Here is a 57671-nt window from a genome sequence, read left to right on the forward strand (position 1 = left end):
GTGCGGCGATAGCCCGGCAAACCCAGTGCCGCGGCCGCTTCATGCTGACCATGCTCGACACCCAAAATGCCGCCGCGAATAATCTCGGCGGTGTAGGCCGACTGCACCAGCGAAAGCCCCAGCACGGCGACGGAGAACTGATCCAGCAGGTCCACGGTTGGGTGGCTGAAGAACTCAATCGAGGTAAAGGGAATGCCGACCGACAGGCTGTCGTACAGGTAGGAAAAGTTGTAGAGAATGATCAGTACCAGCAACATAGGCAGTGAACGGAACAGCCAGATATAGCCCCAGGCCAGCCCATTCAGTAAATAGGATTTGGACAGCCTGGCCAGCGCCAGCGCGGTGCCGAAGATAATGCCAAACAGCGTGCCCAGCAGGGTGAGTAGCAGGGTTTTGGCTAAGCCTTGCAGGATAGCCGGTTCAAAGAACCATTGGCGAAATACGCCCCATTCCCAGCGCGGGTTGGTGGCAATCGACTGGACGATCACCAGCAGAATAAAGACCGAAAATATAGCGCCAATCAGGCGCAGCGGGTAGCGGGCAGGGACCACTTTCAACGGCGGCTGGTCGGTCTGTCGCAGCGAGGTGTCACTCATAGGCTTTCTCCGCAACAGGGGCAGCAGCCACGGCGACGGGCAATGCTTTGGTAAAGGGTAAACGGCCATCATAAGGCGGCAGGGAGTAAACCACCGGGTCCACGCGGGTATCAAACTGCGGCTGATAGCCGTTTGCCAGATATAACCCCACGGCCTCCGGCTGGCGGAAACCGGTAGTGAGGAATAGCTTGCTGTAGCCTTGCTCCAGCGCGCGTTGTTCCAACTCAACCAGCACCTTTTTCGCCAATCCCTGGCGGCGCAAAGTTTTGTCGGTCCAGATACGTTTTAGCTCGGCGGTCTGCAGGTCGTAGCGTTTAAACGCCCCCATCGCAATGGGAACACCGTTACGCAACAGCACCACAAACACCCCGTCCGGCGGGGCGTAGTAGCTCAACGGCTCTTCTTCCTGATGGCCAAAATAGTCGCCATAACGCGCGCGATATTCACCAAATAAGCCTTCAATGACGGGCGCAATCAGCGGGTCGTCCGGCAGGGTTTGAATAAAAATGTCCTGACTCATGGTCTGCTCCTGCTGAAGAGAAAAATTAATCACCAAGGCCCGGTGGGTTGATTTCGGAGTGGTCGATCTTCTCGACGCTCTCGCCCCAGCGGTCTAACACTTTCAGGTAACTGCCACTGGCTATGGCGCTGTTAATCGAGGCTTGCACGGCATCAACCAGCCCGTTGCCCTTTTTCAGCGTCACCGCGATGTTGGCGGTTTTCGGCCAGCCACCCGGCACGGTGCCAACCAGCTGGGTTTTGCCCGTTAACAGGGATTTATAGGCCCCGGTGACGTTCGGGCCAAAGGTGGCATCGGCGCGGCCTGACTGGATAGCCAGCGTCGAAGCCGCGTCATCTGTGACATAAATAGGCTGTAGCGGGGCGAGGCCCTTGGCGCGGTTTTCTTTATCCCACTCCAGCAGGACGGCTTCCTGATTGGTGCCGGAGCCTACGATGATTTTCTTGCCAGCAATGTCCGGGGCTGAAGTAATGGATTTAATTTTGCTGCCGGTCTTCACGTAGAAGCCCAGCGTATCTTGGCGATAGGTGGCGAAATCGAATTTAGTTTTGCGATCTTTGGTCACCGTAATGTTGTAGATAGCGGCATCGTATTTGCCGGACGTCACGCCGAGCGGCCAGTCTTCCCACGAGGCGGGCACCACTTTCAGCTTCAGGCCAAGGCCATCGGCAACCAGACGCGCAATGTCGGCCTCGCTGCCAATCACGGTTTTATTGTCACGAGCATAGAGGCCAAAAGGTGGGGCACTGCCGAGCACGGCCAGCGCGACGGTCAGGGTGCCCGGTTCGACAAACTTAAAGTTTGCCGGGATTTTGGCGATGGCTTCAGGGCTTTTTGGCGTATTGATTGGGGTTTCATTGGCGACTAAGTCGATACCCGGTGCTGCATAAGCCACGGAGGAAAAAAGAACCAAAGCGGCCACGGCGGTTAATTTCGTGCTAATCATCTTTATTACCCTCATACCCTTCATATTTCGCGTTGTAGATGCGTTGGCTGCCTTTCTGCACCACGAACTATCTAGGTTAATTATTTTTTATTAGACCCTTGCAGGTGTCGAATTCACTATTCCTGAGCGGCTGAGGGATGTAAAACAACAAAATTAAATAACTAAACTGATAAAGCAGAAATAAAAAACCCGAGATGAAAGACAGGCAGAAAGCCCGCTGACCGACGTTAAATCGGGCGGGCTGTTCATATTATTGGTTGGGGAAAGATTATTTTTCTGTCAGTTCGGCCAAGGCTTTTTCCGCTAATTGTTGGAAATAGACCGCTGCCGGATATATGGCTTTTTCATTCGGATTAAATTTAGGGTGATGCAAGCCGAACTCACTGGCCGAGCCAATACTGACAAAGGCGCCGGGCACGTGATGCAGGTAGTGCGCGAAGTCTTCACCGCCCATTTGCGCCTCGGACAGCTCAACGTTATAGCCTGCTTCCCGCGCCGCCTGACTGGCAAACTCGGCCCAGCGCGGCGTATTGACCACCGCCGGTGGCCCTGGGAACCAGTGCAGTTCGGCCTTCGCGCCCAGCGCCTGCGCCACGCCTTCAATCACCTGACGGATTTTGCCGGGGATCTGTTCGCGGATCTCGGCGTTATGGGTGCGCACCGTGCCTTCGAGGTCAACATCCTGCGGCAGCACGTTCCAGGTATTGCCGCCCTCAATGCGGGTCACGCTGACCACCACCGACTCTTTGGTGCTGAAGTGGCGGCTGACCAAGGTTTGCAGCGCGGTAACGATGTGGCTGGCGGTGACGATGCTATCGACACCTTCTTCGGGATGCGCGGCGTGCGCGCCTTTGCCCGTCACCGTGATTTGGAATCGGTCGACGTTTGCGTAGAACGCGCCGCCCTTGGTGGAGAAGGTGCCGACCGGCAGCTGTGGCGCATTGTGTAGGCCGAAAATGGCGTCCACATTGTCCAGCGCGCCGGCTTCAATCAGCTGGAGCGCGCCGTTGAAACGCTCCTCGGCTGGCTGGAAGAACAGCCGCACGCGGCCCGGCAGTTGCTCTTCCCGCGCTTTGAGCAGGTAAGCCGCGCCCAGAATCACCGAGGTGTGGAAGTCATGGCCGCAGGCATGCATTACGCCAGCCTGCTGCGAGCTAAAAGGCACGCCGGAAATTTCATTAATTGGCAGGGCGTCGATGTCCCCGCGCAGCGCCACCAAAGGGCCGTCCTGCGGGCCAATTTCGGCCACTACGCCGGTTTTTAAACCGAGATTCAGGATGCGGATCCCCGCAGCGTTCAGCCACTGGGTAATACGCTTGGTGGTGGCATATTCGTGGTTCGACAACTCCGGGTTTTGATGCAATTCACGGCGCCAGTCGATCAGCTGTTGTTCAAGCTTTAAAGGAGTGAGTGATGCTGCGTCGAGGGTGTCATCGGCAGTATGAAGACTCATATCATTTTAACCTTATGGTATTGGCCGGCGAATAATGGCGGCGGGGAAATTAATGTCCTGATTAATCCTGACCGCATATTGGCAAATTACTAAATATCGACTGGTTATCTGTTATGCCTTTCGGTTCTCTTTCTGGTTTTATTTCATTAGCTAATTATCGAAATAAGAAGGACGGTTTTTATATTTAGGCCGCGATGCTTTCTGTGGAATTCTTTTGCTATCGCCTTTTCATATTGCATCGCAGACCTTAGTTGGGAGTCTAATTATGAGCCAATCCATTCCATCTTCATCAGCCGCTGACGCTAACGCGACTAACAAGAAAAGCATTAAATTAGGCCTGATGTTGCACGGCGCGGGCGGCCATATGAATTCATGGCGACACGAAAAAGTCCCTGCCGATGCCAGCGTCAATTTTCCCTATTTCCGTGAGTTGGCGCTGAAAGCCGAAGCCGCTAATTTCGATTTCCTGTTTGTCGCCGACGGTTTGCACATCAATGAGAAATCACTGCCGCACTTCCTCAATCGCTTTGAGCCGGTGGCGCTGCTGTCGGCGTTGGCATCCGTCACCCACAGCATCGGGCTGGCGGGCACCATTTCCACCTCTTACAGCGACCCTTTCACCGTGGCGCGCCAGTTAGCCAGCATCGATAACATCAGCAATGGCCGTGCGGGCTGGAACGTGGTGACCTCGCCACTGGCGGGTTCCGCCAAGAACTTTGGCAAAGACCACCCTGAGCACTCACTGCGTTATCAAATCGCCGAAGAGTACATCAACGTGGTGCAAGGGCTGTGGGACTCGTGGGATGACGATGCCTTTGTCCGCGACCGCGAAAGCGGGGTGTTTTTCGACGCCGCCAAGCTGCACAAGCTGAATCACCAAGGGCAGTTCTTCTCGGTGGAAGGGCCGCTCAACATCAAGCGTTCGCCACAGGGCCAGCCGGTGATTTTCCAAGCTGGGGCCTCGGAAGCTGGCATCGCGCTGGCGGGAAAATCGGCCGACGCGGTCTTCACCAACGCCCGCACCCTGCAAGAAGCGCAGGAGTATTCAGCCAAGTTGCAGGCGCAGGTAGCGCTGCACGGTCGCCATCCGGTGGGCATTTTCCCCGGCATCAGCCCGATTGTCGGTGCGACCGAAGCCGAAGCCGAGGCCAAATATCAGTACCTGCTATCCCTTATCTCAGTGGACGACGCGCTGGCCTATCTGGGGCGCTTCTTCGACCACCACGACTTCTCCCAATACCCGCTGGATGAGCCTTTCCCGGACGTCGGCGACTTGGGGCAGAACACCTTCCGTTCCACCACCGACCAGATTAAACGTTTAGCCAAAGAGGAAAACCTGACGCTGCGCGACGTGGCGTTCCAGACCACGCTGCCGAAAGGCGAGTTCTTCGGCACACCGGAGCAGGTGGCTGACACCTTTATTCGCTGGGTGGAAGAGGGCGGCGCTGACGGTTTTATTATCGGCGGTCCTGTTTTGACCGAGGCGCTGGACGACATCGTCCGTCTGGTTCTGCCCGTGCTGGCCGATCGTGGCTACTGGCATCCATCAACGGAGAGCAAAACTCTGCGTGAGCGACTGGGCCTGCCGTTCAAGGCCAGCCGCTACGCGCAAGTATCAGCAAAACAGCAAAAAAATGAGCAGCCGCAGGTTGCCGCAACATTGACCCATCATTAAGGAATAACTATGGCTCGTTTGGTTTCTGGTAAGGCGTCACTCGCAGCATGGATTTTACTTTCAATCGGCGGGGTAGCGAGCTTCGCCGCCCACGCCGATCAACTGTCGGACATTAAAAAGGCCGGGGTGATTAAGGTCGCCACCTTCGACTCCAACCCGCCGTTCGGCTCAGTAGATGCCAAAACCCATAACATTGTCGGCTATGACGTGGATTTCGCCAAAGCGCTGGCGAAGTCACTGGGCGTGAAGCTGCAACTTGTGGCGACTAACCCGGCAAACCGCATTCCGCTGCTGCAATCGGGCAAGGCTGACATCATCGTGGCGGATATCACTATCACGCCGGAACGCGCCAAGGTGGTGGATTTCTCCATCCCTTATTTCGTCACCGGGCAGCAGTTCCTGGTGCCAGTTGGCTCACCGGACAAGCTGGATGAGTACGCCACTGCGCGCATTGGCGCGGTGAAAGGCACCACCGGCGAGCAGGAGTTGCATAACCGATTCCCGAAATCTCGCGTGCTCTCATATGACGATATTCCGCTGGCGCTGTCGGCTCTGCGCAATGGCAACGTTCAGGCTATCACGCAGGACAGCACCATTCTGGCCGGGCTGCTCGACGGCGCGCCGGACAAGGCGAAATACAAAGTGTTGCCGGATTTACTCAGTAAAGAGGAGATTGGCGTGGGCGTGAAAAAGGGTGAAACCAGCCTGCTGAAAGCCGTCAATGATGAACTGCTGAGTCTGGAGAAGTCCGGCGAAGCGACCACCATTTATAACAATTGGTTCGGCCCGCAGACCAAATCGCCGCAGCCGCGCTTATTTACGATTCAGGCCAAGAGCTAAGCAAAATAATTAGACAGGCAGGGTTTATGCAACAACCATCCTCAGCAACCGCAGACTCGTCTGCGGTTTTTTCGTCTCCGGCGGGCGGCAAGAAAGCCGTCGCGGTGCAGTTCAAACAGGTGAGTAAATCTTTCGGCGCGCATCAGGTTATCCAGCAGGTGGACTTGAGCGTGGCGGTGGGAGAAGTGGTGGCGGTCTGCGGGCCGTCCGGCTCGGGCAAGTCGACGCTGATCCGCCTGATCAACCATCTGGAAACCCTCAGCAGCGGCGAGATTTTCATTCATCAGCGCCCCACTGCGGCCCTGAGTGGCAAAGCGCTGCGCCAGCTTCGTACTCATATTGGCTTTGTTTTTCAGCAATTCAATCTCTACGCCCATCTTGATGCCTTGGATAATGTCAGTCTGGCGCTGACCAAGGTCCACGGCTGGAAGCAGGAGGCAGCGCGGCACAAGGCGCGCGAGCTGTTAGTCAGAGTTGGGCTGGCTGACCGGGCGCATCATTTCCCCTCTCAGCTGTCCGGCGGCCAACAGCAGCGGGTGGCTATCGCCCGCGCGCTAGTCACCGATCCCAATATTATTCTGTTTGATGAACCCACTTCGGCGCTGGACCCGGAGATGATTGGCGAAGTGCTGCTGGTGATGCAGGAGCTGGCGCACAGCGGCATCACCATGATTGTGGTGACTCACGAGATGAGCTTTGCCCGCGAAATTGCCGACCGGGTGGTGTTTATGGACGGCGGGCAAATCCTCGAGCAGGCCGATCCGGAGAGCTTCTTCACCCAGCCCCAGCACCCGCGCGCCCGGCGTTTTCTGCAAAAGGTGCTGTTCCCGCTGCGCTCGGCGCAAGAACAGTTAGCCAAAGAGGGGAAGGTTGATGAACTGGCACCTTGACTGGGCGGGCGTGCTGACCGGCCAGCCGCTGCAATGGATTATTTCCGGCTTTCTTACCACCTTATATGTGACGCTGGCCGCCAGCCTGTTGGCGACGCTGCTCACCCTGCTGCTATTGGTGCTGCGCCTCGCGCCGGGCCGGGTGGGCAGGGGCGTGGCGGCGGTGTATGTGTCGATATTTCGCAATACGCCGCTGCTGGTGCAACTGCTGTTTTGGTACTTTGCCGCCTATGGCGCGCTGCCGCAGGGGTGGCGTTTTTACATTGGCGACGAGCACCCATGGGCCACTTTACCGGTCAATATCGCGTGGTTGACGCCGGAGTTTCTCTGCGCCACCTGGGGGCTGGCGCTGTTTAGCGCGGCCTTTATTGTGGAAGAGGTGCAGGCCGGGCTGAACTCGGTGCCCGCCGGGCAAAGGGAGGCCGCGATATCGCAAGGGTTCAGCCGCTGGGCGTTGCTGCGTTACGTGCTGTTGCCGCAGGGGCTGACCAATGCGTGGCAGCCGATCACCGGCCAATATCTCAATCTAATGAAACTCTCGTCGCTGGCGACCGGCATTGGTTTCTCCGAACTGACCTACCAGATAAGCCGCATCGAGAGTTACAACGCCCACGCGCTGGAAGGCTTCGCCATCGGCACCGCGCTCTATCTACTGCTCGGCTTAGTGATGGGCTGGCTGTTTATCACGTTAGGGCCAAAACGGCCGGGGCTGCGCCAGTCGCCATCCGCCGCCGTGGCTAATGCCGAAGGAGCGCCGCGTGGAGTTTGATTATTCGGTTCTGCATGACAATTTCACCTATCTGCTGTGGGGGCGGGTGGCGGAGGGTGAGCCGGGTGGCGTGCTGCTGACTTTAATTATGGCTATCTCGGCGGGCGCTATCGCGCTGGTGCTGGGCGTGGGAATGGCGGCGCTGGCCTGGCGGTTTGGCGGCTGGACGCGGCGCGTGCTGTTCGTCTGGGCCGAGTTTATTCGCGGCATTCCACTGATCTTTGTGATTTTCTGGCTCTACTTTCTACTGCCGGTGGTGTTTGGCAGTTCAATGCCGGGCGCGCTGACCGTGATACTGGCGCTGGCGTGGTTCACCTCGGCGGCGGTGATGCACTCGACGCTGGCCGGAATTGAGTCACTGCCCGTCGGCCAGAGCGAGGCGGGCACGGCTTCGGGTTTCAGCCAGTGGCAGGTTTTACGCATTCTGCTGCTGCCGCAGGCGTGGCCCAACCTGCTGCCGTCCTATCTCGGCTTGCTCATTGCGCTGCTAAAAGACACGTCGCTGGCGTTTATCGTTAACGTGCCGGAACTCACCACCGTCGCCGGGCAGGTGAATAATCGGGTGCAAATCTACCCGGCGGAGATCTTCCTGTTCATCGGCCTGATTTACTACCTGCTGTGCGCCACGCTGGCGGCGGTGGCGGGGAGATGGCTGGGGCAGCGTCATTCTCAACGCTAACCTCTGGGATTTGTATCAGAATGTTCATCGCGCCGAAGTGTGATGTCAGTGCCGATGTGGCCTTGCTGCGAGGCGGGTTTTTTATTGCGCATTAAATGTCCAAATATCAATGATAAAAGCCTTTGCAAAACGCAGGGGCTTTTACCATTCTTAAAGTAGGCATCTGACCTCACCTCATAGCTGGAACTATCTTGCAAAACATCAGAGTTACCGTGCAGCACGCGCTGGAGCGCACCAAGTGGTATCACAAACGGCGTTCCTATCGTGTGTTGTTCTGGCGTGAAATTACTCCCCTCGCGGTACCGATATTTTTTGAAAATATGTGCGTGCTGCTTATGGGGGTGCTCAGCACCTTTCTGGTCAGCTGGCTCGGCAAGGAAGCGATGGCCGGCGTGGGGTTGGCGGACAGTTTCAATCTGGTGGTGATCGCCTTCTTTGCTGCGATAGACCTCGGTACCACCGTAGTGGTGGCCTTTAGCCTCGGCAAGCTGGATCGCAAACGCGCGCGCAACGCGGCGCGGCAGTCTTTAGTGCTGATGACCCTGTTTGCTTTGCTGCTGGCCGTCGGCATCGAGTTCGCCGGTGAGCATATTATTGACTGGATAGCGGGCAGTGCCGAGCCGCAGGTTAAGGCCCTCGCCCTGAATTATCTCACTATTACTGCGTGGAGTTATCCGGCGGCGGCCATCGCGCTGATCGGCTGTGGGGCCTTGCGCGGTGCCGGTAATACCAAGATCCCGATGCTTATCAACGGCGGGATGAACATCCTCAACATTATTATCAGTAGCGTCCTGATTTATGGCTGCTTCGGCTGGGGCGGTTTGGGCTTTTCCGGTGCCGGATTGGGCCTGACGATCGCCCGCTATATCGGCGCAGCGGTGGTGATTTATGTCCTGATGATCGGCTTCAATCCGGCACTGCGCATTCCCCTTAAAAGCTATTTCAAACGTCTCAATACCAGCATTTTGATGGAAGTGCTGAGCATCGGCGTGCCCGCCAGTATTGAATCCGTGCTGTTTAACGGCGGTAAATTGCTGACGCAGGTGTTCGTCGCCGGGATGGGGACTGACGTGATTGCCGGTAACTTTATTGCCGCGTCGATCGCCTCGCTGATTAACCTGCCGGGCAACGCCTTGGGTTCGACTTCTACCATTGTGGTCGGCACCCGTTTAGGGCGCGGGCAGATGGGGCAGGCCGAGCATCAACTGAAACATATTTTCTGGCTCTCAACCATTGGCCTATGCGCGCTCTCTTTGCTGTCAATGCCCTTGGCGGGCTTGCTAGCGTCCTTCTATACCAAGGAAGATGATGTTATCCACGTGGTGAAAATGCTGGTGTGGCTGAACGCCGCCTTTATGCCATTCTGGGCCGCCTCCTGGGTATTACCCGCCGGGCTGAAAGGGGCTCGCGACGCGCGTTTCACTATGTGGGTATCGCTCCTTAGCATGTGGGGTGGTCGCATCGTCGCTGGTTATACCCTCGGCGTGGTGCTCGGTTTCGGCGTCATCGGTATCTGGCTCGGCATGTGCCTCGACTGGATCATTCGCGGCAGCTTCTTCTACTGGAGATTGGCGAGTGGTAAATGGTTGTGGAAGTATCGCTAGGGGTTTTCTTTGCAAAAAGGCCGCTTCTCAGCGGCCTTTGTTTTATCTACTGGAAATTACACAGTTTTTTGTGGATTCAGCGGCTGAGCCTTGGCTGCAGAAGTCGGCTGTGAAGTGATACCCGGCAGGGCGATTTTCAGGCCGAAGGTCAACAGGGCGTAGATCCCGCCGCCAACCAGCATTGAGACAATAACGCCGATATTCGCGGTGGCAAACACGCTGTGGCGCGTTTCGTCCGTCAGCAGGAAGCCGACGATGTGCGCGATGTGCGGGTCGCCCGAGGTGATGGTGCCTAGGCCGACAATAGTGGCGGTAAACAGCGCAACCAGCGCGGTCCAGCGGCCATTTCTGCCGCCGAATCCGGCTTTATTGGCCATCGTGATATCCCAACCCAAACGTTTTTGGCGCAGGAAGTCGATCAGTTCAATCGCACCCGCCGAGCCCATCACCACCGAGATTGACGCCAAGAATGACTGGAAGGTGGAGAGGAAAGAGTCGGAGATAAACATCAGATAGAACGCGCCGAAGCCGATAATAATGGCATTCAGCATGGTGGTAGTGGCACGACTGGCCGGAATACCCAGCGCCAACAGCGCCAACCCTGAGCTGTAGACGCCGGTGATCGCCGCCGCCAGCAGGGAGATAATGATCACGATGGAAAACGGCACATAGAACCAGAACGGCAGCAGGTTAGTCAGCGAGGCAATCGGCGCTTGGGAGGCAGCCGCGCTGAGGTCCGGGTTGCTGTCGGCCAAAAACGCACCCAGAATCAGCAAAATGCTCACTGGCAGCGAGATACCCGCAGTGGTCCAGAAAATCACTTTTGAGGCCGGGGTTTTCTTCGGCAAGTAGCGCGCAAAATCACCGCCGTAGTTGAGGAAGCCTAGCCCCACCATGGTCATCGCCATCACCACGCCGCCGATGTAAGTCAGCAGGTCGCCGTGCGCCGCGCCTTGGCCCAGCCTGTCCCAGTGAATGTGTGGCAGCATCAGGAAGATAAAGATGATGCTCATAAAGCCGGTCAGCCAGGCGATGTATTTTTCAACTTTCATAATCAGCTGGTGGCCGTAAACCGCAATCGACATGGTTAATGCCAGACTCAGAATAAACCAGCCGAGGATGCACATCAGCGTCGGCTTGCCATCCGCCAGCGCGAAGGCCGTCGGCCAGAGTTTGGCAAATAGCGCCGCGCCGGTGGAAGAGGCCAGAGTGATCAGGGTAATTTTCCAACCCATATTGGAGATGTAGGCAAACAGGGTTGGGAATTTATTGCCGTGATAACCAAAGCAGAAACGGGTTTGGGTCAGCGTCGGCAGGCCGGTTCTTGGGCCGCCCACCGCCAGAATACCCACCAGAATGCAGGAGAGCAGATACCCTATAATCCCGGCGGTGATGGACTGCCACAGGCTCAGTCCCAGCGAGTAAACATACACCCCGTAGGCGATACCGAGGATGGAGACGTTCCACGAAAACCAAATGGGGAACAGTCCGGAAGGGCTACCGTACCTTTCGGATTCAGGTACGGCGTTAACCCCGTTGGATTCGACTTTGAGGCCGCTTGGTGCAGGTGAGTGTGTAGAGTTCGTCATCGGATAAGCCTTATAAATAAGATCAATCGCTGAATATTGCTGTCTCTAAAGCCAGCTCAAACATGTTGTTTAACGTTTTTTGTAATTGTTCTGCGCTTGGCTCTTCGCCGGTGACGCTATTGACGCAGGCGGTCAACAGGCTCAGGGCTTTGGCGCGGTACTGCGCGGCGATGGTGTAAAGCGCCGAGGTTTCCATTTCTACTGCCAAAATATTCATTTTTTTGAGGGCTGGGAGTATACCTTCGGGTTTGTCATACAGCAGGTCGTTGGTAAAGGTGTTGCCGAACTGGGCGGGCAGTTGGCGATGCTGCGACACCGTCCAGCAGCGGCGCAGAAGGTCAAAATCGGGCACGGCGGCGAAGTCGTAACCGCCAAAACGGTCGCGGTTGGCGGAAGAAGAGGTGCCCGCGCCGGTGGCGACAATCACGTTGCTCATGTCCACCGTGCTATCCACCGCGCCGCAGGTGCCGATGCGAATCAGCTTCTTCACGCCAAATTCGTTAATCAGCTCATGGGCATAGATTGAGACGGACGGGATCCCCATGCCGTGGGCCATCAGCGAGAGAGGTTTGCCGCGATAGTAGCCAGTAAAGCCAAACATATTGCGGGTATCACAAACGCGTTTGGCGTCAGTCAAATAGGTCTCGGCGATGTACTGGGCGCGCAGCGGGTCCCCCGGCATGATTACGGTTTCGGCAAAATCGCCCGGGTTGGCATTAATATGTGGCGTCATCTGATGACCTCCTGACTGGATGTAGGCCATCATGGTAGAAAGCCCTTCGCGCGTAGAAAAAGGCAAATGTCCGACCCTGGCCGACGGCGATCACAAAATTGATTTTTACTGGTCTGCGCGGCTATGGCGGCGAGGCAAAGTGGTGTAGGAGAAAGGAGACTCAGGTCGAGGATCGTGCAAGGGGCATTGACAAAGATCAGGGCCGATCGTTAGTCTCAGCAGCCCCTCGACTTCGCGAGCGGCGCGATGGGTAATCCTCAGGGTTGGCGTTACTCACTTAACTATTATTTCGGGCCGGTCGGAGAGCGACGACATCATGACAATCATTCAGCAATACGCTCAGCGCGGATACAAAATCCTGCGCGACGCGGTGCACGCCGCGCCACTCAAAGACAAAGTGATTGGCCCCGATGAGTTCATTTTGCGTCAGGGGGAAGAGATTCAGGCGTTGTACTGGATAACCCTCGGCGAATACACCATGCATTACAATGCCGAAAACGGTAAGACCTTCAGCCTCGGCCAGCGTTTTGTCAGTGACACTATCATTGGTGAAATCGAATATCTCACCCAGACGCCCAGCCAGTTTTCCGTCGTGGCTCACGAGGCCATGGCGGTGAAAGTCATTCCGCTGGCGATGATGGACAGCATCCTCACCAGCCACGTGGAGGTCGGCGTTTGGCTTAGCCAGCTGCTATCCCTCAGCTACCAACGCGGTATGGCAAAAACCATGGAACGCTTCTTACAGCCACTGGTGTTTAACATTGTCGCCGACCTTTACGAGCGTCATCAGCAGCAAAAACCGCTGGTGGATTTCTCCCAGGTTTACCGCGAAGCCGAACGCTTCGGCTGCTCCGAGCGCACCTATCGGCGGGTGATCAATCAGCTGATGGAAGAGAACTACATCCAAAAAAACGCGAATGAGTATGTTATCTGCGACATAGACAAGTTCCGCCAGATATTGACCCATTCAGTCAGGGTGGGATAAGTAGCTCTAACGATTTGAATCGGAAAGCAAAAAGCCCGCTTAGTTTCCTAAGCGGGCTTTTCTAATTTGGCTCCTCTGACTGGACTCGAACCAGTGACATACGGATTAACAGTCCGCCGTTCTACCGACTGAACTACAGAGGAATCGCGTGAACGGGGCGAATAATATCGAGTGACATTGTTGATAGCAAAGATTTTTTTGCTTCCACAATCTGATGGGAGACAATTTGCGCAGACTGCGCAAAAACGCGTGATAATCCGCCAATATTCATCAAATAAACTGAACCCTTAGGTTAAATAAATGAAATTTATTCTCATCCTGATAGGCGTAGAGTAAGGGTATCGCTGCGCCATATCCTCTCGGGATAGGCCGGAATCTGAGGATACTTTTACTATGAAAAAGATTGGCTTTTTATCGTTCGGCCACTGGACGCCATCGCCACAGTCGGCGACCCGTTCGGCGTCTGACGTGCTGCTTCAATCCATCGATCTCGCCGTGGCGGCTGAAGAGCTGGGCGCAGATGGCGCTTATTTCCGCGTTCACCACTTTGCTCGCCAACTGAGTTCGCCATTCCCGCTGTTGGCGGCTATCGGCGCAAAAACCAGTAAGATTGAGATTGGTACTGGCGTGATCGACATGCGCTATGAGAACCCGCTGTACATGGCTGAAAGCGCCAGCGCCGCAGACCTGATCTCCGGCGGGCGTTTGCAACTCGGTATCAGCCGCGGATCGCCGGAGCAGGTGATTGACGGCTGGCGTCACTTTGGTTTCCAGCCAGCCGAGGGTGAAACCGACACCGATATGGCGCGTCGCCACACTGAAGAGTTTTTAGAAGTGATACGCGGAAAGGGCTTCGCCGAGCCGCATCCGCAGCCGATGTTCCCTAATCCACCGGGCTTACTGCGCCCAGAGCCTTATTCCGCTGGCCTGCGTGAGCGCATCTGGTGGGGGGCGGCGACCAACGCGACCTCAATTTGGGCCGCCAAGTTGGGAATGCATCTGCAAAGCTCGACGCTGAAATTTGATGAAACCGGCGAGCCGTTCCACATTCAGCAGGCGAAGCAGATTCGGGCTTACCGCGCTGCGTGGGCCGAAGCGGGGCATCAGCATGCGCCGAGAGTGTCCGTCAGCCGCAGTATTTTTGCGCTGATGAATGACCGTGACCGCGCCTACTTTGGCTCCAGCAGCAATGACGGCGATAAAATCGGTTATCTCGATGAGCAAACCCGCGCCATTTTCGGCCGCAGCTATGCCGCAGATCCCGAAACGCTGGTTAAGCAGCTTAAACAGGATGAAGCGATTGCCGAAGCCGACACCATTCTGCTGACCGTCCCCAACCAGTTGGGCGTGGATTACAACGTGCACGTGATCGAGTCGATCCTTAAGCATGTTGCACCAGCGATGGGCTGGCGTTAGGGATAGGGCATACGAATAGAGACACAAAAACCAAAAAGCCCGCTTAAGTTTCCTTAAGCGGGCTTTTCTAAATTTGGCTCCTCTGACTGGACTCGAACCAGTGACATACGGATTAACAGTCCGCCGTTCTACCGACTGAACTACAGAGGAATCGTGTGAACGGGGCGCATGATATCTAGAGCCCCGCGAGGTGTCAACGGCAAAATGGCGCTATTTGACTGACTGTTCAGCAACTGAGCAAAAAGGCCCGAAAAGTGCAAAAAAGGTGCGGCGAGGTCACAGTTTTTAGGTTGATTAAGCGTCGCACGGCTGGTTGCGCAGCAGCCTTGCCAGCGGGTCTTGTTTGTAAAAACGGCTAAAATGGCCGTAAACCAGCGGGAAGCGGCTCGAAAGCAGTTCTGGCGCACTGAAGAAGTACTCGGAAAGTACCGCGAAGCACTCTGCCGGGTCACTGGCGGCGTAGGCGTCCATGCTGGCGGCCTCTTCACCCACCATATCGATCTCATCCTGCAAATTTTCCATCGCGGCGTGCAGGTCATGTTCCCAGGCCACCACGTCGCGCAGCGGAATAGGGGGAATGCCGCTGACTTCGCCGCCGTTGCGCAGGTCGAGCTTATGCGCGGCTTCGTGGATGATTAGGTTAAAGCCCGAGGTGTCGAAAGAGTCCTCGATATCCTGCCAGTTCAGCACAATCGGCCCCTGATCCCAGCTCTGGCCGGAGTGCACCTGCGAACCCGCGTGAACCAGACCATTGTCATCCTGCCACGGGGTGTCCACCACAAAAGGCTCTGGGTAGAGCAAAATCTCGTGGAAGCCGTCGAGCCACTCCGCGCCAAGCTCCATCACCGGCAGGGCGAACAGCAGGGCGATGCGCGCCTGCATCTGCTCGTTCAGCTCGATGCCTTGCAGCGGCACCAGCCGTTTTTGGCTCAACAGTTGACCGGCGACTTTCACCAGACGCTGGCGCTCTGGCTCGTCTAGCGAGGCAAACAGTGGAATATCCAGCGCGTCTTGCCACTGTTGCCACTTGTCGGTCTGAAGCTCATTCGATTTCCACGGCCACTTGATCATCGTCTTGCTCGCAAAGTGAACATTTAAATTCATACCCAATTTCAGTCTGTCCACCGAGTATTCAATCAGTTACGGCGGCAAATGTCTGTGACTAAAACCACGTTACGCCTTGCCAAGGGTTATCGGCGCGGGAGAATCGGACTGCAACCACTGCTTGGAGAACTCTTCTGGTGTCACGGGTTTACCGAAGAAGTAGCCTTGGAAGAACTCCAAATGATACGGCGTTAAGTAATCGACCTGCTCCTGCGTCTCAATGCCTTCCGCCACTATCACCATATCTAGCCTTTTGGCTAAATCAATCACGTTATCGACGATATGCCCGGAAAGCGCGTCAGTGCCGATACGGCCGATGAAACTCTGGTCAATCTTCAAAAAGTCGATATGGAATTTTTGTAAGTAGGTCAGGCTGGAGTGGCCGGTGCCGAAATCGTCCAGTGCGATAGACACGCCGAGGCGACGCAGGGCTTTGAACAGGCTGTCGGTGATGTCGCTCGGCTCAATCAGCTCGCGCTCGGTCAGCTCCAGCACCAGATTGATTTTTTTGCCTTTAAAGGCGTCGAGGAAGGTTTTGCAATCTTCAATCAGGCTCAAATCTTTGAAATGGCTGGCACAGATATTAAAGCCGAAATGGAAACCGTCCGGCAAGGTCGACAGCCGAGGGGCGAAATACTCGTGAGTCTGGGTCATCAGTTGGCGCGTCATCTCGACAATCATCCCGCTCTCTTCCGCCAGCGGAATAAACTGGTAAGGCGGCACCAGCCCGGCCTGCGGATGCTGCCAGCGCATCAACACTTCACAACCCGTCAATTGATAATGGGTGCCATCCACCACCGGCTGGAAGTAGGGCACAAACTCGCGGTTGGCGACGCTGGCTTTTAAAATCGCCAGAGGCGTGCCGACGCGTCCCAGCAGCATATAGGTCATCAACCCCATGAATACGCCGAGCAGCGGGAACAGCAGCAGGCTGAATGGCGAGTAGTCGAGCACGTAGCGCCAATGGTTGACGTGTTGAACTAACAGGGCGATTTGATAGGGATAGCGGGTGGAATCCAGACGCAGGCGCGTGCCTTTGAGGTTGTCTGCTCCTAAATGCACTTTGCCCTGATGGTCCATCCACTGGTCGCCAATGCGAATGATCAGTGACGAGCGGGTGCTGAGCAGGTCAAGGATGTTATGCATGTAATAGCCATCCACGCCAATCAGTATGCTGTTATTGCCGTGCTGCTGGCGGTAGGCGATCAGCGGATGCCGCGGCGTCACGGCGTTGCCGGTCATCAGGTACAGCTTGCCGCCGACATACTGCCGGTCATTGATCGCGCCCTCTTGCGGGCCAAACAGCGCGGTGCAGTAGATGGTGTCACCGGTCGCCAGATTCACCGTGCGTACGTTGGGGACAATGGCAATTTGCCGCCGCATCTCCAGCACCACGTCGCGACTACAGGATTGGCCGAGATAGGGCTGCAAGGCGGTGGCGGCCTGATCGGCATTATCAAACATCTTATCAATCTGCTTCACCGCCTGCTCTAAACGCTGCTGGCCGTCATGTTGCAGCCCTTGCATGGTTTGCCAGGAAACGGAGGCTACGCCAAGCCCGACGATCAGCAGGAAAACCAAGGCTGACGCGGTGACGCGGATATAAGGTCGAATGATTTTGGCTCTTAGCAAAATGAAGAGTCCCGAGGTCATAATTGAGCGGCGAAGTAATAGGCTAAATATAACCTATTACTGTTAAAACTGTTTTTAAAAACAGGCGAATATGATGTTTCTGAGCGTATCATCTGGCTTAGATCAATACTCTTATACACGGGGGTTTACATTCTTAGGATTTCTTTGATGGCTTATACTTTGTAGGATTTGTTTTTTAGGCGGTCAGTTGGCCGCGATGATTTTAAGGATTGAGCGATGCCCTCCCCACTGAAATTTCTGCTTCCCGCCGCCTTGTGTTCCCTGCTGTTAAGCCCCCTGGCGATGGCCGATACTCCCTCTTATGGCCCGCAGCTTGAGGGGTTTACTTATCCTTATCCGCAAAAGCACTTCTCCTTTAACTCTCAGGGCGAAACTCTGCAAATGGGGTATATGGATGTCGCGCCGGTCGGCCATAAAAATGGTCAGACGGTGGTGCTGATGCATGGCAAGAATTTCTGCGGCGCGACCTGGGGCGACACCATCAAGGCGCTGGCGGGCAAGGGCTACAGGGTGATTGCGCCAGACCAGATTGGTTTTTGTAGCTCGACCAAGCCGGGCGACTACCAGTACAGCTTCCAGCAGCTGGCGACCAATACCCATGAGCTGCTGAAAAGTCTGAATATTAAGAAAGCGGTGATTGTCGGGCACTCTACCGGCGGCATGCTGGCGACGCGCTACAGCCTGATGTTCCCCAATGAAGTCTCAAAGCTGGTGATGGTCAACCCTATCGGGCTGGAGGATTGGAAAGCCAAGGGCGTGCCTTATCGCACGGTAGATCAGTGGTATGACCGCGAGCTGAAACTCTCGGCTGACAGTATTCGTCAGTACGAATTGAAGACTTACTACGTCAATAAATGGAAGCCGGAGTACGATCGCTGGGTAGACATGCTGGCGGGGCTGAATAACGGGCCGGGGCATAAGCTGGTGGCGTGGAACTCGGCGCTGATTTACGACATGATTTTCACTCAGCCGGTGGTCTACGAGTTTAAAGACCTTAAGGTGCCGACCACGCTGATGATTGGGACTTCTGACACCACGGCGATTGGCAGCGACATCGCGCCGCCGGCGGTGAAAGCCAAGCTCGGCCATTACAATGTGCTGGGCAAGCAGACCGCCAAGCTCATTCCCCACGCCAAGCTGATTGAATTTAAAGGGCTGGGTCACGCGCCGCAGATGGAAGAGCCGGCGAAATTTAACGCCGCGCTGCTGAAAACCCTCGCGCAATAACAGCATCCGCGCGGCGAACATGAGGGGCACGCCGCGCGGATTCACTCTCTTAACTCGCTGCCTTAATTGGCCGTTTTACATTCGCGTAGAATATCCAACTGCGGGTCCAGCTCGTGGGTCTGAACGTTCATGGCGTCCAGAACGGTGTGGAATAAATTATCCTGCGACACCTCGGCATTTTTGCCTTTCCCCTGTAAACACGACAGGTTGACGCCATTGGCACTGGCGTAGCCTGGCGACAGCCAAAACAGCATCGGCACGTGAGTCTGTTCCGCCGGCGCCACGCTGTAAGGCGTGCCGTGCAAATACAGGCCATTTTCCCCCAGCGACTCACCGTGATCCGACAGGTAAATCACCGCCACGTTATAGCTGTCCTGATACTGTTTGGCTTTCTCAATCACCTGAGATACCACGTAATCGGTGTAGCGCAGCGTGTTGTCATAGGTGTTGATCAACTGCTCGCGCGAGCAGTTTTCAATATCGCTGCGCGGGCAGTCGGGTTTGAAAACGGCAAACTCCGGCGGATAGCGTTTGAAGTAGGTCGGCCCGTGGCTGCCAATCAGGTGCAGGCCAATCAGCCGGTTTTTACCGTCGCGTTTGACCTCGGCGTCGAGATTATCCAGCAGCGCCATGTCATAGCAGGTGTCGCCGTCGCACTGTTTGTTGTCTTTGGCGGTGCTGATGATGACGTTTGGCACTCTGTCGCACACGCCCTTACAGCCTTCGTCATTATCTTTCCACGACACGGATACCCCGGCGCGTTGCAGAATATCCAGCAATCCCTCGCTATTGCGCGCTTTATTGTTGTTGAAGTCGACGCGCTTCATATTGGAGAACATGCAAGGCACCGAAACCGCCGTGGCGGTGCCGCAGGAGCGGGTGTGGTTGAAGTAAACCACGTCCGGTATTTTCTGGGTGAAGGCGTTGGTGGGCTGGCTATAGCCGCCGGAAGATTGATTCTGCTCGCGCGCCGTCTCGCCAATCACCAAAAACATCAGGGTTGGTTTTTGCGCCGGTGACTGCACCAGCTTGGCATCTTCGCCAATTTTCTCGAACGGCCCGGCGTGGGTGAAGTAGCGATGGTTGTAATACTGGAAGGCGCTGTAGAGATAGTTGGTCGGCACAATTTCCAGATTCAGCGTGCGATTGCTGCGGCCCACCGACGCGTAGTCTTTGTAATACACCCCGGCCACTGCGGCGATCACCAGCAGTGAGAGCAGCATGGAGAGCAGGCGCACGCCAAGGCGGCGCAGTGCCGATTTCGGATAACTGACCTGAGTGAAGAACAGCAGCACGGCGGGCAGCAGGCCGGTGAACAGCACCCACAGCACCACGGAGAGGTTGAGGTAAGAAGAGGCTTCGCTCAGCTGGGTCTCAACAACGTTTTCAATCATTCCACGGTCAAACACTACCTGATATTTAAGCATGGCGTAGCTGACCAAGGCGCTTATCGGCAGAATGATAATGAAGAAGGGTTTAAGTAACGGCCGAAAGCTGAACGGCGTGAAGACGAAATTCAGCGCGACAAACAGCACCAGCGGAATGGTGAGAGCAAAGCCCAGATTGTAGGCCGGCAGCGCGTTAAGGATCCGATAGAAGTGCAATAAAATGGGGAAGTTAACGACAAAGGTAAAGTAAAGACTCAACAGTAAAGTCAGCCAAAGGTAGCTGATTTTAGGAATAAAATTACGCAAGAAATGCTCCAACGAAAAGGGTCAATACCGGGGAAATTCTGAAGCTGAATGTCTCAACCTGACGCCACTTTAGCGATGCAAGCTTAAGAAAGCCTTAACCTGCGTTTGCAGACAGTTCATGGGCCTAAAGTTCATAAAATAAATAAAATATATAACCGTCTTTTGGCGGCGCAACGCCGTATGCTGGGTAACTCGCACGGCCTGGAAATTTCAGGCGTGGTGCTCTCTCCGTGCTTTCTGAATGCCTTCTGTTTTTTCAGCGCGACCTCGAATTTTGTCCGTTTTCTTCTTATAGAAAGCTTGTCTCAGAGACTGATTTAATCGGGTTCTGGAGGGTTTAGCGTTGATCTCAAATTCTGCCACGGTGGCAACTCAGGCAATTATTTCTCCCGGCGCGATTATCGGCGCGGGGGTGCAGATTGGCCCATTCTGCCTAATTGGCGAGCACGTCGAGATAGGTGAGGGGACGGTGATTGCCTCCCACTCGGTGATCAACGGCCACACGCGTATTGGCCGCAATAACAACATTGGTCGCTTCTGCTCGATTGGCGAAGTGAATCAGGACTTAAAATATCGCGGCGAGCCAACTCGAGTTGAGATTGGCGACAATAACCAGATTGGCCGCAACGCTACCATCCATCGCGGCACCCAGCAGGGCGCGCAGACGACTATTATCGGTCATCGAAATCGGCTGTTGTCCAATGTTCACGTTGGCCACGACTGCCTGATTGGCAGCAGCACCGAGATCGGCAATAACACTGCTCTGGCGGGGCACGTGGTGTTGCGGGACTTTGCGCAGGTCGGCTCAATGTGCGCGATTCACCAGTTTTGCATCATCGGCTTCTCGGCGCTGATTGCGGAGCAATCCTGCGTGGTTCAGGACATTCCGCCTTTCGTCCGTGCCAGCGGCAACCGCGCCGTGCCGCAGGGGTTTAACCTGTTGGCAGAAGCTTACCTCTCTATCGATAAGCAGCAGCAGGCCGTGATGCGCCGAGTGTATGAGCAAATCTATCATTGCGGAATGGCGATTGAAGCCTTGAAAGTAGAGGTGCAGCGCCTGAGTAAAGCACACCCCGCGCTGCGCTGTTTTGAGGATTTCTTTGCTTTATCCACTCGCGGCATCATTCGCTGATGCTGCGAGTGGCCGGGGATTATCAGGCTTCCAGCGCCAGCAGGGCGAAGGTTGCCAGCCAGTGTTGGCCCATATAATCCGTGTCGAGGTGGTCCAGCGCGCTGTTTAAATGCTGCTGGGCGCTGTCACGCAGCGGGGCGACGCGCGGGTCGTCTGTCGGCAGGGCCGCCGCCAGCGAACGCTGACACCATGCGCGGCTGAGATTCAACCCATCCAAATGACCAATCTTGCCGTCAGTTCGGTCCGTAACCGTGGCGGGCACAAACAGCGTTTGCGGCTGGCGCTGGGCCAGATCCGGCAAGAAGTCACTAAACCACTGGGAAAACTCGGCCTGCGGCAACACGCGGCGCATCAATTCGGCTTCCATCAAAGACGGGGATAAAAACTCATCGCCGCCCGGTTCCCACGCCTGACAATTCACATCATGCAGATGCCAGCGTTTGGCAGCCTCTTCGATTTGCGCGGTTAAGGCGTCATTCGCCACGCTGCGCGAATACTCTAAAGCCAGCGACAGGGCAAACGCGGTGTTGAAGTGGCTCCCTACCCGCAGCGGATAGGTGGCTTTCGGCAGAAATTCACAAAATGCCTGCTCGAAGAACTGGCTCATCGGCGCCAGCGTTTTCGCCCAACCGGCGGCCTGCGGCAGCTTCATGGCGTTTAACTGTTGCACCAGTCGCAGGAACCACGCCCAGCCGTAAGGCCGCTCGAACCCTTTATGCTGCGGCTGCTGTAAATAGGCCATCTCCCCGGCAACGTTTTCCGCCGTGAAGTGCTGCTCAACAATGGCAATAATCTGCTCGGCCTGCGGCAGTTGCGGGTATTTGTCGATTAAGCGCAGCAGCAGCCAGTAGCCGTGAACGCAGGAGTGCCAGTCATAACTGCCGTAAAAAATCGGGTGCAGCGCGCGCGGCGTTAGGGCGTCTTCTGGCCCGCTCATGGCATGCATCAGCTTATTGGGAAACTCGCGGTTCAGGTGATCCAGCGCCATCAGGGCAAAGCGGGACGCCATTTCTGGCGTCAGTTGCATCGTCATTTTCAATCTCTCCCGAGTTGGCGGTTAGAAGCGGAACACGAATAAATACATCAGCGCGGTGTTCACCAGCAGTAACAGGGCGCCGGTCAGCCATTGCGCCTTGATGACACCGTTTTTATCCTGAAGCTCGAGCAGCGCGGCGGGCACGATGTTGAAGTTGGCGGCCATTGGCGTCATTAGCGTGCCGCAGAAGCCGGACAGCATACCGATAGCGCCCATAATCGCCGGATTTCCGCCCAGCTGGTTGACGATCAGCGGCAGGCCGATACCCGCGGTCATCACCGGGAAAGCGGCAAAACCGTTACCCATGATCATGGTAAACAGCGCCATGCCGAAAGTGTAAGCCACGATAATCGCCAGCGGCGAACCCAGTGGAATGATGCTTTTCACCAAGTCGGCCACCACGCCACCGACGCCCGCCAGAGCAAAGAGCGCGCCCAGCGCGGCGAGCATCTGCGGCAAAATTGCCGCCCAGCCCACGGTGTCCATGGTCTGCCCGCCTGCCTTGATGGCCTTCAGCGGCGAGTCGCGCAGCATCACCAGCGCCACGATAAAGGCAACCAGCGTGCCTAGCACCAGTGAGATCAGCGTGACGTTTTTGGCCTCCACCAGACCGCTATTTTTTAGGGTCAGGGTACCGACCAAGGTCACGATAGGGATCAGCAGGGCCGGAATAAACAGCTTGTTGCCAAAGCGCTTGGCGCCGGCTTCACGTCTGGCGGTGGCTTCCGGCTGGTCGTTATCCGACTTGCCTTTGCCCAGTTTGCCGGTCCCGGCAATCACCGCCAACAGGATAGCCATACAGCCCGTCACGAAGTGCGGCAGCTCGCCGCCAAGCAGGAAGGTCACGCCATACACTCCCCAGAACAGGGCGTTAACCAGACGGCGGTTGTTAGTTTTGTCATACAGATTGAAAATGGCGTAGGCGCAGAACATCAGGCCCGCGAGGATATAAACCGATTCTAAGCTGATCATTTGGCAATGCCTCCATGCTGAGCATCAAAACGCTTGGCCAGCGAGCGATCCAGCAGCCACAGGCGAATAAAGTGAATAATAAGCGCGGCGATGGCGGTGGGAATGGCCCAAACGGAGAGGTGCAGTGGCTCGACGGAGATCCCGTTTTGCTCCAGGAAGCCTTTGATCAGCAAGATAGATTGCACGGCGATAAAAATATCTTCACCGAAGAACACCGCGATGTTATCGACGGCGGCGGCATTAGCGCGAATTTTCTGGCGAACGTCATTAGGCAAATCGCCATACTTAGTGACCGCCGCGGCTTCCGCCATTGGGGCAATCAGCGGGCGCACCATCTGCGCATGGCCGCCCAGCGAGTTCAGCCCCAGCGCGGCGGTGACTTGGCGCAGGAAGAAGTAGAGCATCAGCACGCGCCCGGTAGTGGCGGCGTGGATCTTAGAGATCAGGTCGCGCGCGCGCTCTTTCAGGCCGCTGCGCTCGAGGATGGCGATAACCGGCAGCGTCAGCCAAATCAGCCCCATATAGCGGTTCTCGGTAAAGGCTTTACCGAAGGCGCTGATGATATCCACCGTGTGCATGCCGCCCGCCGCGCCGGTCGCGATACCGGCAATGGTGACGACTAAAAGTGGATTAAACCGCAGCGCAAAGCCCAGCACCACGATCGGGATGCCTATTAATACCCACATATTTCTTACCCCTGTTGTCTGTAATCTGTGAATGAACTCAACGTCCTGTCTTTATATTTTTTAAGCTGCGCGTTGCTCGCTAATAACCACAAAATAACCTTGAGTTATAAAGTAGACGAGTGAGGAATAACGCTCAGCTTTGTTCGGAAAGTACCAAGCAGTTCGGTGCAGCGCAAGACTGTGAATTGATAAGTGGCAGGACAAGAGGGAGGAAAATAAGCGAGTCTAAGATAAAGCTCAGGCTAATTAACTGGGTGTTTTATTTAGCATGGAATATTGTGCGGGGCGAGAAGTTTAGATTAGTGAATTAACCCCGCGAGACAGGTTGCGGGGTTAATGAACAATAAGGCGATGGTTAAGGCTTATTCGTCGTCTTCGTCGCCGTAATATTTTACGCCGAGCTTAATCAGGTCGCGGCCTTGAGCTTTGCGGTGCAAATTGCTGTCGCGCAGGGAATAAACGCAGCCGCAATACTCTTGCTGGTAGAAGCGTTCGCGCTTGCTGATTTCAATCATGCGCGCCGAACCGCCTTTCTTGCGCCAGTTATAGTCCCAATAGACCATGCCCGGATAAGGCGCTGCCGCACGGTCGCCGCAGCCGTTAATCTGTTTCATGTCTTTCCAGCGGGAAATACCCAGCGAGCTGGAGATGGCGCTGAAACCGTGTTCATAAGCGTACAGCGCGGTGCGCTCGAAACGCATATCAAAACACATAGTGCAGCGAATGCCGCGTTCAGGCTCGTTTTCCATACCGCGCGCGCGCTCAAACCAATTGTCAGTGTCGTAATCGGCATCAATAAACGGAATACCGTGCTGTTCGGCAAAGCGCATATTCTCTTCTTTGCGAAGGGTATATTCTTTTTGCGGATGAATATTCGGGTTGTAGAAGAAAATGGTGTATTCAATGCCCGAGGCTTGAATCGCTTCCATGACCTCGCCGGAGCAGGGGGCGCAACAGGAGTGAAGCAGTAATTTATCATGCCCGTTAGGCAGGGACAGTTTTTCTCGGATCAGTTCGGACATCTTCTTCGCCTGTTACTAAGATTTTCTTTATCAAAATAGAATCATCATGATGGTTGATGCCTATGATAAAAGACAGTGCGCCACTGTCAAAAATTTCTTATTGATCTCCTGAATGACAACTTGGGCAATAATCAACAATGTTATGCTAACGACCGGGATGTTGGCCGAGCACGGCGCAATGCCCAGCAATTGAATGTTAAGGACGCAGACAATGCAGTTAATGAAATCGCACCATATCCGCTGGCTGAGTTTATTTATCGTGATGGGGGGGCTACTGTTGGTGCTGCCTCTGCACCTGTTGGCATGCTTTATCGCCGGATTCGTGGTGTTCGAGCTGGTTAATGGATTAACACCGCATTTCCAAAAAATCATCAGTGGCGATCGCGCCCGCTGGCTGGTGGTGGCGCTCATCAGCACCGTAGTAGTGAGCGTGCTGATTCTGGCGATTGCCGGGATTATCGACTTCCTGATGGATGATATTAAGAACCCGGTGGCCTTCAACGCCATGGTTTCTCGCTTGCTGAGTGACGCACAGGGGCGCATTTCGCCAGTCATGTTGCACTATCTGCCCGCCAATATTGAAGAGCTACAGCGCCAGTTCCTGCAATGGGTGCGCGAACACGTCGCCATGATTCAAACCGTGGGCAAAAACGCGGCCCACGCCTTTGTCACCATGCTGATTGGTATGATTCTGGGCGCGATTATCTCTTTGCAGCGCCCAGACAAAGAGAGTCAGGATGCCCCGCTGAAAAACGAACTGTTGCAGCGCGTGCGCCTGCTGGCTCAGGCATTTCGTAATGTAGTTTTTGCCCAGTTCCAAATCTCACTGATTAACACCGTGCTCTCCGGTGTGTTTCTGTTCGGCATTCTGCCGCTGTTTGGTATTCACCTGCCGTTGGCCAAAACGCTGGTGGCTTTTACCTTCATCTGCGGGCTGCTGCCGGTGATTGGCAATCTGATCTCCAATACGGTGATCTTCATTGTCGGCCTCTCCCTGTCACTGTGGGTGGGCGTCGGGGTGCTGGCGTACCTGATTGTCATTCATAAGGTGGAGTACTTCCTCAATGCGCGCATTGTCGGCACGCGCATTAATGCCAAGTCGTGGGAAGTGCTGCTGGCGATGCTTATCTTCGAATCAGCCTTCGGATTGCCGGGCGTGGTGGCCGCGCCGATTTACTACGCCTATCTGAAGAGCGAATTGAAACAAGCTGAGCTGATTTAACCTTTACCCTAGGTTCCCTTCTTGAAGTAAAACTCGTCATATTTCCCCCTGAGGTGCGGTGTTAATGCCGCACCTCTTGGGATACCGCGTCAAAAATCCTGAGAAAAACAGATTCGGGCAAGTAATCGCGAGGATCGTTATACGAAATCCCACTTGCCAAGGGGCATACTTAATATCGTTAGCGCAGGTTGCGCTGGCATTTATGTCTAACGATAACCCCTCAGGAGAGAACTCATGACACTTAACGTCCGAGGTTTTGCTGCTACGTCAGCCACTGCGCCATTGGCACCCCACAATTTTGAACGTCGCTCACCGCGTGATACTGACGTAGTTATCGACATTATGTACTGCGGCGTCTGTCACTCAGATATCCACCAGGCACGTAATGAATGGCATCAGAGCATCTATCCGCTGGTTCCGGGACACGAAATCATTGGCCGCATTACTCAGGTAGGCGCCAAAGTTAAGGGCTTCAGCGTCGGTGATACTGTCGGCGTGGGCTGTATGGTCGATTCTTGTCAGCACTGTGATTCCTGCGCCGAGAGCCTGGAACAGTACTGTGAAGAAGGCGCAACCATGACCTACAACAGCTACGATCGTCATGACAACATGATGACCTACGGCGGTTATTCAGAGCAGATCGTCGTCTCTGAAAAGTTTGTGCTGCGCGTGTCTGAAAAGCTGGATATTAAGTCTGCAGCGCCACTGCTGTGTGCCGGTATCACCACCTATTCCCCGCTGCGTCACTGGAAAGTCGGCAAAGGCCATAAAGTGGCGGTTGTCGGTCTGGGCGGTTTGGGCCACATGGGGCTGAAATTTGCTAAAGCGCTGGGCGCCGACGTCACGCTGTTCACCCGTTCCGCCGGTAAAGAGCAGGAAGCTTACCGTCTGGGTGCTGACCACGTGGTGATTTCTACGGATGAAAAGCAGATGGACGCGGTGAAAAACCACTTCGACTTCATCCTTGATACCGTGCCAAACCAGCATGACCTCAACCCGTACCTGAACACGCTGAAACGCGACGGTACCCATATTCTGGTCGGCCTGATCGAGCCAATCGAGCCTGCAATCCACAGCGGCAAGCTGGTGGGCGGGCGTAAAACCGTCGCGGGTTCACTGATTGGCGGTATCGCTGAAACTCAGGAAATGTTGGATTTCTGCGCCGAGCACAACATTGGTTGTGACGTCGAGATGATCGATATGCAGGACATTAACGGTGCCTATGAGCGTATGCTGAAAAGCGACGTGAAATACCGTTTCGTGGTGGATATGGCGTCTCTTAAAAACGCCTAATCTTCGGCGATTTGCCTGATAGTCGTCTAACTCATGCGCCTGCAAACTTCGATTTGTGGGCGTTTTTTTATGGTCATTCTGAGCAAAAAGGGGCGGGATGAAATCATTGCGTGCTGAAATTTCATCTTTCACCACTTCGCTGACTTCTCGGTTTGTGACGGCGGTGGTATTCTTCGGCTTTCGCCGAGCGAAGGAAAATCAGTGGCAAAGAATTTTGATGAATTAATCAGAGATATTGATCTGATGATTGAACACGTGGACGGTCTGAAAAACCTTCCACCGCGCGCAAAAATTGTAGATGCAGTGCCCGCTGATAAGCCTGCCTACGACTCTTTTTGTGAAATCTATGCGTTAAAAGCGGTGATGCGGGCCTTTATTTCCTCGGTCGATACCATCGTAAAAGTTCAGATTGCTAAAAAAGTCGAACAGGATATTGGCCATCTGGAAAATACCGTGCGTTCCATTGGCGGCGGCAACGCCGATCCTGAGGACCTGGCGCAAATTACCGCCTATGTGCGCCATGCCGTATCGGAATTAATGGACTAATCAGTTTATGGTCTGAATACAGAACATGGCCTGAAAACAAAAACGTCGTTTATCTATTGGGATAATCGGCGTTTTTTTATATCTGAATTTGGCTAAATAAGCCGGGAAGGGCGCGAGAATAAGTTTTCTAGCCAGAAAATAGCTATTCTTGAGCCATTATCTTCTCAGGATGAGCACTGTTATGGCACATCGGTTCCGTTTCATCGCGTTGTTGCGCTGGCGTTGTTACCAGCTGCTATTTGATAACCGTACCCGCAGCGGGCGTCGCATGGAGGCGTTCTGGGTTCTGACCGCCATTCTCAGCGTGATTGCGCTGTTTTTTGAATCCAGCGCGCACACTCTTTTCCCCCATACGCCCAACATCATGCAGTTCTTCGGTCTGATCGAGCTGGGCTTTACCGCGATTTTTACCGTGGAATATGTGTTGCGCATTTTTGCCACTCCGAGCAAAGAGCGCTACCCGCTGAGCTTCTTCGGGCTGGTGGATCTGTTGACCATTCTGCCGCTCTATATCCTCTGGCTATTCCCGTCGCTGGTGAGTACCGGCGATATGGTGGTGCTGATTCGCCTGCTGCGAATATTGCGCGTGCTGAGGGTGCTCAAGCTGCTGCGCTATATGAATGAGGCGGGTGTGCTGTGGCGCAGTTTGATGCGCGCGCGACATAAGCTGACCCTATTCTTCGGCTTCGTGGCGATCATTCTCTGCCTGTTCGGCGGGTTAATGTTTGCTATAGAAGGAGGGCGGGACGGCTTTACTTCGCTGGGCGCTTCCGTTTACTGGGCGGTTGTGACCCTGACCACGGTGGGCTATGGCGATATTACGCCGCACACGCCGCTCGGACGGGTACTGGCTTCCGTTTTGATTTTGCTGGGCTATTCGATAATCGCGGTACCTACGGGGATCTTGACGGCCTATATGTCGCAAGAACTGCAAAAAGGGCGTGAGCAGCGTTCTTGCCGCCACTGTCATCACATCGGCCATGAATTAGATGCACGTTTTTGCGACCATTGTGGCACCCGATTGCCGGCGCTTAGATCTCAACTTATTGATAAAAAACCAAATAATCGTACGCTTAACGAGCGCATTGATGATTAATGCGCCATTTTCGTTACTTTAGGCAGGTTATTAGATAAAAAGAGTTGCTATTAGGAGGCAGTCATGAGTAAATACGTTCCGGCCTGTGGTACAGACCTATTTATGCACGACATCCTGAGTAAAGTGGTTCAAATTTAAAGCGTTATCCTCGATAACCCTGATCTGACGAATTTCCTTCTTAGTGCCTCCATAAGTAACGACTGAAATCCGGCTATAACATGCCCATGGTGGCTAAATTTATTTTTTAAAGGTAATTCCTATGTCTATGATGAAAGGTCAGGTTAAGTGGTTTAACGAGTCTAAAGGCTTTGGCTTCATCACTCCTGCTGATGGCAGCAAAGACGTGTTCGTACACTTCTCTGCAATCCAGGATCAAGGTTTCAAGACCCTGGCTGAAGGCCAGAATGTACAGTTCTCTATCGAGAACGGTGCTAAAGGTCCGTCTGCGGCTAACGTTACCGCTATCTAATCTCGCTTTTGCGCTGGTTACAGCACATTAACGAAGATTACAAAAACCCGCATATGCGGGTTTTTTTACGTCTGGATTTTGCCAAAGCCTTTATCTAATGCACGGTATTTCTCGCTAAACGCGTTGCCAAAGTCTAAGCCGCATGCCTTTTAAGGCGCACTGTACTACAATCAACAACATGGATAATAACGGGGTAACTCGATGAAAGTTAACGATCTGGTGACAGTTAAGACCGACGGCGGCCCGCGCCGTGAAGGCAAGGTTCTGGAAATTGAAGAGTTTTACGAAGGCGTGATGTATCTGGTTTCTCTGGAAGATTACCCGGCCGGGATCTGGTTCTTCAACGAAGTCGACAGCAAAGACGGCACCTTCGTTGAGCCTCGCGTGGCCAGCAGAGACTAACCGCTTTGGCTTTTCGCTAAAACTAAAAAACACCGGAGCAGGAGACTGCATCCGGTGTTTTTGTTTATGGGGCTAACAGCACTGGAGATTAGAAGGTTTCCCAGTTCTGGTTATCGGTCGCCAGTTTGTTCTCTTTCAGTGGCTCAACTAATGCCAACGTCGGGCGGCGGGGCGCAGTGGTGATTACTTTGCTATCAAGGCGGAACACCGCGACGGCCTGCGTCAGGCGCTCTGCCTGCTCCTCCAGCGAGGCCGCCGCCGCAGAGGCTTGCTGCACCAGTGAAGCATTCTGCTGGGTGACGCCGTCCATCTCCGATACCGCCTGACTTACCTGACTGATGCCACGGCTCTGTTCATCTGACGCCGAGGCGATTTCGTCCATAATGTCGGTCACATGGCTGACGGCAGTGACGATTTCATACATGGTGTCGCCCGCGTCGCCGACCAGCAGGCTGCCTTCGCCCACGTGATCTACCGACTCTTCAATCAACTGTTCAATCTCTTTAGCGGCCTGCGCGCTGCGCTGCGCCAGATTTCTCACTTCACTTGCCACCACCGCAAAGCCGCGACCCTGCTCACCGGCCCGGGCAGCCTCTACTGCAGCGTTCAGCGCCAGAATGTTGGTTTGGAAAGCAATGCTATTGATAACGTTAGTGATCTCGGCAATTTTGGTCGAGCTGCGCGAGATGTTTTCCATAGTGCTCACCACGCTGGCGACGATATCTCCGCCTTTCTGCGCTTTCTCGGAGGCGTCGGCGGCCAGTTTGCTGGCATGATGGGCGTTTTCCGAATTGAGTTTTACCGTGGCGGTGAGCTGCTCCATGCTGGCGGCGGTCTGCTCCAAGGCTGCGGCCTGCTGCTCGGTGCGCGAGGAGAGGTCAGTGTTGCCGCTGGCAATCTCGGCTGAGCCTTGGTAAATCGAGGTTGCGCCTTCGCGCACGGTCAGCACGGTACTGGCGAGTGAACTCTGCATATGGTCAACGTTAGTGCTCAGCACGCCAATCTCATTGCGACCCGCGATGTCGGAAGGCTGTGTGAGATCTCCCTGCGCGATGTGCTGAATGCGCTTCACCAGACGGTTAATCGGGGTGATGATCACTTTGCGCATAATGAAATAGGTGATAACCGTCAGCAGCAGCGCCAGAGCAAAGGCGCCTGCCATCAGGGCGTAGCCCAGTTTGGCATCGGCGTGGGCACGCTGGTTAATCTGATTGGCGGTATCGGTGCGATAAGTAATGGCTGCCAGCAGCGGCGCGTTGTTGGCCTGATCCAGCCCGCGCAGGGTTTCGGCTTCCTGCGAAATGACTTCTTCAAAATGGGACTGGCGGGCAGACTCCAGCATCGGCGCCATGCCTTGCTTGAGATAATTGTCATATGACTTTTTCAGCGGCTCGTCGAGAGCATGGTCAGTCTCGGTTTGATGCGGACGGTCGATGTACTGCTTGAAGGCATCTTGCGACTGCTTAATGCGCTTTTGCGCCTCAGTAATGTTCTTCTCAAAGGTATCCTGATCGCTGACGCGCGCGGCGGCGGCGGCCTGAATCAACAGCAAACGCGCGGTGCGCAGATGGTTTGAACTGTTGGAAAGGGCCAGGCGAATCTGTAGCTCCTGCGTGGCGCTTTCCAACGCATCGTTACTCTGCTTGAGGAAGAAACTCGACGTACCGATGGAGAGGGCAAACAGAATGAGGATCCCGGCGAGAATGGTGCTGATCAAGGTGATCAGGCGAATATTGCTGATAAAAGAGGTGGCTGGCTTCTCGGTTGCACCGGGAATGGCCGTGGTAAAGGTGTCCATATTATTCCGCTCTGTTAGTCCTGCATGTGCGACAACTCTGGGCGCATAGGGTACAGGCCACGCACGCGAGGTTTTCTTTGCACACTTCAACAATCAGGGGTTGCCAGCGGGCTAACCCTGCCGTGACGAAAAACGCCATCTATAGTCATCGGCATTTGGCGGAGGAGGTTGAATTTATAAGTGAGATCCGGCTCGCATTTTTGTCATAAGTGCGGGGGACAGCGAGAAGTCAGGCGGCCGCAGCCGCCTTGAGGTATTGCGCAGAGTTTACCAGTAGGGTTTCCAGCACTGCGTCAGGCGTACCAGCGCCTCGACATAGAAGTAGTCGCCCCAGCTAGAGCACTGATCCACCCCTTTGCCGCTCGCCATGTGGTAGACGGAATGCTTGAGCAAGCCGTCGCAATCTTCGTCATCGGCCGCCAGATAATTGGCGGTCAGCGACGCCATAATGCGCAGCGCCATCTCCTCATAGTAGGCGCGTGTTTCATCCGTGGCGGGCAGCGCTTGGGTCAAGTCAAGCAGGCCGCACACGGCGATGGCGGCGGCCGAGCTGTCGCGGGGCTGGTCGGTGCCGAGCAGGGCCAGATCCCAGTGGCAGACGTCATCTTCCGGCAGGCGATTGAGGAAGTAGTGAGCCAGTCGCCGCGATAACTCCACCATCTCCTTGTCGCCGGTATAGCGGTAACTGAGCAGGAAGCCGTAAATCCCCCAAGCCTGCCCGCGCGACCAGCATGAATCGTCGGCATAGCCTTGGTGAGTATTGCCAAAGCGCGGCTCGCCGGTCACCGTATCCATATAGTAGGTGTGGAAGGTCGAGGCGTCAGGCCTGACAATATAGTTGGCGGCCTGCTGAGCATGGCGGCGCGCGGCCTCGGCGTAGCGCGGTTCCCCGGTTTGCTCAGTGGCCCAATAGAGCAGCGGCAGGTTCATATTGCAGTCAATGATCATCCGGCCAGCCTGTTCCGGGTCGCGTAAATCGCCCCACGCCTGAATAATCCCCGACTGCGGGTTAAAGCGTTCCATGAGGGCATCCGCCGCCAGCAGGGCAAAGCCTCGCGCCTCGCGATTGCCGGTGAGTCGCCACGCGCTGACGCAGGAGAGGGTATAGAGGAAGCCCAAGTCGTGAGTGGCGGTGTCGATGCGATTAGCAATTCTGTTGCCGAAGGAGTGGATGTGCTGCTCCGCCGCCAGCCGGTATTTCGCCTCGCCGGTCATCTCCCACGCCAGCCACAGCTGTCCGCTCCAGAAGCTGGTGGTCCACTCGACATTTTCGGTTAACGCAAAATGATTGTTTTCACAGGTTTCAGCCGGGAATTTCCCCTCGAATTTGACCCTGTTGCGGTCGATTTTCTTTAGCACCCGCTGGCGGGCTTCGGCCAACTGCTGGCGAAGAGCAATTTTGTCCAATTGGTTTAGCTCAACCGGCAGCAGCTTCTCTTTGGTTATGGTCACGGTCATTATTTCTCCCTTAGCAATCGAGTCGCAAATTAGTGTTTTACGGGGGTTAAAGGCGCGGCGGCGTTAACCTCCGGGGGCGTCGGGGCCTGAACCACGCCATGGCGGCGGCTGTGGCAGGCTGACAGGGTAAAGGCGGAAATCAGGGTGAAGCACAGCGCGATGCCACCCATGATCAGGTAGGTATGGGCAAAGCCGATGCGGTCATAGAAGTAGCCAGCGGGCGGGGCGATCACAATGGAGCCGACATAAATCATCGCCTGATAGCCCAGCAGGTACATGGTGGCATTGACGCGTTTATGGAAATGCTCGGCGATATATTTGAAAACCGACACCAGAATCAGGGCAATTTCCAGACCATAGAAGGGTTTGATGATCGAGATAATCAGCGGGTCATTGGTCAACCCAGAGGCAATCAGCCGCACGCCGACCACCACCCCAACCAGCAACAAGCCCTTTTTAGCACCGAAATAGTTCACCAAGAAAGGGATCACCATCATCATCAGGAACTCGGTGCCAGACTGCACGGTGCTGAGGTAGCCGTACATGGCGTTGCCTTGCTCTTTGGTCGGGAAGAAGGTGACGAAATAGCGCGAAAACTGCTGTTCGGCGACAAACATCACCCAGGCAACACCGGCGACGTACAGGGAAAACATCCAGAATTTGCGATTCTTCAGCAGCAGAATGACATCGCTAAAAACAATTTTGTCTTGCGAAATCACATTGTTATTGCGCATTTCGGCTTCGCCAATTTTTAGCGACAGCAGCACGCCGAGCATCAGCAGCGAACTCAGGCTACTCAGACTGAAGTTCCACGCCGGAGAGAGGTTAAACAGCAGGCCGGAAAACGACGCCGCCACCGCCCAGCCGAGCGAGCCCCACATGCGAATCTGGCCGAACTCCATGCTGTATAGGCGGCTAAAGCGATCGGCATAGGATTCCGACGCCGCGACGCCCGCGTACCAGCCCAGGCTTAAATAGAGCGCGCCGATAATAATGCCGATCATTAAATGGGTTTCCAGCAGGGGCTGGTAAACATAAATAAAGAAGGGGGCCATCATGGCGGAGACGATCACCACGAAATAAAGCAGGCTTTTACTCATGCCTATTTTATCCATGATATAGCCATAGACCGGTTTCATGACCACGGCGAAAACGCCGTTAATCGCAAATACCGCGCCGATATCCATACTGTCTAATCCGGCCTTTTGTCCCAGCCATAACGCATATAAGCCGAAGCTGGAAGACCAGGTGAAGAAATAGAGGAAGATGAAACTGCTCATTTTGTAATAAGCAGACTTACTGGCTGTTTTTATTGTTTTCATACTGACTCCTGACAACCGAATAATTAAAGGATGACGGTCCAGTGACGGCCCTGATAGTGGATCTCAATCTCGCTTTCACCGCGAATTACGCGGGGTAGGATTTTTGGCATAGCTGATATATCGGCAGAGGCAAACACGGCGGACATCAGCCAGTGCGAGCCGGGGGAAAGGGCGGTTTTGAGCAGCGGAATAGCCGCCGTTTCGGCGAACATAATGCTGCTGTTGGGCGGCGTTACCACGCTTGCCGCCTCGCGCGGGGTGGCCTCGCCGACGTCGGCGATGTGGCTGTAGCCGTTGCAGGCGACTATCCGGCTCGAGGAGCTATTTTCATCTAGTTGCACCTGCGTCTGGCGGTCATGGATCACCGCGAAGCCGCCTTCGACGGCGTCGAGTGCGCGGGCGCTGGTCAGATGGTGCAAACGCAGATGGCCCTCGCCGCAGGGGAACAGCCAGGTTTTCACTTCCACGTCGTGCCAGGGTTTCCAGCGCGAATAAATCACCTCTTGGCGCGTCACTGTCTCTTCGCAGCCACGGCGTCCACGGTAGTAGCCATCGCCTTCTGACAGCACCAGCATGGAGTCGCAGGCCGCGTGGTTGAGGCCAAACCGGCCGCGGTCGAGGGTGAAACCAAACTGGCTGGAGTAGGCAAACTTGGTGTATTTCGCCTCGGTATTGACGAAGTTATTCAGCTCCAGCTGGCCTGATGTCAGCATTATCACGTGCCGTTGCGCCGCGTCGCGCAGCAGGATCTGGCTGGCGTGAGGAATGCAGTGCGGGCTGTTGAGGCGGGGCAAGGGCAGCTCTTGCGCCTGCCAGAAAGCATGGTTCTCGGGCAATGCCAGCACCAGAAACAGCTTGCAGGCCCAGTAAGGCGAGCCGGGCGCGTTGTAATCCTCGGCCATCACCAGATTCGGCGTGTGATAGCCAATGCTCAGCACGCCGTCGCGGTCAAAAATCGGCTGTTTCAGCCAGCTGCGCAGGTGGCGCAGGACAATGCCTTTAATGACGCCGGGGGAGTACACCTCCAACCCGCTAAACGCGGCGGCGCTCCAGAAGGCGGCTTCGGCGAAGCGATAGGTCATGCTGCGGCCAAAGGGCACGGCGGCCCCTTCGGCGGAAAACAGGCTGATGAAATCCCCGGCGAACTGCTGCGCGCGCTGGCGCAATTGGGCACAACGTTGGGCATCGACATCCGCCATATAGTTGGCGTACAGCAGGCCGTAGTAGTGAAATGCCATCGACACATAGTAGTCGCGCGGGCGACCCGGCCCGTCGGAATACCAGCCGTCGCCGAGGTAATAGGCCTCCATCAGCGAGAAACGGGCCTCGACCGCCTCGCGGTCCCACGGCAAACCGGCCTGCTTGCAGCCCATCTGCACCATGATGGGGAAGTAATTCCAGTTGTTATTAGGGATGGTGGCGTCTTTGCCTTGGTTAAGCCAGTCAATCAGGTTGTGCTGCTCGGCGTCACTGAAATAGGCCAGCAACCTTTTATCTAGCAGCGCCAGGCCGACGCCAAAAGCCGCCATTTCCACACAGCGCTGGTCAAAGTCGTGAATATCGCCCCAATACTCGGCATGCTCGGGGTTGGTGCCGTTGCGGATCGCCGTGAGGTAAAACGACAGGTTTTCACACTCATCGCCATTAGCGAGCAGGGGGAAAATGCCCCACAGCATGCGCGACAGGGCTTCCATCTTCGCTATCTTTTTACCGTAATGGGTGGTGGAGTGGCCGAGGTCAATGCCGCTTTTGCCTTCTTCGGTATAGGGCGCGACGGCAGACAGCATATCGCCCACCAGATCTTTCACCTGTTGGCGAGTGCGTAGCGGGTAATCACTCTTGATTTTCACCTGATTCATTCGATATTCCTTCCCTCGAAAGGGCTGAGCAAATAATGGCATTAAGTATGTGAAACATTATTTCAATTCTATTTTTACGCTGTTTCATCAACTGCAACGAGTGTGTAACTTGCCATTGGAATATAGAGAATCTGTTTTGCCCGATTGTTATACGGGTCACATAACAGTGCATTTTTTTAAATTGCTATTGCCGATTGGAGCAGAAAAGAGCCTAAATTATAAAAAGTGGCTTAAAAGTTTTAATTTCTTGTCATCGGGTGGGGGAGCTTTATGGCGGTGACCGACTTTCTCGAACGCATTGCATTAAACGATCGGCAGATCTCGTTTAATCGCATGAGCAGGGGCAGCGCCAATTATTTTCATTGGCACCAATGTTTAGAGATGCTGTTTATCAGTCAGGGGTACGGGATAGTGATTGTTGATAATCAACAGTACACGCTGCGCCCCGGCCGCCTGTTTGTCTTTCCGCCCTTTAAGTTGCACAAGGTATTTGTCGAGCAGAGTGAGAAAAACCACTATGTCCGCACCACGGTGCACCTTGACCACCTGCTGCTGGACGGCTTTTTGCACTGTTTCCCCCAGCGCCGGGCGCACTTCTCACGCCTGTGGGGCGCGGAGAGCGATGCGCATATCTTTGATTTAGCAGCCAATGCTGAGCATATCGAAACCATTCTCGAAAGCTTCCAGCGGCTACAGCTGGCCGCCACGCCGCAGTGGGAGGATATCGCCATGATGATATTGCAGCTGATGGAGTTCATGCCCGAGCAGCAGGTGAAGCGCAAAACCGTCAGCCGCACCACGGCCTCCAAAGTGATGCAGTGGATAGAAGAGAATTACGTGATGAAGTTTTCGCTGGCCGAGTTATCGACGGCGATTGGACTGTCGCAAAGCTATATTTCGCGAGTTTTTAGCCAAGAAACGGGCGGCTCGGTGGTGGACTATTTGGCGACGCGGCGCATCAAACGCGCCTGTGAGCTGCTGCGCTCCACCGATATGCGGATAGAAGAGGTGGCGAGTCAGTGCGGGTTTGCCGATACGCCCTATTTTATTACCTGTTTTCGTAAGTTGATTGGCCGCACCCCGCTGCAATATCGCAAAGCGGCGTTTCGGCTTGAGCTTTAAACAATAATTCATTAATTCATAACGTTTTGTTAACTTGGGTGGTCACGGAATCCTCTTAAAAAACGGTTTTTTGCTGCTTTTATGAGCGCTCTTAATCGGCCGTTTCTTTAGCGATATCAAAATGGTTAAATTATCGCTCATCCCCCGTATGCCGGAGCTTTGGCATGCCGTAAGCCCGCGTTCTGTGCAAGCTATTTTTAGCTGAAAGCATTCAATTTTGTGGTACTCGCCATGGGAATTTTACGTTAGCCTTAGGGTCGTATTTTTACATCCCGCAGATGCCCTTGTGTGCCACTTTCGGCAACATGCCTTTCGGCGCTACGGCGTTGCGGATAACTTGACTTGCCCGGCACAGGAAACCCTCTGGCATGGAACGAAGAGCATTTATTAAAGCGTCAATGGCGTTTGCCGCCTACTGCGGGGTGCCAGCAATGGCATCAGTGTTCACGCGATCTGCTGAGGCAGCGCAGGGGAATGTTGCAGACGGTGGTGCAACGTCTTTTGACTTCTCCGTGTTGCAAAAGATGGCCAGCTCCCTGGCGTCGAAGCCCTACGGTGGCGCGCCGCAGCCTCTGCCTAAAACGCTGGCAGAGCTAACACCGCAGGCGTACAACGCCATTGAATATGATCACGCCCACTCCCTGTGGCATGACCTGCCAAACCGCCAGCTGGACGTCGAGCTGTTCCACGTCGGCATGGGCTTTAAGCGCCGCGTGCAGATGTATTCCGTTGATGCCGACAAAAAACAGGCGCGTGAGATCCACTTCCGCCCTGAATTGTTCCAGTATCACAATGCCGGGGTCGACACCAAGCAGCTGGAGGGCATTACCAACCTCGGGTTCGCCGGTTTCAAAGTCAACAAAGCCCCTGAACTGACCCGCCGTGACGTGGTTTCTTTCCTGGGTGCGAGCTATTTCCGCGCCGTGGATGACACTTATCAGTATGGCTTATCTGCCCGTGGCGTGGCCGTCGACACCTTCGTCGGCCAGCCGGAAGAGTTCCCGGACTTCACCGCGTTCTGGTTTGAAACGCCAAAATCTGGCGACACCACCTTCACAGTTTACGCCCTGTTGGATGGCCCAAGCGTCACCGGCGCTTACCGTTTCATCATTCACTGCGAGCCAACGCGCGTAGTGATGGAAATCGAAAAGCACCTCAATGCGCGTCAGGACATCAAGCAGCTCGGCATCTCGCCAATGACCAGCATGTACAGCTGCGGTACCAGCGAGCGCGGACGCTGCGACACCATTCACCCGCAAATTCATGACTCGGATCGCCTGGCCATGTGGCGCGGCAACGGCGAATGGGTTTGCCGCCCGCTGAATAACCCGCAAAAGTTGCAGTTCAACGCCTTTGCCGATGAAAACCCGAAAGGCTTTGGCCTGTTACAGCTCGACCACGACTTCAACAATTATCAGGACGTGATTGGCTGGTACAACAAGCGCCCGAGCCTGTGGGTGGAGCCGGTCGGCGACTGGGGGAAAGGGGCGATTAACCTGCTGGAGATCCCAACCACCGGCGAGACGCTGGATAACATCGTCTGCTTCTGGCAGCCGGAGAAGCCGGTCAAGGCTGGGGACAATTTCACCTTCAGCTACAAGCTTTACTGGAGCAGCGAGCCGCCAGAGCGCAGCCCGCTGTCCAACGTGCTGGCAACCCGCACCGGCATGGGCGGCTTCCCTGAGGGTTGGGCGCCGGGCGAACATTATCCTAACGTCTGGGCGCGCCGCTTCGCGGTCGATTTCATCGGCGGCGAACTGAAATCCTACGCCGATAAAGGCATCGAGCCGGTGATTAATGTTTCTGCCGGTAAGATTAAAAACATTGAAATCCTGTACGTGCAGCCGTTCGATGGTTATCGCATCCTGTTCGACTGGTACCCGGACAGCGATTCTGTCGCGCCGGTCGAGCTGCGCATGTTCCTGCGCTCGGGTAATACCGCGCTGTCAGAAACCTGGCTTTACCAGTATTTCCCACCGGCCCCGGATAAGCGTAAGTACATTGATGACCGCCAGATGAGCTAATCTGCTGGCGATGCAGAAATGAGAAAGCCCCGTCTCTTGCGAGCGGGGCTTTTTTTACTTCTATTTTTTTACTTCTATATTCGCAGGTGAATCAGAAGCTTATCTTGCTGGTTACCCGACACAGGAGACCCACGCAATGATTCTTAGAACGCTTTTACCAGAACTTCTCTTTGGGAAGGTTCTTGGCCGGTTCTCAGCAGGCTATCGAAGGATTTCTCCATCTTTTTCACTTGCTGCAAAAATTCTTGTGGCGAGAAATCGTGTGATTTGCCGCTCATATAAGCGAGAGCCAATTCTTTAGCCTGGTAGCGCTGGAAGTTATACATGTTATCCCCCAATCCCTGCATATTTGGCGCTGTTTATTGATTGGCGCGCCAGCTAATTCGGAATTTATTAAATTTAAAATGAAAAGTTAAACAGGATGGCTAACAGCGAGCTGACCTTGTGCAACTGCTTACATCGTGCTGCCAATGCGATGCATTCTACGGCATCCATTGATAAGTGAAAGCCGCTTTAATTGATGGATTCGATAGTTGAAACTTTATAAAAACAGTTGAAGCGACCCTATTTCCCGTGTGCAAAAAAGACCTCGTTTTCTGCCTTAAATTCTTAGCTTCCCATGCGATCATTATTAGATTTAATAATGTGACTTTGGCGCAGAACAGGCTAGGCTCAGGGTAGGTTTTTCAATGGAAAGAGGTTTTTATCATGAGTAAATTTATCTTCTCTTCACCTCGAAAATACGTACAAGGCAGTGGCGTACTGGACGAACTCGGCGGCTATCTTCCGGCGCTGGGCGGAAAATCCTTCCTGATAGCTGATGATCTGGTTTGGGGACTGATAGGCGAGCGCGTTAAAAGCTCGTTGAAGCAGGCCGAAGTCGAATTTCACTTCGAAAAATTTAATGGCGAAGCTTCGGCGAATGAAATCAGCCGGCTGACCGCCATTGCGCGTAAAGCGGGCACTCAGGTGGTGGTCGGGCTGGGCGGCGGTAAAACGCTGGACACGGTCAAAGCCATTGCCGATGAGTTAAAGCAAAACGTGGTGATTGTGCCGACGGTGGCTTCTACCGATGCGCCGTGTAGCGCACTGTCGGTGATCTACACCGATGAAGGCGTGTTCGACACCTACCGTTTCTACAATAAGAACCCTGACCTGGTGCTGGTGGATACCCAAGTTTGCGCTCAGGCCCCGGTACGCCTGTTCGCATCGGGCATTGCCGACGGCCTGGCGACCTTCGTCGAGGCGCAGGCGGTGCTGCGTTCCCACTCCCATTCGATGGTGGGGGGCGACCCGACTATTGCCGGTATGGCGATTGCCGAAGCCTGCGAGAAGACGCTGTTGACCTATGGCTACAGCGCCTATACCGCCGTCGAGCAGAAGCTGGTGACACCGGCGGTGGAGGCCGTGGTTGAGGCCAACACCTTGCTGTCCGGGCTTGGTTTTGAAAACGCCGGGCTGGCGGGGGCTCACGCCATTCACAACGGCTTTACCGCCGTTTCTGGCGACATTCACCACCTGACCCACGGCGAGAAAGTGGCCTACGGCACCCTGACTCAGATGGTGCTGGAGCAGCGCCCGGATGAAGAGATTGCCCGCTATATTCGCTTCTATCGCTCCATCAACATGCCGACCACGCTCAAAGAGATGCACCTTGAAAAAGAGTCTTACGAGAATCTGGTGAAAGTCGGCAAGCTGGCAGGAGGCGAGGGCGATACCCTCGGCAACCTGAATCGTAATCTGTCGGCGGAAGATGTGGCAAACGCCATTCTGGCAGTGGACGCCTTCAGCAAAACCGTGAAATAAATCGGCTCACTCCCCCTGTTCAGGGGGAGTTTTTACAACCTCGCCAGCACCCACGGCATCACCAGCGGCAACTGCGACAGCAGGTAAAGTATCAGCCCGATAAAGGCGCCAACCAGCGTGCCGTTGATGCGAATAAACTGTAAATCCTTGCCGATATTCAGCTCAATCTGCCGCGACATATCCCGCGCATCCCAACTTTTCACAGTGTCACTGATATGGCGAGTAAGAAACTCTGCGAAGTCAGGCGCCATGCGCGCCGCCACGGTTTCCATCTGCAGATTCAGCGAGTCGCGCAGCTTTTCATCCTGCTCCAAAGCCTGCCCCAACCACTGTCCCGACTCGGTAATTTTCAGCCGCACCCGCGAGTTTGGGCTGTCTAAATCCTCTCTGAGCCAGCCGCGCATGTCGCTCCACAGCTGCATGACGTAATCATTCAGTTTTTCGTCATTCTTCAAATACTGCTTAATCTCTTCAGCTTTTTGCGCGGCGGCGGGGTCGGTTTGCAGCGTCCAGATGAATTTCTGCACCGAACGGTCAAAGCCTTTGCGGAACGCGTGGCTCTGGTCATTGCCCATATCATCCAGTACCGAGTTAACGGCGTTCGACACCATATCCGCGCCGTTGCGCCCCAGCCAGCCGGTAGGCAGTAGCTTGGCGGTCAGCGGGTGTTCGCGCTTCATCCAGTTGACGATTTGGGTGGAGATAAAGCTGCGCGTGCTCTCCTTGGCGAGCAGGGCTTCCAGCTGATCCATCGCCTGATCCAGCAAGGCCTGATGCCGCCCGTCTTTGGTCAGGCTCTCTAAAATCGTCGCCACCGACTGCGACAGGTCGATTTTGTCGATCACCCGAAACAGCGCGCGTTTTATCAATTGGGCGATACGCTGGTCGTCGGTGAACTCGAGAAAACCGCGCATCATTTTCACCAGATAATGGGCGAAGCGCGGGGCGTTGTCCGGGGCATTCAGCCAGTCAGAAATCATCCGCGCCGGATCGTGCTTGCGGATCAGCTCGACAATCGAGTCCGGTGCCAAAAACTTCTCTTGCACGAAAATTGCCAGATTGTCGGCGATTTTGTCTTTATTCTTGGGAATGATCGCCGTGTGTCCGGCAATAAAAGGCACCGGCACGCGGCGAAACAGCGCCACCACGGCAAACCAGTCGGCCAGCGCGCCGACCATCGCCGCCTCGGAAATGGCCTTCAGCCCCAGAATCCAAAAATTAGGCGGCAAAAAGAGGGTGACAACAAACAGGGCGGCGGCCGTCAGCAGCAACCCCAGCGCATTACGTTTACTTCGGCGAAGTTCATGTTCTTTATCCATTACAGAAGTTTAGGAACTGCGCGCAGGGCTGTCAGCTTTTTTCTTTTTCTTCGAGGCTTGCTGGAATAATGAGAATTATTCTTGATATCGATTCACCGCTGATTAAACTGCCCAGCTATTCATATCTTTGCTGTATTTGTCGACTTTCTGGGAATCGAGATTTTATGGAGTTGTTACGCGTAGTGTTTAAGCAGTATCGCTGGCCTTTTCTGGCAGTGATGGCTCTGAGCCTGGCCAGTGCGGCGCTAGGGATTGGCCTGATTGCCTTTATCAATCTGAAACTGATTGAAACCACCGAAGCCTCTCTTGCCGTGCTGCCGGAATTCCTCGGTTTCTTACTGTTATTGATGGTGGTGACGCTCGGCTCCCAGCTGGCACTCACCACCCTCGGCCACCACTTTATCTACCGCCTGCGCGGGCAATTTATCAAACGCATTCTGGATACTGACATCGAGCGCATTGAGCAGATTGGCAACGCGCAGCTGTTAGCCAGCCTGAGTAGCGATATTCGCGCCATTACGCTGGCCTTTGTACGCCTGCCGGAGCTGGTACAGGGCATTATTCTGACTCTCGGCTGCGCCGCCTATCTGGCGTTTCTGTCGCCGAAAATGCTGCTAGTTACCGTGGCGTGGCTGGTGGTGACCATTCTGGTTGGTTTCTCACTGGTGTCGCGGGTTTACCGCCATTTGAATCACGTGCGCGAAGCGGAAGATCGCCTGCAAAAAGATTACCAGATGGTGATCGACGGCCGTAAAGAGTTGGCGCTGAATCGCGAACGCGCCCGCAAGCTGTATGACGAGGAGTATGTGCAGGACGCAACCAGCTACCGCCACCACATTGTTCGCGCCGACACCTTCCACCTCAGCGCGGTCAACTGGTCGAACATCATGATGCTCGGCGCAATTGGGCTGGTGTTCTTTATGGCCAATACGCTGGGCTGGTCTGATACCAACGTCGCCGCCACTTACTCCCTGACGCTGCTGTTCCTGCGCACGCCGCTGCTGCAAGCGGTGGGGGCGCTGCCGACTTTACTCAGCGCGCAGGTGGCATTCCGCAAGCTCAACGGCCTGCGCCTTACTCCGTATCAGCCCGAATTTGCCGTAGCCCCTAAAACGCAGAGCTGGCAGACGCTGGAGCTGCGCGACCTGACCTTCAGCTATGGCGAGAAAGAGCAGGATGCTGGTTTTGGCGTCGGCCCGCTGAACTTGACCATCAAGCGCGGAGAGCTGGTGTTCCTGATTGGCGGCAACGGCAGCGGGAAATCGACCATGGCGATGCTGCTGACCGGGCTGTATCAGCCGCGCTCGGGGCAAATCCTGCTTGACGGTGTGCCAGTCAGTGAGCCGGAGCAATACCGTCAGCTGTTTTCCGCCGTATTTACCGATTTCCACCTGTTTGGTCGCCTGATGGCCGCTGAGGGCCAGACACCCGCTCCCGAGCTGGTGGAAGTGTGGTTGCAGCGCCTGAATATGAAAGAGAAGCTACAATTTGACGGCGACAGAGTCACAAATTTGCAGCTGTCTCAGGGACAGCGTAAACGCGTTGCGCTGCTGCTGGCGGCCTGTGAGGGGCGCCACTTCTTGCTGCTCGACGAATGGGCGGCGGACCAAGACCCGCAGTTCCGCCGGACTTTCTATCGTGAGCTGCTGCCGTTCCTGCGCGACATGGGTAAAACCGTGCTGGCTATTAGCCATGACGACCACTATTTTGAGCATGCCGATCGCCTGTTAGAAATGCGCGCGGGCAAATTGAGCGAATTACATGGCGAAGCCAGAGCAGACGCCAGCCGCGACGCCGTGGCGCAAATAGACCAAAAAAAGGAAATCGTTGATGAACTGGAATGAGGTGATGGTGTGGGGAGTGAGCGGGGTAGTGATTGCCGCGATCCTCGCCATGCTGCACAAGAAAGGCAAGCTGGCTAAAACTCCCGCGGTGATCCTGTTTTTGGTGCTGGTGGTTGGCGGCAACGCCCTCTACGCGGGGCTGATTAAACCGCGTATACAGGCTTCCAGCCAGACGGCGGAGATTGACCACGCGCTGGCCGAATTGCCTATTTTCAAGACCATCAATGAACAAGAGCCAGAGCTGTATCAGCAGATCCGCAGTAACATTCTGCGCCTGAGGGAAGAGGGGAAGACCCAGCAAGAGGCGATTGATACCGTCAAGCCTATGGTGTCGGCCTTAATTTCTCAGCGTATGAACACCGCCCCCGATGCCAACGTGCTGGCGGCGATGCGTGTCAGTCTGCAAGAGATGCAGGAGCTACAGGCGCGCCATGACGGCACCTGCTTTAAGTTCTTGTATCCGCACATCAGCGGCGGGGTGAACACGGCGCAGGTGCTGTCGCCGGAGTTGTTCAAAAAAGACCTCGACACCATGAACGACCTGCTGCAAGCCAGCGGCCGCGAGCAGAAAACTCAGCCTACTACCCTCAGTGCCGAGAAAGCTCAGGCGCTGATGGTGCCGGTGAGGGAGAAGTTGCATCAGGATTACGGCGACCAGTTGCAGATGTTTAATGATTTAGGCGCGGCGACCGTCGACCGTGCCAAGGTGTGTGACATTTCCATCAGCCTGTACTCCAATATTTTGGCCCTGCCGCAGGCTGACGCTATCGGCCTGCTGCGCCTGATGCTGGGCAAGCAGGGGTGATCTGAACGCTCTCTGCCTCTGGCGTAGCAAACCGCTGGAGGCAGCTCTTTTTGCCATTCTGGGTGATTTTTCTTCCTTCCCGTTGCGATCCAGAAAAAACCTGATATTTTCCGCACCAATAATCGCTATTATCATCATTCTGAAAAATAATAATTCCCCCGAGTGTCGGATAGATTCCTTTATGCATAAATTCTTTAAAGCGCCCGTGGTGTGGGCACTCTTAGCCACACTGTTTATGGCGCCAATGGCGACATGGGCTGCCACTAACAATGACTCGGCCCAGACCAACGCCCCTGCGGGCGATGCCAACGCGACTCCTGAGCCGGTAAAAATCAACGTACCCGCCACGCTGACCGCGCTGCAAAAACGCCTTGATACCACTAAACAACAAGTTTCGTCGGCGAAAACTGAAAAGAAGCTCAACGGCTTAAACGACGATACGCTGAAGATTCTGGATGACACCGACAAGCTGATTGCGGCACTGGGGCCTATGCGTGCTCAGGTGCAGGCCCAGCTTGACGTCCTCGGCCCGGCTCCTGCGGCGGGGGCATTGCCTGAAACGGCCGAAGTGGTGCGCCAGCGCAATAAGCTTAATACCAGCAAAACTCAGCTCGATGCGCAAAATGAACAAGCCACGGCGATTCGCACCGGCGCGCAGAACCTCTCTACCCAAATTGGCGGGCTGCGACGCGACACCCTAAAAACCCAGATTGCCCTTAACTCAGGCAGTATTCTGGGCAAGAATTTCTGGATGGCGCTGTTTGAGCCGCAGGATAACGACCGCGCGCGTTTCGCCGATTTCGGTTCACAAATTAGCAGCGCCTGGGATCAGGCATGGCAGCCTGAATTCCGCGTGGGGTCGGCGCTTTACCTGCTGCTGGCATTAGCCATTGGCCTGTTGGGGCGGCGTCTGCTGGACAAACCGTTGAACTGGATCCTCCAGCGCTGGCTGCCCGGCGGTCGTCTGCGCCGCAGCCTGCTGGCGACCATTGCGACGCTAGTGATTGTATTCACCCAATGGTTGAGCGTGAGTTTTTTCTGCCAGTTCTTCGTGCGCCTGCCGGATACCTCAGAAGCGCTGCTTGAGTTTGCTAACTCACTGATTGGCCTCACGGTCTTCTCTGCGCTGGTGGCCGGTTTAGGTTCGGCGCTGCTGTCGAACAAGCATCCTTCGTGGCGTCTGCCGGGGCTGGCGGATCCTATCGCCAAAACCTTGGCCTCCTTCCCGTTGATGCTGAGTGCCTTCATCCTGATTTTTGGCGTGGTGGAAGAGCTGAATAATCTGGTGGGGGCCAGCGTCTCTGCCACGCTATTCGGCAATGGCCTTTCTGCATTACTGGTGGCGGTAAGCTGTCTGATTGCGCCGATGCGCGTAAACCGTGTGCGCCGCCGCCTGCTGGCACGCGGGGAGCAGCCCGAAGCCCGTTCGACGCTGGCCGGTTTGATTCACTTGGCTATCAGCATTACCGCTATTGCCATCACCGTGGCGCTGCTGATTGGTTATATCCCGCTGGCCCGCTTCCTGACCTATGAACTGGTGTGGGTGGGCTTGGTTCTGACCTGCCTGTACTTGATGATTCATCTGGTGGTGGATTTCAGCGAGAGCTTCTTCTCACCCACCACCACCAGCGGCAAGTTGCTTAAAAGCAGCTTGAGCCTCAATGAGCGCCATCTGTCGCTGGCCGCCACGCTGTTCGCCGCCGTCGGTAAGACCCTGCTGATTCTGTTCGCGGCCGTGGCGCTGCTCAATGGCACCTTCGGGACTACCACGCCGATTGAGCTGCTCAGCAAAGTGGTGGATATCTGGGGTGGAAAAGGGCTGGAAGGGATGAATATCATTCCAGCTCACGCCGTTAACGCCTTCCTGTGTCTGGCGATTGGTCTGTATGTTCTGCGTTCGGCCAAACGCTGGCTGGATAACGACTTCCTGCCCAAAACCGCCATGGATCGCGGCATGCGCGCCTCGCTGGTGACGCTGTTCACCAACGTCGGTTATGTGCTGATCATCCTGCTGACGCTTTCCACGCTGGGTATCGAGTGGAACCGTCTGGCATGGATTGTCAGCGCGCTGTCGGTAGGTATCGGTTTTGGCTTGCAGGAGATCGTGAAGAACTTTATCTCCGGTTTGATTTTGCTGACCGAGCGCCCGGTGAAAGTAGGGGACTTGGTGACTATCAGCGGCGTTGAGGGGGATATTCGTCGCATCAACGTGCGCGCGACTGAGATCCAACTGAGCGACCGTTCGACGGTGATTGTACCGAACTCACAGTTCATCTCGCAAAACGTACGTAACGCCACCATGGGCAATGCGCAGGGTGTAGCAACTATCGCACTGACCTTCCCGCTGGACATCGACCCAGAGCAGGTGCGTTCGCTGCTGTTAGAGTGCTATGAGTTGCACGAGTCGATTCTCGAGACGCCTGCGCCTTCTGTCAGTTTCAAAGAGTTAGGCCCAAATGGCATTGTGCTGAGCGTCACCGGCTACGTCGCCAGCCCGCGCATGGTCAGTGGCACCAAGAGTGACCTGCTGTATGAGATCCTCAAGGCACTGCGCAATGCGGATATTAGTCTGAGTCAGACGCAGACCATGGTGTTGGAGCAACCGGTCGAAAAACGGTGATGTTTTTGCCTCGGCGGCAGGCCTAGACCTTGGGCCTGCCGCCCAAACCTGCTAACTTCAAATTCAAATTCAAATTCAAAACCGTGGGCGTCGGCCCACACCGACCAAGGGAGGCGTAAACGCGCCTCCCTTGGAACCCTGCGTTTTTTATTGCTGTGAGATCGAGGCTTCGCAGGGTTGGAATGGACGTGTTCCAGCGGCCACGGTGTTCGCCGCGAAGTGCCGCCGCTTAGGCGGTTCCCTCTGTTCGGGATTACTCGGCCTCTGGCCTCGCCCTTCGGGTCGTTGCTTTGCAACGCTGTCTCGCTTCGCTCGGCTCGAGCCTTTGGTCTCGAACCACTCCCTCGGCGTCACTTCTGAACGCGGCCTACAGGCATTTACACCGAACCGTTCCATTGGGTTTTGGGTTTGCTTTGCTCCTCCCCCTGGTAAGGGGGAGGTTGGGAGGGGGTATTGCAGAAAAATCAGTGGCTTATGTGAGAAATACCCTACCCCAACCCTCCCCTAAATAGGGGAGGGAGCAGGTCAAAAACCATGAAACGGCTCGGTTGAAATGCCTCAAAACCGCAGTCAAAAATGGCGCTGAGCGAGAGGTTCGAGACCCATGGCTCGAATCCCGTGGCGAAGGCACCGCCTAAGCGGCGACATTTTGCGGTGAGGAACAGGTGTACCTGAAACACGTCCGCCCAACGAGCGAAGCGCGCAGTAAAGAGCCGGGGATTCTCAAGGGGTGCGGCGATAGGCGCCCCTTGAGGCCGGTGTGGCGGCAGCGCACGGTTTGGACCTTAAGGCCAGTTTGGGTGGCAAACCAATGTTTTAAAGCTGCCCTAAAGCCAGCCCGCTTTCTTCAACCGCCAGTAAAGCAACCCACATCCCACCACGGTTATTCCCAGCGTCAGCGGATACCCCCACCAGTCTTCCAGTTCGGGCATGTTTTTGAAGTTCATGCCGTACAGGCTAAATACCACGGTGGGAATGGCGAGGATCGCACCCCAGCCAGCGAGGCGTTGGACCACTTCGTTTTGATGCACGGACACCAGTGCGAGGTTGACGTGCATGGCGTTGGCCAGCATCTCGCGCATGTCGTCGGTGACGGTGATCACCTGATGGGCGTGGTCCTGCACGTCACGGATATAGGCGCGCAGGCCCTTAGGGATCAGATCTTCGAAATGGTGGCTGAGCTGATTACAAATATCTTCGGCAGGGACGGCGGCGTTGCGCAGCGAGAGCAGCTCGCGGCGCAGTTTATACACGTCCTGCACTGCGTTCTGGTCAAAGTCCGACTTAAACATCTTCTGCTCAATATGGTCGAACTGCTTGGTGTACTCGCTGACAATCGCCAAATAGTTATCCACCACCATGTCGAGCACGCAGTACAGCGCGTAGCCTGGGCCTTTGGCCAGCATGTCCGGGCACTCTTCGGCGTGGGCGCGGATCTGCTTATAGCTCGACGACGCGCCGTGGCGCACGGTGATCAAAAAGTTTTTGCCCAGAAACAGGTGCGTTTCGCCATATTCAATCTTGCCATCGACCAACTGGGCGGTGTGAATGACGATAAACAGCGACTCGCCGTACTGCTCGATTTTCGGGCGCTGATGGGCGGTGAGGGCATCTTCAATGGCCAAATCGTGCAGGCCGAACTCCTCCTGAATGGTGCGCATCAGGCTGTCTTCGGGCTGCCACAAGCCCAGCCAGACGAAGGTGTCCGGCTCTTTCAGCACCTCGCTGATATCTTCGGTGGTCACATCTTGCAGCCGCTTACCTTCACGATAAGCCACGCTGTTAACGACGGAATCACAACTCGGCTTCTTCTCTTCTTTGGTGATGGCATTCATTTCGCTGCTTCCTCAGACGTGGTCTGGACGCGTACATCGGTGGTTTCGGCCGGGCCGAAAACGGTGTAGGTCGGGAGTTTCACATTCTGATACGGCTCCCAGCCGCCGCCAAGGGCTTTATATAAAGAGACTAAGTCGGTACTGGTCTGCACGCGCGCGGCGGCAGACTGCTGCTTAGCCTGCGCCAGTTGGCGTTGGGCGTCGAGCACGTTGATGAAGGAGGATAGCCCTTTGCTGTAGCTGTCGGTCGCCAGTTCGAATGAGGTTTGCAGCGCCTCGGTGGTTTGATCCAGCCCGGTGACCCGGTCCTGATCGGTGCGATAGTTGACCAGCGCGTTGTCGACATCTTGCAGCGCGGTGAGCACCGTCTGGCGATAGTTCAGCGCGGCGTTAGCCTGCTGCGCGCGCGACAGGTGCACACTGGAAACCAGACGGCCGCCCTGGAAAATAGGCAGGGTGACGGACGGGCCGAAGGAGTAGAAGTTGCTACTCCAGTTGTCCAGATAGCTGGCGTCGCTGTTACGCATGCCGAACTGGCCGGTCAGGGAGATGCTTGGGAACATCTGGGCGACGGACACGCCGATGTTGGCCGTCGCGGCGTGCAGGTCGGCCTCGGCTTTACGCACGTCCGGGCGGCGACGCGCCAGCTGTGACGGCACGCCCACCGGCACGGCGGCAGGTAGGGCGGGCATAGGTTTCACATTGGTCAGCTCGCCGTCGAGGGTGCCCGGCGCCTGTCCAAGCAGCACCGCCAGCCCGTTCATCGCCTGACGCTCCTGCGCCTGATACTGCGGCAATTGGGCGCGCAGCGAGCCAAGCTGGGCGCGGGCGTTTTCCACATCCAGCTGTGGCGCAAGGCCGTTCTTCTGCTGGCTCTGGGTCAGTTCTAAGGTTTGCTGGGCGACGTCTATCTGGGTTTGAATCGCCGCCGTGATGCTCTGCGCGCCGCGCAGCTGTAGGTAGGCGCGAGCCACTTCGGCTTGCAGAGAGACTAATGCGTCATTGCGCTGCTCGATAGAAGACTGTTTCTGCGCATTGGCGGCTTCCACCTGCCGACGGGTGCCGCCGAACAAGTCCAGCTCCCAACTGGCATCAAAGCTGCCTTGGTATAGGTTCACTGGGCCGGTAGCGGCGTCGATGGCGCTGGACGCCTCAGGGCTGAGATTCTGCGCCTGATCGGCAAGTCCAGAAGACTCGAGCTCACCCTTCAACCCAAGCTGCTGGCGAGTAAATTTGGTGTTGGCCTGCACCGACGGCATCCACGCGCCGCGCGCCTGCGTCACCTGCTCGCGGGCGCCGGCGATGCGCAGCACCGCCTGCTGGAGGGAAATATTCCCGGCAATGGCGCGGTCAATCAGGCTATCAAGCTGCGGATCTTTGAAGGCTTTCCACCACACCGGATTTGGCTCCGAAGGCAAGGCGATAGAGGCTCCCTCTTTGGCCTGCGGGCGGCTCATGTCGTTGTAAGCCGCAGGGGTTTTAGGCTTCGGCTGCTGGTAGTCCGGCCCGACAGAACAGCCGGTCAGAGCCAAAGCCAGCGCGGAAAGCGTAAATGTCAGAGTTTTCATTTTTATCAGTGTGCTCCGGCATTGCCTTCGCTCTTAACTGGCGAAAGCAGAAAACAGAAGGGGATCAAAATAGCGGCAACAATGGCGCAATAGCTGAACACGTCGATGTAAGCCAGAATGCGCGACTGGGAAATCATCTCCTGATACATGCGCGCGCTGGCGAGCTGCATCGGGTCGCCAACCACGTGGGCGAAGTCGCGAATGGCGGCGGCACTGCGGCTCACGGCCTGATTGAACTGCTCATTCAGCGGCGTCATGTTATGCACCATATGGGCGCTGTGTGCCTGAGTTCGCTCGGTCACGCCCGCGGTCGCCAGTGAAATACCAATCGACCCTGCCACGTTACGGAACATGGTGAACAGCGCCGAGGCGTCGGCGTTCAGGCGTTGAGGTATGGTCACAAACGCGATGGTGGTCAGCGGCACAAACAGGAAACCGAGGCCGAGAGACTGGGCGCTGCGGTACATCACCAGCGTTTCGAAATCGACGTTTGGCGTCAGGCTGCCGGAATAGAGGAAGGAAGCTCCCAGCAGGAAGAAGCCAAAGGCGATGATGTAGCGCGTCTGCACAATCGGCATCAGCTTCAGTACCAGCGGGATCGACAGTACAATCAGAATCGCCCCCGGCGACATCACCAGCCCGGATAAGGTCGCGGTATAGCCCAACTGCTGCTGGGCCAGCTGAGGAATCACCACCGAGCTGCCATAAAGAATCATCGCCATCCCGGCCATCAGCAGGCTGGAGACGGCAAAGTTGCGATCTTTCAGGCAGCGCAGGTTAACCACCGGTTTCTTAGCGTAGAGCAGCCAGTAGATTGCGCCGACAATGCCAATTGCCGCCAGAACCGCAAAGGTGACGATAAAGGCCGAGTTGAACCAGTTGTCGTCCTCGCCTCGGTCCATCATTACCTGCAAACAGCCCAGCCCAAGGGCAATCAGCCCGATACCGATATAGTCGATACTCAACTTGCCTTTGGCTTTGCGCTCCCACGGCGGGTCTTCCAACAGCTGGTAAATAGCCAGCAGGGCGATGATCCCCACCGGAATGTTGATGAAGAAAATCCAGCGCCAGCTGACGTTATCGGTGATATAGCCACCTAGCGTTGGGCCGACTACCGGGGCCACGATAATGGCGATGGATGACAGGCCAAAAGCTTTGCCGCGATCTTTCGGCGCGAAGTAGTCGAGCAGCACGGATTGCTGAATCGGCTGGAGGCCGCCGCCAAAGAAGCCCTGCAAAATGCGGAACAGGATCATCTGCCACAGCTCGGTGGCGATGCCGCACAGGAAGGAGCAGACGGTGAACATCGCGATACAGATCAGGAAATAGTTTTTGCGCCCCAACACCCGGCTAAGGAACGCCGAGATTGGCAGCACGATGCCGTTCGCCACCAGATACGAGGTGAGCACCCAGGTGGACTCGTCGTAACTGGAGGAGAGGGAGCCGGCGACGTGGGGCAGTGCCACGTTGACAATCGTGGTGTCCAGAATTTCCATGAACACCGCGATGGTCACGACGGCGGCAACCGCCCACGGGTTACTGGAGGGTCTCCAGCCGCTGCGATCGTCACTCATTCCACAGTTACCGTTGGGTCAACTGACAGGCCAAGTGGCAATGGCTGTTTTGGATCTAAACCACTGTCGATGACGATTTTCACCGGCACGCGCTGGACAATTTTCACATAGTTGCCGGTGGCGTTTTCCGCCGGGAAGGCCGAGAAGCGCGAGCCGGTGCCTTGCTGCACGCTGTCTACGTGGCCGTGCAGTTCGATATCCGGATAGGCATCAATCTTGATAACCACTTTGTTGCCGGGGCGCATGCGCTCAAGCTGGGACTCTTTGAAGTTGGCGGCGATCCAGATATTTGGAGAAACAATCGAGAACAGCGAAGAACCGGCCTGAACCAGAGTGCCTAACTGCACATTACGCATGGTGACGTAACCGTCATAAGGCGCGCGCACGTCGGCGTAGGAGAGGTTGAGGTTGGCGGTTTCCAGCTGGGCTTTCGCCTGTTCGACCTGCTGTTGACGGGCTTCGACGTTGGTTTCGGCCTGACGTATTTGCAACTCAACCTGCGCCGCGACTTGCACCTGCGCCTTGGCATTTTCTAAATCAGCCTTAGCGGAACGCAATTGTGCACTGGCGGTATCAATGTTCTGTTGCGAGGTGGCTCTTGGGTCGACGCCGCGCTGACGACGGAAGTCGGCGGTGGCATTGAGCAAGTTGGCTTCGGCGCGGGCCTGCTGCGCCTGAGCCTGCGCCAGCTGGGCCGGATACTGCACTTTGGACAAGTCATATTGCACCTGAGCCTGATGCAGTTGCGAGACGGCAACGCCCAGCTGGGCCTGTGCCTGATCGCGCTGCGCCGTGGCGTCTCGTGGGTCAATCTGCACTAACAGCTGGCCTTTTTTCACCAACTGGTTGTCTTTGACCGCCAGATTGGTCACGTAACCGGAGATTTTTGGGGCGATTGTGACAGCGTCACCTTCGGTAAAAGCGTCATCGGTGTTGATTTGGTCCTTGGTCATGAACCACCACACCAGCGCCACAATCACCATGATGATCACCACCAGGCCGAGAATAATTAGCGGCTTTTTGCCCGGGCCTTTGCGCTTTTCGCCTTCTTCATCTTCGCCCTTATCTTCTTCATCTGACGACTTTTTATCCTGCTTTTTACCCTCGTCGGAAGAGGGTGAGCGGTAACCTTCGCCTGATTTAACTTGGCTGGAGTCGAGTTCGTTGGAGGTGTCTAGAGACGATGATTCGTCAGGACGGTTGGCGTCATTTTTATTCGTTGTCATAATACTCATCTGGTTATCGGCGCTAGGGCCGAACGTTAAATGAAACAATTCTCGTTTTACCCTAGATTGTATTGATGTAAAAGCAAGTAAATAACCGTCAACTTACCTATGTTAGAGCACGAAGATCCACACTATAGGTATGCTCCGAAAAAGCGCGTGAAGATGTATAATGCGTGGCTTGGCTTTAATTTTATCTGTGCGTATTTTCACTTTATGGAATCGCCGTATCAGGAACAGCGCGTGACTAATTCTTCCTATTTTATGAACTTGCGGGGCGCTCAATGAGCCGTCCAATCCCTTACCGTGGCCTAACGCGCGTGGCCTCGCTGATCTCCGTGTGCGTCGCACTGGTGCTGGTGTTTATCAAAGTGTGGGCGTGGGCCGCCACCGGCTCGATTGCCCTGTTAACCTCGGCGGCGGATGGCTTAGTTGACGTGTTGGCCTCGCTGGTGACGCTGATTGGCGTGCGCTACGCCGGGCGACCGGCGGACAAAGGCCATCGCTACGGCCATGGCAAAGCCGAGGCGGTTGCCGCCTTCGTGCAGGCTCTGCTGCTCGGCGCGGCGGGTCTGGTGCTCGGCGGTGAGTCTATCGGCCGCATCATTAATCCACAGCCGCTGGCACAGCTGGGGCTGGGTATTTGGGTGATTATCGGCAGCTGCTGCGCGGCCGTCGGGCTGGTATTGATGCAAACCTACGTGGTGAAGCGTACTGGCTCCACCGCTATTGCCGCCGACCGTGCGCACTACGTCACCGACGTGGCGGTTAACCTCGCGGTGCTGATTGCCTTGGTGCTCGAAAGGCACCTTGGCTGGACGCGTTCTGACTCCATCGGCGCGCTGCTTATCTCTTTCTATATGATTTGGAATGCGCGCGGCATGGCGGGAGACGCGCTCAAGCAGCTGCTGGACCGCGAGTTAGATATTGAAGATCGCAAGCGCGTGAAGGCGGCGGTGCTCAGCGTGGCGGGCGTGCGCGGGGTGCATGATATTCGCACCCGTAACGGCGGCGACCGGGTTTTCGTGGAGTTTCATGTGGAAGTGGATGGGTCGCTGTCCGTGGACGTCGGCCACGATATTGGCGACGCCGCTGAAATCGCCGTCAGCAAGTTGTTCACCGCCGCCGACGTCACCGCGCACCTCGAGCCCGAGGGCATAGATGACGACCGTCTGGACAATCTGTTGAATAATATTACTAAGTGATTTCTGCTCCCTCCCCTGGTAAGGGGAGGGCTGGGGTGGGGTATTATTCTCATATAAGGCACTGAGATTTCTGCAATACCCCCTCCCAGCCTCCCCCTTTTCAGGGGGAGGAGCAAAAGCAAGTCTCAAATTTTAACTTAATGGCTTTTCATCCCCGCCGCTGTCATCAGCAACCTAAACACCGACGCCACGGCAAACAGGGCTAACACGCTGCCTAGCCAGATAATTGCCAGCCAGCCTACGCGCTTCCACCAAGGCTGACGGATAACCTTCTCATCATCCATTTCTCTGATCAGTTTCTTCATATTTCACCTCAATGATAACCCTGATCCGGGGTGACTTTGCCGCGGAACACGTAGTAGCTCCAGAAGGTGTAAACCAAAATTATCGGGATGATCACCAGCGCGCCAACCAGCATAAAGCCAAGGCTTTGCGGCGGGGCGGCGGCCTGCCAGAAGGTGATGGAGGGCGGTATGATGTTCGGCCAAATACTGATGCCTAAGCCACTGTAGCCAAGGAAAATCAGCGCCAACGTCAGCAAGAAAGGCGCATGGTGCGACTTACGGTTTACCGCGCGCAGCATCCAGATGGAGACCAGCACCACTAGCACCGGCACTGGCAAGAACCAGAGGATATTCGGCATGGTGAACCATCGGTCGGCAATCGCGCTGTGGGCGAGGGGCGTCCAAAGACTAATAATGGCGGTCACCAGCAGGAACACTAATAGCAGAGGTTTTGCGCGGCGCTGCATGTTTTCCTGCAACGGGCCTTCGGTTTTCATAATCAGCCAGGTACAGCCGAGCAGGGCGTAAGCCACCACGAGACCCACACCGCAGAACAGCGTAAAGGGGGAAAGCCAGTCCAGCGGGCCGCCCGCGTAGGCGCGATTCACCACCGGAATGCCGTTAATCACCGCCCCGAGCACTACGCCCTGACTGAAGGTGGCGAACAGCGAACCCCAGATAAAGGCTTTGTCCCAGATATGGCGCTTCTCCGCCGTGGCTTTGAAACGAAACTCAAAGGCCACGCCGCGAAAAATCAGGCCAAACAGCATCAAGGTTAGCGGAATAGCCAGTGCGTCCAAGATCACGGCGTAGGCCAGCGGGAAGGCGCCAAACAGCGCCGCGCCGCCAAGCACCAGCCAGGTCTCATTGCCGTCCCACACCGGCGCGACGGTGTTCATCATTACGTCGCGTTCATGCTCCGCCTTAACCAGCGGGAAGAGAATGCCAATGCCTAGGTCAAATCCGTCCATGACCACGTACATCATCACGCCAAAGACGATGATTAAAAACCAGATTAGCGGAAGATCAATACCCATGGTGGTTACCCTTATTCTGGTCGTCGTTAGATTCCTGTGCAGCAGACAGCGGCCTTGCCGGAGTGCGATGCTGGCCTGGCCCGCCGTGGGTGGTTTCAGCACCTTCATGAGCCACAGGACCTTTGCGGATCAGGCGCATCATGTAGGCGTAACCCACCCCAAACACCGAGCAATAAATCACAATAAACAGCAGCAGGCTGATGCTCATCTGCATTGCGCCGTGGCCGGATACCGCATCTTTGGTGCGCAGCAGGCCATACACCACCCAAGGCTGGCGGCCAATTTCCGTCGTGAACCAACCGGCAAGCAGCGCCAACAGGCCGGAAGGCCCCATCCACAAAGCAAAGCGCAGGAAGGCGCGCGAGCTATACAAGGTGCCGCGCTTGCGCAGCCACAGGCTCCAGACGCCCGCCAAAATCATCAGCAGGCCTAGCCCAACCATGATGCGGAAGGAGAAGAAGATGATGCTGGAATTTGGCCGGTCCTCTTTGGCGAAGGATTTGAGCGCCGGGATCTGCTTATCCAGACTGTGGGTCAGAATCAGACTGCCGAGCCACGGGATCTCAATGGCGTAGCGCGTCTCTTCGCGGTTCATGTCGGGATAGCCAATCAGCACCAGCGGCGACGGCTTGCTGTCTTTATTCTCCCAATGGCCTTCAATCGCGGCAATCTTCGCGGGCTGATACTTGAGGGTATTCAGACCGTGAGCGTCGCCGAGG

General features: G+C 55.5%; 49 protein-coding genes, 2 tRNA genes and 1 other RNA gene (2 of these 52 running past the window's edge). 23 read left to right on the top strand and 29 right to left on the bottom strand.

Going from position 1 to position 57671, the window contains the following annotated elements:
• The 4 genes from ACT3RR_RS03175 to ACT3RR_RS03190 all read right to left on the bottom strand — a co-directional run.
• Positions 1-596 carry the 5' portion of an amino acid ABC transporter permease gene (locus tag ACT3RR_RS03175; RefSeq protein WP_353501639.1) on the bottom strand. It extends 313 nt beyond the left edge of the window, so 596 of the gene's 909 nt are visible here — the first part of the coding sequence; it begins with the start codon at positions 594-596; the stop codon falls past the left edge of the window.
• Positions 589-1116: a GNAT family N-acetyltransferase gene (locus ACT3RR_RS03180; RefSeq protein WP_396132613.1), complete on the bottom strand. Its 528-nt coding sequence runs from the start codon at positions 1114-1116 to the stop codon at positions 589-591. Before ACT3RR_RS03180 ends, ACT3RR_RS03175 begins: the two co-directional genes overlap by 8 nt.
• Positions 1117-1141: 25 nt before the next feature.
• A complete protein-coding gene (locus ACT3RR_RS03185) occupies positions 1142-2062 on the bottom strand; it encodes an ABC transporter substrate-binding protein (RefSeq protein WP_034789409.1) in 921 nt (306 codons plus the stop codon).
• 268 nt (positions 2063-2330) lie between these two features.
• Positions 2331-3515 carry an amidohydrolase gene (locus ACT3RR_RS03190; RefSeq protein ID WP_496199718.1) on the bottom strand — a complete coding sequence of 395 codons (1185 nt, stop codon included), beginning with the start codon at positions 3513-3515 and terminating at the stop codon, positions 2331-2333.
• Between the two features lie 265 nt (positions 3516-3780).
• Here ACT3RR_RS03190 and ACT3RR_RS03195 point away from each other — a divergent pair, with 265 nt between their 5' ends.
• The 6 genes from ACT3RR_RS03195 (at position 3781) to ACT3RR_RS03220 (ending at position 9972) form a co-directional block, all read left to right on the top strand.
• On the top strand, positions 3781-5190 hold the full coding sequence (locus tag ACT3RR_RS03195) for an LLM class flavin-dependent oxidoreductase (RefSeq protein WP_496199719.1): 1410 nt from the start codon (positions 3781-3783) through the stop codon (positions 5188-5190).
• Between the two features lie 9 nt (positions 5191-5199).
• A complete protein-coding gene (locus ACT3RR_RS03200; RefSeq protein ID WP_486029992.1) occupies positions 5200-6030 on the top strand; it encodes an ABC transporter substrate-binding protein in 831 nt (276 codons plus the stop codon).
• A gap of 26 nt (positions 6031-6056) precedes the next feature.
• Positions 6057-6920: an amino acid ABC transporter ATP-binding protein gene (locus tag ACT3RR_RS03205; RefSeq protein ID WP_496199720.1), complete on the top strand. Its 864-nt coding sequence runs from the start codon at positions 6057-6059 to the stop codon at positions 6918-6920.
• Positions 6904-7689, top strand: a complete 786-nt coding sequence (locus ACT3RR_RS03210; protein ID WP_496199721.1) for an amino acid ABC transporter permease — start codon at positions 6904-6906, stop codon at positions 7687-7689. Before ACT3RR_RS03205 ends, ACT3RR_RS03210 begins: the two co-directional genes overlap by 17 nt.
• On the top strand, positions 7679-8368 hold the full coding sequence (locus ACT3RR_RS03215; RefSeq protein WP_496199722.1) for an amino acid ABC transporter permease: 690 nt from the start codon (positions 7679-7681) through the stop codon (positions 8366-8368). The genes ACT3RR_RS03210 and ACT3RR_RS03215 overlap by 11 nt, the downstream gene beginning before the upstream one ends.
• A gap of 191 nt (positions 8369-8559) precedes the next feature.
• A complete protein-coding gene (locus tag ACT3RR_RS03220; protein ID WP_486029984.1) occupies positions 8560-9972 on the top strand; it encodes an EmmdR/YeeO family multidrug/toxin efflux MATE transporter in 1413 nt (470 codons plus the stop codon).
• A 56-nt stretch (positions 9973-10028) separates the two neighbouring features.
• Here ACT3RR_RS03220 and ACT3RR_RS03225 read toward each other — a convergent pair whose 3' ends face one another.
• Both ACT3RR_RS03225 and deoD read right to left on the bottom strand, forming a co-directional pair.
• Positions 10029-11561, bottom strand: a complete 1533-nt coding sequence (locus ACT3RR_RS03225) for a purine-cytosine permease family protein (RefSeq protein WP_496199723.1) — start codon at positions 11559-11561, stop codon at positions 10029-10031.
• Between the two features lie 22 nt (positions 11562-11583).
• Positions 11584-12294: a purine-nucleoside phosphorylase gene (gene deoD / locus ACT3RR_RS03230; protein ID WP_496199724.1), complete on the bottom strand. Its 711-nt coding sequence runs from the start codon at positions 12292-12294 to the stop codon at positions 11584-11586.
• Positions 12295-12610: 316 nt separating this feature from the next.
• Here deoD and ACT3RR_RS03235 point away from each other — a divergent pair, with 316 nt between their 5' ends.
• Complete coding sequence (locus ACT3RR_RS03235) at positions 12611-13279, top strand: Crp/Fnr family transcriptional regulator (RefSeq protein WP_496199725.1); 669 nt, start codon at positions 12611-12613, stop codon at positions 13277-13279.
• A 67-nt stretch (positions 13280-13346) separates the two neighbouring features.
• Here the strand turns inward: ACT3RR_RS03235 and ACT3RR_RS03240 are convergent.
• Positions 13347-13422: transfer RNA gene (locus ACT3RR_RS03240), tRNA-Asn, on the bottom strand.
• A 250-nt stretch (positions 13423-13672) separates the two neighbouring features.
• Between ACT3RR_RS03240 and ACT3RR_RS03245 the strand changes: the two genes are divergently transcribed.
• Positions 13673-14695: an LLM class flavin-dependent oxidoreductase gene (locus ACT3RR_RS03245; protein WP_278880845.1), complete on the top strand. Its 1023-nt coding sequence runs from the start codon at positions 13673-13675 to the stop codon at positions 14693-14695.
• Positions 14696-14769: 74 nt separating this feature from the next.
• Here ACT3RR_RS03245 and ACT3RR_RS03250 read toward each other — a convergent pair.
• The 3 genes from ACT3RR_RS03250 to ACT3RR_RS03260 form a co-directional block, all read right to left on the bottom strand.
• Positions 14770-14845: transfer RNA gene (locus ACT3RR_RS03250), tRNA-Asn, on the bottom strand.
• Between the two features lie 144 nt (positions 14846-14989).
• Complete coding sequence (mtfA, locus tag ACT3RR_RS03255) at positions 14990-15766, bottom strand: DgsA anti-repressor MtfA (RefSeq protein WP_034789519.1); 777 nt, start codon at positions 15764-15766, stop codon at positions 14990-14992.
• 102 nt (positions 15767-15868) lie between these two features.
• Positions 15869-17431, bottom strand: coding sequence for an EAL domain-containing protein (locus ACT3RR_RS03260; protein WP_496199726.1), 1563 nt, complete (start codon positions 17429-17431; stop codon positions 15869-15871).
• A 237-nt stretch (positions 17432-17668) separates the two neighbouring features.
• Between ACT3RR_RS03260 and ACT3RR_RS03265 the strand changes: the two genes are divergently transcribed.
• Entirely contained in the window at positions 17669-18679 is a 1011-nt protein-coding gene (locus ACT3RR_RS03265; protein ID WP_496199727.1) for an alpha/beta fold hydrolase, read from the top strand.
• Positions 18680-18741: 62 nt separating this feature from the next.
• Here the strand turns inward: ACT3RR_RS03265 and ACT3RR_RS03270 are convergent, their stop codons facing one another.
• The gene (locus tag ACT3RR_RS03270; protein WP_496199728.1) at positions 18742-20373 is read right to left on the bottom strand and encodes a phosphoethanolamine transferase; all 1632 of its coding nucleotides are present in this window, start codon (positions 20371-20373) and stop codon (positions 18742-18744) included.
• Between the two features lie 343 nt (positions 20374-20716).
• Here ACT3RR_RS03270 and lpxA point away from each other — a divergent pair, with 343 nt between their 5' ends.
• Positions 20717-21505: an acyl-ACP--UDP-N-acetylglucosamine O-acyltransferase gene (lpxA, locus tag ACT3RR_RS03275; protein WP_185688035.1), complete on the top strand. Its 789-nt coding sequence runs from the start codon at positions 20717-20719 to the stop codon at positions 21503-21505.
• Positions 21506-21527: 22 nt separating this feature from the next.
• On the opposite strand, the gene ACT3RR_RS03280 is transcribed toward lpxA, so the two are convergent.
• The 4 genes from ACT3RR_RS03280 to ACT3RR_RS03295 all read right to left on the bottom strand — a co-directional run bounded on the left by ACT3RR_RS03280 (position 21528) and on the right by ACT3RR_RS03295 (position 25221).
• Positions 21528-22532, bottom strand: a complete 1005-nt coding sequence (locus ACT3RR_RS03280) for a DUF2891 domain-containing protein (protein WP_496199824.1) — start codon at positions 22530-22532, stop codon at positions 21528-21530.
• A 30-nt stretch (positions 22533-22562) separates the two neighbouring features.
• Entirely contained in the window at positions 22563-23513 is a 951-nt protein-coding gene (locus ACT3RR_RS03285; RefSeq protein ID WP_496199729.1) for a DUF979 domain-containing protein, read from the bottom strand.
• Positions 23510-24199 (bottom strand): DUF969 domain-containing protein, encoded by a 690-nt coding sequence (locus ACT3RR_RS03290; RefSeq protein WP_185688032.1) that lies wholly within the window; start codon positions 24197-24199, stop codon positions 23510-23512. The genes ACT3RR_RS03285 and ACT3RR_RS03290 overlap by 4 nt, the downstream gene beginning before the upstream one ends.
• Positions 24200-24561: 362 nt before the next feature.
• Positions 24562-25221 carry an epoxyqueuosine reductase QueH gene (locus ACT3RR_RS03295; RefSeq protein WP_353501686.1) on the bottom strand — a complete coding sequence of 220 codons (660 nt, stop codon included), beginning with the start codon at positions 25219-25221 and terminating at the stop codon, positions 24562-24564.
• A 211-nt stretch (positions 25222-25432) separates the two neighbouring features.
• Here ACT3RR_RS03295 and ACT3RR_RS03300 point away from each other — a divergent pair, with 211 nt between their 5' ends.
• The 6 genes from ACT3RR_RS03300 (at position 25433) to dsrB (ending at position 30249) form a co-directional block, all read left to right on the top strand.
• Positions 25433-26443, top strand: coding sequence for an AI-2E family transporter (locus ACT3RR_RS03300; RefSeq protein WP_353501687.1), 1011 nt, complete (start codon positions 25433-25435; stop codon positions 26441-26443).
• A gap of 234 nt (positions 26444-26677) precedes the next feature.
• Positions 26678-27736, top strand: a complete 1059-nt coding sequence (locus tag ACT3RR_RS03305; protein ID WP_353501688.1) for an NAD(P)-dependent alcohol dehydrogenase — start codon at positions 26678-26680, stop codon at positions 27734-27736.
• A gap of 201 nt (positions 27737-27937) precedes the next feature.
• Positions 27938-28282, top strand: a complete 345-nt coding sequence (locus ACT3RR_RS03310) for a hypothetical protein (protein ID WP_034789488.1) — start codon at positions 27938-27940, stop codon at positions 28280-28282.
• 181 nt (positions 28283-28463) lie between these two features.
• The gene (locus tag ACT3RR_RS03315; protein WP_496199730.1) at positions 28464-29378 is read left to right on the top strand and encodes an ion transporter; all 915 of its coding nucleotides are present in this window, start codon (positions 28464-28466) and stop codon (positions 29376-29378) included.
• Positions 29379-29637: 259 nt separating this feature from the next.
• Positions 29638-29847 (top strand): transcription antiterminator/RNA stability regulator CspE, encoded by a 210-nt coding sequence (cspE, locus tag ACT3RR_RS03320; protein ID WP_034789491.1) that lies wholly within the window; start codon positions 29638-29640, stop codon positions 29845-29847.
• A 201-nt stretch (positions 29848-30048) separates the two neighbouring features.
• Positions 30049-30249, top strand: a complete 201-nt coding sequence (gene dsrB / locus ACT3RR_RS03325) for a protein DsrB (RefSeq protein ID WP_353501691.1) — start codon at positions 30049-30051, stop codon at positions 30247-30249.
• A gap of 88 nt (positions 30250-30337) precedes the next feature.
• Here dsrB and ACT3RR_RS03330 read toward each other — a convergent pair whose 3' ends face one another.
• From ACT3RR_RS03330 to ACT3RR_RS03345, 4 genes are all read right to left on the bottom strand, one after another.
• On the bottom strand, positions 30338-32047 hold the full coding sequence (locus ACT3RR_RS03330; protein WP_496199731.1) for a methyl-accepting chemotaxis protein: 1710 nt from the start codon (positions 32045-32047) through the stop codon (positions 30338-30340).
• Positions 32048-32314: 267 nt separating this feature from the next.
• Positions 32315-33505 (bottom strand): glycoside hydrolase family 88 protein, encoded by a 1191-nt coding sequence (locus ACT3RR_RS03335; protein WP_496199732.1) that lies wholly within the window; start codon positions 33503-33505, stop codon positions 32315-32317.
• Between the two features lie 29 nt (positions 33506-33534).
• A complete protein-coding gene (locus ACT3RR_RS03340) occupies positions 33535-34827 on the bottom strand; it encodes an oligosaccharide MFS transporter (protein ID WP_485903233.1) in 1293 nt (430 codons plus the stop codon).
• Positions 34828-34850: 23 nt separating this feature from the next.
• Positions 34851-36686 (bottom strand): DUF2264 domain-containing protein, encoded by a 1836-nt coding sequence (locus ACT3RR_RS03345; RefSeq protein ID WP_496199733.1) that lies wholly within the window; start codon positions 36684-36686, stop codon positions 34851-34853.
• A gap of 270 nt (positions 36687-36956) precedes the next feature.
• On the opposite strand from ACT3RR_RS03345, the gene ACT3RR_RS03350 reads away from it, so the two are divergent.
• A complete protein-coding gene (locus ACT3RR_RS03350; protein WP_496199734.1) occupies positions 36957-37808 on the top strand; it encodes a helix-turn-helix domain-containing protein in 852 nt (283 codons plus the stop codon).
• A 368-nt stretch (positions 37809-38176) separates the two neighbouring features.
• A complete protein-coding gene (locus tag ACT3RR_RS03355; protein ID WP_496199735.1) occupies positions 38177-39832 on the top strand; it encodes a glucan biosynthesis protein D in 1656 nt (551 codons plus the stop codon).
• Between the two features lie 143 nt (positions 39833-39975).
• Here the strand turns inward: ACT3RR_RS03355 and ACT3RR_RS03360 are convergent, their stop codons facing one another.
• Positions 39976-40158 (bottom strand): hypothetical protein, encoded by a 183-nt coding sequence (locus ACT3RR_RS03360; protein ID WP_034789500.1) that lies wholly within the window; start codon positions 40156-40158, stop codon positions 39976-39978.
• A gap of 382 nt (positions 40159-40540) precedes the next feature.
• On the opposite strand from ACT3RR_RS03360, the gene ACT3RR_RS03365 reads away from it, so the two are divergent.
• On the top strand, positions 40541-41638 hold the full coding sequence (locus ACT3RR_RS03365; RefSeq protein WP_353501698.1) for a glycerol dehydrogenase: 1098 nt from the start codon (positions 40541-40543) through the stop codon (positions 41636-41638).
• 32 nt (positions 41639-41670) lie between these two features.
• Here ACT3RR_RS03365 and ACT3RR_RS03370 read toward each other — a convergent pair whose 3' ends face one another.
• Positions 41671-42957: a DUF445 domain-containing protein gene (locus tag ACT3RR_RS03370; RefSeq protein WP_496199736.1), complete on the bottom strand. Its 1287-nt coding sequence runs from the start codon at positions 42955-42957 to the stop codon at positions 41671-41673.
• A 164-nt stretch (positions 42958-43121) separates the two neighbouring features.
• Here ACT3RR_RS03370 and ACT3RR_RS03375 point away from each other — a divergent pair, with 164 nt between their 5' ends.
• The 3 genes from ACT3RR_RS03375 to ACT3RR_RS03385 all read left to right on the top strand — a co-directional run bounded on the left by ACT3RR_RS03375 (position 43122) and on the right by ACT3RR_RS03385 (position 48226).
• The gene (locus tag ACT3RR_RS03375; protein ID WP_496199737.1) at positions 43122-44801 is read left to right on the top strand and encodes a multidrug ABC transporter permease/ATP-binding protein; all 1680 of its coding nucleotides are present in this window, start codon (positions 43122-43124) and stop codon (positions 44799-44801) included.
• A complete protein-coding gene (locus ACT3RR_RS03380) occupies positions 44788-45606 on the top strand; it encodes a hypothetical protein (protein ID WP_496199738.1) in 819 nt (272 codons plus the stop codon). The genes ACT3RR_RS03375 and ACT3RR_RS03380 overlap by 14 nt, the downstream gene beginning before the upstream one ends.
• Before the next feature lie 181 nt (positions 45607-45787).
• Positions 45788-48226: a DUF3772 domain-containing protein gene (locus tag ACT3RR_RS03385; protein WP_496199739.1), complete on the top strand. Its 2439-nt coding sequence runs from the start codon at positions 45788-45790 to the stop codon at positions 48224-48226.
• 250 nt (positions 48227-48476) lie between these two features.
• Here ACT3RR_RS03385 and ACT3RR_RS03390 read toward each other — a convergent pair.
• From ACT3RR_RS03390 to ACT3RR_RS03410, 5 genes are all read right to left on the bottom strand, one after another.
• A non-coding RNA gene (locus ACT3RR_RS03390) (RtT sRNA) lies at positions 48477-48564 on the bottom strand.
• A gap of 489 nt (positions 48565-49053) precedes the next feature.
• A complete protein-coding gene (locus tag ACT3RR_RS03395; protein WP_353501703.1) occupies positions 49054-50061 on the bottom strand; it encodes a magnesium and cobalt transport protein CorA in 1008 nt (335 codons plus the stop codon).
• A complete protein-coding gene (locus ACT3RR_RS03400) occupies positions 50058-51629 on the bottom strand; it encodes an efflux transporter outer membrane subunit (protein WP_353501704.1) in 1572 nt (523 codons plus the stop codon). The genes ACT3RR_RS03395 and ACT3RR_RS03400 overlap by 4 nt, the downstream gene beginning before the upstream one ends.
• 5 nt (positions 51630-51634) lie before the next feature.
• The gene (locus ACT3RR_RS03405; RefSeq protein WP_353501705.1) at positions 51635-53203 is read right to left on the bottom strand and encodes a DHA2 family efflux MFS transporter permease subunit; all 1569 of its coding nucleotides are present in this window, start codon (positions 53201-53203) and stop codon (positions 51635-51637) included.
• The gene (locus ACT3RR_RS03410; protein ID WP_496199740.1) at positions 53200-54429 is read right to left on the bottom strand and encodes an HlyD family secretion protein; all 1230 of its coding nucleotides are present in this window, start codon (positions 54427-54429) and stop codon (positions 53200-53202) included. Before ACT3RR_RS03410 ends, ACT3RR_RS03405 begins: the two co-directional genes overlap by 4 nt.
• A 281-nt stretch (positions 54430-54710) precedes the next feature.
• On the opposite strand from ACT3RR_RS03410, the gene ACT3RR_RS03415 reads away from it, so the two are divergent.
• Positions 54711-55631, top strand: a complete 921-nt coding sequence (locus ACT3RR_RS03415) for a cation diffusion facilitator family transporter (RefSeq protein WP_396132579.1) — start codon at positions 54711-54713, stop codon at positions 55629-55631.
• Between the two features lie 137 nt (positions 55632-55768).
• On the opposite strand, the gene ACT3RR_RS03420 is transcribed toward ACT3RR_RS03415, so the two are convergent.
• The 3 genes in view from ACT3RR_RS03420 to ACT3RR_RS03430 are tightly spaced (at most 8 nt apart) and all read right to left on the bottom strand, a layout consistent with a single transcriptional unit that may run on beyond the window.
• Positions 55769-55936: a DUF2474 domain-containing protein gene (locus ACT3RR_RS03420; RefSeq protein ID WP_396132578.1), complete on the bottom strand. Its 168-nt coding sequence runs from the start codon at positions 55934-55936 to the stop codon at positions 55769-55771.
• 8 nt (positions 55937-55944) lie between these two features.
• Positions 55945-56952 (bottom strand): cytochrome d ubiquinol oxidase subunit II, encoded by a 1008-nt coding sequence (gene cydB / locus ACT3RR_RS03425; protein WP_353501708.1) that lies wholly within the window; start codon positions 56950-56952, stop codon positions 55945-55947.
• Positions 56942-57671: the 3' portion of a cytochrome ubiquinol oxidase subunit I gene (locus tag ACT3RR_RS03430; protein ID WP_485903225.1), read on the bottom strand. The gene runs 707 nt beyond the window's last position; only the last 730 of its 1437 coding nucleotides appear in the window; its start codon lies beyond the right edge, outside the window; it ends in the stop codon at positions 56942-56944. The genes cydB and ACT3RR_RS03430 overlap by 11 nt, the downstream gene beginning before the upstream one ends.

The organism is Ewingella sp. AOP8-B2-18, from assembly GCF_052376015.1.
GTDB classification, from domain to species: domain Bacteria; phylum Pseudomonadota; class Gammaproteobacteria; order Enterobacterales; family Enterobacteriaceae; genus Ewingella; species Ewingella allii.

Coding starts and splice junctions, on each gene's coding strand:
- cydB (WP_353501708.1), bottom strand. CDS start 56,952: ATGGGTATTGATCTTCCGCTAATCTGGTTTTTAATCATCGTCTTTGGC.
- ACT3RR_RS03405 (WP_353501705.1), bottom strand. CDS start 53,203: ATGAGTGACGATCGCAGCGGCTGGAGACCCTCCAGTAACCCGTGGGCG.
- ACT3RR_RS03185 (WP_034789409.1), bottom strand. CDS start 2,062: ATGATTAGCACGAAATTAACCGCCGTGGCCGCTTTGGTTCTTTTTTCC.
- ACT3RR_RS03410 (WP_496199740.1), bottom strand. CDS start 54,429: ATGACAACGAATAAAAATGACGCCAACCGTCCTGACGAATCATCGTCT.
- ACT3RR_RS03235 (WP_496199725.1), top strand. CDS start 12,611: ATGACAATCATTCAGCAATACGCTCAGCGCGGATACAAAATCCTGCGC.
- ACT3RR_RS03350 (WP_496199734.1), top strand. CDS start 36,957: ATGGCGGTGACCGACTTTCTCGAACGCATTGCATTAAACGATCGGCAG.
- ACT3RR_RS03395 (WP_353501703.1), bottom strand. CDS start 50,061: ATGAATGCCATCACCAAAGAAGAGAAGAAGCCGAGTTGTGATTCCGTC.
- deoD (WP_496199724.1), bottom strand. CDS start 12,294: ATGACGCCACATATTAATGCCAACCCGGGCGATTTTGCCGAAACCGTA.
- ACT3RR_RS03420 (WP_396132578.1), bottom strand. CDS start 55,936: ATGAAGAAACTGATCAGAGAAATGGATGATGAGAAGGTTATCCGTCAG.
- ACT3RR_RS03245 (WP_278880845.1), top strand. CDS start 13,673: ATGAAAAAGATTGGCTTTTTATCGTTCGGCCACTGGACGCCATCGCCA.
- ACT3RR_RS03190 (WP_496199718.1), bottom strand. CDS start 3,515: ATGAGTCTTCATACTGCCGATGACACCCTCGACGCAGCATCACTCACT.
- ACT3RR_RS03375 (WP_496199737.1), top strand. CDS start 43,122: ATGGAGTTGTTACGCGTAGTGTTTAAGCAGTATCGCTGGCCTTTTCTG.
- ACT3RR_RS03340 (WP_485903233.1), bottom strand. CDS start 34,827: ATGAAAACAATAAAAACAGCCAGTAAGTCTGCTTATTACAAAATGAGC.
- ACT3RR_RS03365 (WP_353501698.1), top strand. CDS start 40,541: ATGAGTAAATTTATCTTCTCTTCACCTCGAAAATACGTACAAGGCAGT.
- ACT3RR_RS03280 (WP_496199824.1), bottom strand. CDS start 22,532: ATGCAACTGACGCCAGAAATGGCGTCCCGCTTTGCCCTGATGGCGCTG.
- ACT3RR_RS03200 (WP_486029992.1), top strand. CDS start 5,200: ATGGCTCGTTTGGTTTCTGGTAAGGCGTCACTCGCAGCATGGATTTTA.
- ACT3RR_RS03360 (WP_034789500.1), bottom strand. CDS start 40,158: ATGTATAACTTCCAGCGCTACCAGGCTAAAGAATTGGCTCTCGCTTAT.
- ACT3RR_RS03305 (WP_353501688.1), top strand. CDS start 26,678: ATGACACTTAACGTCCGAGGTTTTGCTGCTACGTCAGCCACTGCGCCA.
- ACT3RR_RS03385 (WP_496199739.1), top strand. CDS start 45,788: ATGCATAAATTCTTTAAAGCGCCCGTGGTGTGGGCACTCTTAGCCACA.
- ACT3RR_RS03370 (WP_496199736.1), bottom strand. CDS start 42,957: ATGGATAAAGAACATGAACTTCGCCGAAGTAAACGTAATGCGCTGGGG.
- ACT3RR_RS03225 (WP_496199723.1), bottom strand. CDS start 11,561: ATGACGAACTCTACACACTCACCTGCACCAAGCGGCCTCAAAGTCGAA.
- ACT3RR_RS03400 (WP_353501704.1), bottom strand. CDS start 51,629: ATGAAAACTCTGACATTTACGCTTTCCGCGCTGGCTTTGGCTCTGACC.
- ACT3RR_RS03345 (WP_496199733.1), bottom strand. CDS start 36,686: ATGAATCAGGTGAAAATCAAGAGTGATTACCCGCTACGCACTCGCCAA.
- ACT3RR_RS03290 (WP_185688032.1), bottom strand. CDS start 24,199: ATGTGGGTATTAATAGGCATCCCGATCGTGGTGCTGGGCTTTGCGCTG.
- cspE (WP_034789491.1), top strand. CDS start 29,638: ATGTCTATGATGAAAGGTCAGGTTAAGTGGTTTAACGAGTCTAAAGGC.
- ACT3RR_RS03315 (WP_496199730.1), top strand. CDS start 28,464: ATGGCACATCGGTTCCGTTTCATCGCGTTGTTGCGCTGGCGTTGTTAC.
- ACT3RR_RS03295 (WP_353501686.1), bottom strand. CDS start 25,221: ATGTCCGAACTGATCCGAGAAAAACTGTCCCTGCCTAACGGGCATGAT.
- ACT3RR_RS03205 (WP_496199720.1), top strand. CDS start 6,057: ATGCAACAACCATCCTCAGCAACCGCAGACTCGTCTGCGGTTTTTTCG.
- ACT3RR_RS03330 (WP_496199731.1), bottom strand. CDS start 32,047: ATGGACACCTTTACCACGGCCATTCCCGGTGCAACCGAGAAGCCAGCC.
- ACT3RR_RS03300 (WP_353501687.1), top strand. CDS start 25,433: ATGCAGTTAATGAAATCGCACCATATCCGCTGGCTGAGTTTATTTATC.
- ACT3RR_RS03265 (WP_496199727.1), top strand. CDS start 17,669: ATGCCCTCCCCACTGAAATTTCTGCTTCCCGCCGCCTTGTGTTCCCTG.
- ACT3RR_RS03210 (WP_496199721.1), top strand. CDS start 6,904: ATGAACTGGCACCTTGACTGGGCGGGCGTGCTGACCGGCCAGCCGCTG.
- ACT3RR_RS03195 (WP_496199719.1), top strand. CDS start 3,781: ATGAGCCAATCCATTCCATCTTCATCAGCCGCTGACGCTAACGCGACT.
- ACT3RR_RS03180 (WP_396132613.1), bottom strand. CDS start 1,116: ATGAGTCAGGACATTTTTATTCAAACCCTGCCGGACGACCCGCTGATT.
- ACT3RR_RS03380 (WP_496199738.1), top strand. CDS start 44,788: ATGAACTGGAATGAGGTGATGGTGTGGGGAGTGAGCGGGGTAGTGATT.
- mtfA (WP_034789519.1), bottom strand. CDS start 15,766: ATGATCAAGTGGCCGTGGAAATCGAATGAGCTTCAGACCGACAAGTGG.
- ACT3RR_RS03355 (WP_496199735.1), top strand. CDS start 38,177: ATGGAACGAAGAGCATTTATTAAAGCGTCAATGGCGTTTGCCGCCTAC.
- dsrB (WP_353501691.1), top strand. CDS start 30,049: ATGAAAGTTAACGATCTGGTGACAGTTAAGACCGACGGCGGCCCGCGC.
- ACT3RR_RS03335 (WP_496199732.1), bottom strand. CDS start 33,505: ATGACCGTGACCATAACCAAAGAGAAGCTGCTGCCGGTTGAGCTAAAC.
- ACT3RR_RS03285 (WP_496199729.1), bottom strand. CDS start 23,513: ATGATCAGCTTAGAATCGGTTTATATCCTCGCGGGCCTGATGTTCTGC.
- ACT3RR_RS03415 (WP_396132579.1), top strand. CDS start 54,711: ATGAGCCGTCCAATCCCTTACCGTGGCCTAACGCGCGTGGCCTCGCTG.